Source organism: Paracoccus alkenifer, from assembly GCF_900108405.1.
GTDB classification, from domain to species: domain Bacteria; phylum Pseudomonadota; class Alphaproteobacteria; order Rhodobacterales; family Rhodobacteraceae; genus Paracoccus; species Paracoccus alkenifer.
Map to the genome: position 1 here is coordinate 390249 of NZ_FNXG01000001.1, position 55956 is coordinate 446204.

The window sequence follows — 55956 nt, forward strand, 5'->3', positions numbered from 1 at the left end:
AACTTGCGTGCCAGCGCTCGATCAGCTTCCAGAAATTGTCGATCACGCCGTCGCCGCGATAACCGGCGGGGGTCGGCATCACCAGCTGTGCGCCCGACTGCAAGCACGACATCAGCACCGGATAGGCGGCAAAGACGTGAAACAGCGGCAGCGGGCACATCAACACGTCGGTTTCGTCAAACAGCAGCTCGCCGCCCAGAAACCCGTTATAGATCATGCCGGAGTATTTATGCTGCGCGAGCTTGGGCATTCCGGTGGTGCCGCCGGTGTGGAAATAGGCGGCCACGCGATCCTCGGGCGGGTCGTCAAAGGTCAGCCGGTCATGGGGCTGGGCGGATGCAGCGGCCTCGAAGTCCAGCAGTTTCGCCTTGTGGCGGGCCTTGACGCGCGGGCGCAGCAGCGGCACCAGCAACCGCTTGAAGCCGCCAAGATAGCGCGCCAGATCGACCTCGAGCACGGTCTGCACGCAGGGCGCCATTTCCACCGCCGCCGCAGCCTTTTGCGCAACATCGGATTTCGGCATGGATTTCAGCGTGACCAGCACCCGGGCGTTGCTTTCGCGCAGGATGCTGGCGATCTGTTCGGGGTCCAGCAACGGGTTGATCGGATTGACGATTCCCGCCGTGGCCCCGGCCAGCAGCACGGTCGGGGTTTCCAGGCAGTTCGGCAGCAGATAGGCCACCGTATCCCCCGGCCCCACCCCCAGCGAGCGAAACAGATTCGCCGCCTCGGTCACGCGTTCGTGAAATTCGGTCCAGGTCAGTTCGCATGACCGGCTTTTCGGGTCGGACAGCAGCTGGAACCCCAGCGCCTGCCGCTGGGGATAAAGATCGCGCGTGCGGCTGAGGAACGCATAGATCGTCTTTGGCAAGTCCCGGTCCGCATAGGGCATTTCGGCCTCGATCCGGTCCCGATCGGCAATGCTGGCAAAGCGCGACATCGTTTCCCCCCCTGTTGGCGCATCGGGAAAAGGATGCGCCAGCTTCTGCCCATTGGGCAAGTTGTCCAAGGCGGAACATCGCCGAAACGCCGCGTCAACCCGTCAGCTATCAACAAGTTTAATTACTTGAAGGTTGTCACAAGGCATCGTCTTCTGGTTGTGATTTCCGTGACAGGATCGGACGGGGATGGACATGAACAAGCTGATTTCTCTGGTCGCCGCGGGGTTGGTGCTTGCGATTCCCGCGGTGATGCAGGCGCAGCCGGCTGTCCGGCAGCCGCTCAAGATCCGCCAGGTCACCGGTGACAACATCCAGGTGCAGGCCGCTGCCGCAGGCCCCGCGCAGTGTTTCGCCACCCCCACGGCCGAGAACAAGGCCGCCGCCCAGGCAACCAGCGCCCGCCGCGCCGCCAGCGGGCTGCGGTCGCTCAGGCCGGATCCCAAGCTTGCCGCCGCCGCCGCCCGCCACGCCTGCGACATGGCCACGCGCGGGCGAATGGCGCATAGCGGCTCGCACACGAAAGGCCCGACCCAGCGCGTCAAGGGTGAGGGCTACAAGCCCTCGATCACCGCGGAAAACATCGCCGCCGGCCCGTTCAGCCTTGAACAGGTGCTGGGGGCGTGGAACGATTCGAACGGGCATCTTCACAACATCATGCTGCCGCAGGCGACGGATTTCGGGATCGGCCGGGCAGTCGCGGCGGATGGTCGCACAGTGTTCTGGGCCGCGCTCTATGCCGCGCCACGGGGGCGCTGAGCCGGGAATCCCACCCGCCACGGCAGGCATAATGCCGCGACATTCCCTGCCCCGCCCGCCCCGCGATCCCGGCGCCCGGATCACGGGTTTTTCCCGCTTTCGACCGCAGCTTGTCATTGACGCAGGCCCGGCTTCGGGCCTATCTGCCGCTGTCCAAGTTCCGGCACGACCGGATTGAAAGGGAATACGGACGGCCCATGGGCCACAGCCGTAGCTGCCCCCGCAACTGTGCGCGGAGAGCGGCGCCTAATAGCCACTGGGGGCAGATGCCCCGGGAAGGCCGGCGCCCGCCCTGACCCGCAAGCCAGGAGACCTGCTTGGACATCACCCTTTCGATGGTGCGGGGCGCGCCAGCGAAGCGGTCAGCCGCAGCGGTGAACCAGCACTGTCTGCGGGCTTTCCCCGGACCGATTCCAATCGCGGAGCCTGCGCGCGCCGCCCGACCCGGGGACCGCCATGTCCAAGTCTTTCCGCCGTTTCCACCTGACCGCCGCGCCGCTGGCGCTGGCGCTGACCACCCTTCCGGCAGCGGCGCAGCAGCCCATCGTGCTGGATCCGGTGATCCTGTCGGGCGGGTTTTCCCCGGTCGAGGCCGCCGCCTACGGCCGTGCCGCCACCGTGCTGACCGCCGAGGAAATGGAACAGCGCGGCGTGACCTCGGTGCAGGATGCGCTGCGCGGCCTGCCGGGGGTGTCGGTCAGCAGCAGCGGCGCCTCGAACACCGCAGTCCGCATACGCGGCGGCGAATCGCGGCACACGCTGATCCTGATCGACGGGGTGAACGCGGGTGCGGGCGACCAGCCCTACGATCTCAGCGGGCTGGACCTTGCCGATATCGAGCGCATCGAGGTGCTGCGCGGGCCGCAGTCGGTCTATTACGGCTCGGACGCCGCCAGCGGCGTGGTCAACATCATCACCCGCAAGGCCGACCGCAGCGGCGGCTATGCAAAGGCCGAGGCGGGCAACGGCGGCGCCTTGGCCTTTGGTCACGCGGTGGTCGCCGACCGCTGGCGGCTGCAAGCTGATCTGGGGTTTCGCGAGGACAGGGGCTATGACCATTCGGTCGCGGGCACCGGCGACAAGGACGGCATCCGCCGCGCCACCATGGGGTTTTCCGGCGAATGGTCGGCCAGCGAGGATCTGCGGCTGGGATTTTCCAGCCGCCATACGGAAGAGCGGTATTGGTATGACGGCACCAATTTCGCCGCCACCTCAGCCGAAGACTACCTGGAAGCAGACGCCGATTTCTGGGCCGACCGCGACGAGCGCATCAACCTGCTGTGGGGTGAATTCGCATCGCTGGACGGCCGGTTGATCCATCGCCTGTCCTAGCAGGACACGGCGAACAAGATCACCACCCACGACGATTACCCCAGCGAAAGCAAGCTGCGCCGCCGGGCGCTGAAATACCGCGCCACCTACGGGCTGGACGGGGCCGTTGCCAGCGCCGACCAGACGCTGGCCCTGTCGCTGGAACGTATCACCGACAGCACCACGGGCGAGGCAGAGCGCCGCTGGGATACCGACGCCGCGGCGCTGGAATATCGCGGTGCGTTCACCAACGGGCTGGACGTGCAGTTCGGGGTCCGCCACGACGACAACTCGCGCTTCCGGTCGAAAACCATCTGGAACGCCGGCCTGTCCTGGCGGGTCGAGGGAACGCCATGGCGGCTTCATGCCTCGGCCGGGACCGGTCTGTCCAATCCGCAATATTATCAGATCATTGGCGGCTTCGGCAGCACCGGCAACCCCGACCTCAAGCCTGAGGAAAGCCGCAGCGTCGATCTGGGCGTCGAATACACCCTGCCCGACGGGCGCGGCACGCTGGACCTGACCTGGTTCCGCGAGCGACTGGAGGACGAGATCGAGTGGTTTGCGGCGGAGGAAGGCAATCCAAATTACCGCAACCAGATTGGCACCAGCCGTCGCGAGGGCGTAGAGGTTGCCTATCGCCACGACATCACCGACAGCCTGACAGTCGGCGCCGCCTATACCTATCTCGATGCAACCGACCCCGATGGCTCGGTCGAGGTGCGCCGCCCGCGCCACGAGCTGGCGATGAACGCCGCGCTGCAAACCTTTGGCGGCCGCGGCTGGCTGGCTGCCGACCTGCGGCATGTGCGGGATCTGACGGATAGCGTCGGCGGCGCCACCACCAACCTGCCCAACTTCACCACCGTCAACCTTGCCGCAAGCTATGACCTGACCGACAGCGCCCGCCTGACCGGCCGCATCACCAACCTGTTCGACAAGGATTATTCCGAGGTCTGGGGCTATGCCGCCCCCGGTCGCGCGGCATGGGTGGGGGTGGAAACCCGGTGGTAGAACCGCGCGCCAAGGCGGGCATGGGCATGGTGCGGGCGGCAGTGATAGCCGCGGCGCTGGCCCTGCCCCTGCCTGCCATGGCCGCACCCGCGACGACCGCCACCCCGCCCCGCCGCGTGGTCTCGGTCAATCTCTGCACCGACCAGATCGCCATGGCGCTGGCGGCACCGGGGCAGCTGGTCTCGGTCTCGCATCTGGCGCGAGAGCCGCAGTCCTCGGCGATGGTGGCCGAGGCGCAGCATTTCCCCATCAACCACGGCCGCGCCGAAGAGGTCTATCTGCTCGCCCCCGATCTGGTGCTGGCGGGGGGGTATGGCGGGGCCTCGGTCGCGCTGCTGCACCGGCTGGGGGTGAGGGTGATCGAGGTGCCGCCGCCCAACTCGCTGCAAGACGCCCGCGACGCCATCGCGCAGGTCGGCGCCGCCTTGGGGCGAGAGCCCGAGGCCGCGGCGATGCTGGCGGATTTCGACGCGAGGATGGCGGCGCTGGCCCTGCCCACGGGTGGCGACAGGCCACTGGCCGCGACCTGGGGGGCGAACGGCTATTCCTCGGGCGGGGCGACGCTGGCCGGGGATGTGCTGCGCGCCGCGGGGTTTTCGCTGCTGGCCGACCGGCTGGGGATGCAGGGGTCGGGGTATATCACCCTTGAATCGCTGGTGATGGCGGACCCGGCGCTGATCGTGACCGGCACCCCCTATCCCGGCGCCTCGCGGGCCGAGGAAATCGTGACCCACCCGGCGCTGTCCAGCCTGTCGGGGCGCATCGTGCATGTGCCGGACCCGCTGTGGACCTGTCCCACGCCGCAACTGCTGGACGCGCTGGCGCTGCTGGCGACCGAGGCGCGGATTGCCGCCGGGCACCCTGCCGGGGACACACCATGAGCCGCGCGCCCCTGCTGCTGTCTTTGGCTGCGCTGGTGGCGGTGCTGGCGCTGGCCTCGCTGCTGATCGGGCCGGCGGGGGCGGGGCCGGTGGCCTCGCTCAAGGCGCTATGGGGCGGCGAGGGGCCGCTGGGCATCGTGCTGCGCGAGATCCGGGCGCCGCGGGCGGTGCTGGCGGTGATGCTGGGCGTCAGCCTTGGCCTGTCGGGGGCGGCGTTACAGGGCTATCTGCGCAACCCGCTGGCCGAGCCGGGGCTGATCGGCATTTCCGCCGCGGCCGCGCTGGGGGCGGTGATCGCCATTCAGGCCGGCGTGTCCACGCTGGGGCTGGGGGTGCCGGCGGCGGGGCTTGCGGGTGCGCTGGGGGGTGTCGGGCTGATCCTGCTGCTGGCCGGGCGCGGCGGGTCCGGCCTGGGGCTGATCCTGGGCGGCATCGCGGTTTCGGCACTGGCGGGGGCGCTGACCGCGCTGGTGCTGAACCTGTCGCCGAACCCGTTTGCGGCCTATGATATCATGTTCTGGACCATGGGCTCGCTGGCCGACCGCAGCTGGGCGCATGTGCTGACCGCGCTGCCGCTGATGGGCTTGGGCTGGGCGGTGCTGCTGCGCGCCGGGCGCGATCTGGACGCGCTGTCGCTGGGCGAGGAAGCGGCGGCCTCGATGGGCGTCGATCTGGGTGCGCTGCGGCTGAAAATCGTGCTGGGCGCGGCCGCGGCGGTGGGGGCGGCGACGGCGGTGGCGGGCGCGGTCGGTTTTGTCGGGCTGGTGGTGCCGCATCTGCTGCGCGGGGCGGTCGGGGCCATGCCCTCGCGGCTGCTGCCGGCGGCGGCGCTGGGGGGTGCGGCGCTGGTGCTGACCGCCGATATCGCGGTGCGGTTGGTGATGCCCGAACGCGACCTCAAGCTGGGGGTGATGATGGCGCTGGTCGGCGCGCCGGTGTTTCTGCATCTGATCTGGCGCACGCAGGTGGGGAAATGAGCCTGTCCCTGCGCGATCTGACCGTGCGCCGGGATGGGCGCGTGGTGGTGGACCGGGTCAGCCTGAACGTGTCACAGGGCAGTTTCGTCGGGCTGATCGGGCCGAACGGCGCCGGCAAGACCACCTTGATGCGCGCGGCGCTGGGGCTGATCGCGGCCGAGGGGTTTTCCGACCTTGCCGCCCTGCCCCCGTCCCGCCGCGCCCGCCGCGCCGCCTGGCTGCCGCAGGCGCGAGAGATCGCCTGGCCGATCCCGGTCGAGCCGCTGGTGCGGCTGGGCCGGCGCACCGACCCCGACCGCCGCGCCGACACCCCCGCCGTGGCCGAGGCGATGGCGGCGATGGAGGTCACGCATCTGCGCGACCGCCCCGCGACGGAATTGTCTGGCGGCGAGCTGGCGCGGGTGCTGATCGCCCGGCTGCTCGCGCAGCGCACGCCGCTGATCCTCGCCGACGAGCCCGTGGCGGGGCTGGACCCCGCGCATCAGTTCGCGGTGATGGCGTTGTTCCAGCGGCTGGCGGGTCAGGGGCGCACGGTCATCGCCTCGATCCACGACCTGACGCTGGCGGCGCGGTTCTGCGAAAGGCTGGTGCTGATGGGCGCAGGCGGGCGCATCGTGGCCGACGGGCCGCCCGCGCAGGTGCTGACGCCCGAACGGTTGCAGCAGGTGTTCGGCGTGGGCGGCAGCTTCCTGCCCACGCCCTCGGGGCCGGTATTCGTTACCCTGCCGCCACCCCCATCGTCGCCCGCGCCCGCGCCACCAGATCCTGCAGATCCTTGAGGCTCTGGTCCCCGAACACGCCTTCGTCCCCCGCGATCATGGTGGGCGTGCCGACCAACCCCATGTGATCGGCCAGCATGAACGAGCGCGCGATATGGTCGCTGACCCGGTCGGAATCCATGTCGCGGCGCAGTTTCGCCTCATCCAGCCCCAGCTTGCGCACGACGCGCATCACCGAGGGTTCGGCCGCGCGGTCGCGCATCCCCATCAGCCCCGCATGGACCTGCCAGTATTTCCCCTGATCCAGCGCGGCCAGCGCCACCCGCGCGGCAAATTCCGAATCCGCGCCGAACACCGGCCATTCCCGGAACACCACCCGCAGCTGCGGATCGGCCGAGATCAGCTGCTGCATCTTGGGCAGGATCTTCTTGCAGAACGGGCAGTTGTAATCGAAAAATTCGACCAGCGTGATATTGCCCGCAGGATTGCCCAGCACGATGCCGTTCCGGTCGCGCTCAAGCGCGGTGCGCAGCTCGTCGGGCATCGGGTTGGCTCGGGACTGGGCCTGCGCAAGCACAGGCGTCGCGGCAACCGCAGCGATCAGGGCAAGGGTCTGGCGGCGCGTGGTCATGGCAGTTCCTTTCAAAGCGTCTTGCGGAAGCTAGGGATCACGGCAAGGATAGGGAAATCACGATATGTCCATTGCGCATCTTGCCGCAGGACAGAAACGCTGGAGGAGAAAGACCATGTTCAACCGGATCGGCCTGCCCGCTGCCGTCTTGACCGCCGCCCTGCTGGGGGGCGCCGCACTGGCCCAGGATGGCGCGGCCCCGGATGCGGATGCCGTGCGCGTGGGGATCAGCAAGGACATGGCCCAGGCCAGCTATACCACCCCCGAGGGCGAATTCACCGTCCACCGCGACCAGACGCCGGGCGCAAAACTGGAAGGGGACTGGGCGCTGACCGGGCCGGACTGCCCGCCCTTTTGCATCCAGCCGATGATCCCGGCCGAGGGCGTCACCACCATCGGCGAGCTTGAGTTGATCGAGGCGATGCAGGCTGGCGACAGCATCCTGGTCGACGGCCGCACCCCCGACTGGTTCGCCGGCGGCACCATCCCCGGCGCGATCAACATCCCCTATACTGAGTCGATCGAACGGCTGGCCGAACTGGGCTGCGAACCCGATTTCGACGGCGAATTCGACTGCACCAACGCCAGCAAGGTCATCATGTTCTGCAACGGCACCTGGTGCGGCCAGTCCCCCACCGCCATCCGCGAAATGATCGGCGCCGGCTTTCCGGCCGAGCGGATCAGCTATTACCGCGGCGGGATGCTGGACTGGCGGTTGCTGGGCTTTAACGTGCGCGGTGGCGGGGCCGAATAGGCGCAGCGGGGCCAGCCCCATCGTCGCAAGCGACGATTCCCCGGGATATTTGGGGCAAGATGAAAGCGCGCCGCGGGGGGCCGGCGGTTCCCGCGGCAGCCTGGGGCCGGGTCAGATCCCGGGGCGCAGGTCGGGCGCCCCGGGATGGGAAAGCGGCACGGGGGAAAGCGGCAGGGGGAAAAGCGCGGCCTAGCGCACGAATTTCTTGTATTTCACCCGCTTAGGCTCGATCGAATCGGGGCCGAGGCGGCGCACCTTGTCGGCCTCATACGCCTCGAAGTTGCCCTCGAACCATTCCACATGGGCGTCGCCCTCGAACGCGAGGATATGCGTGCAGAGCCGGTCGAGGAAGAAGCGGTCGTGCGAGATGATGACCGCGCAGCCGGCGAAATCTTCCAGCGCCGCTTCCAGCGCTTGCAGGGTTTCCACGTCCAGATCGTTGGTCGGTTCGTCCAGCAGCAGCACGTTGCCGCCCGATTTCAGCAGCTTGGCCAGATGCACGCGGTTGCGTTCGCCGCCCGACAGCAGCCCGACCTTTTTCTGCTGGTCGCCGCCCTTGAAGTTGAAGGCCCCGGCATAGGCGCGGCTGTTCATCTGCGCGTCGCCCAGGTCGATCAGCTCGGCCCCGCCCGAGATTTCTTCCCATACGGTCTTGTCGGGGTCCAGCGTGTCGCGCGACTGGTCCACATAGGACAGCTGCACGGTGTCGCCAAAGCTGATCTCGCCCGCGTCGGGCTGTTCCTGCCCGGTCAGCATCCGAAACAGCGTCGATTTCCCGGCGCCGTTCGGGCCGATCACGCCCACGATCCCGCCCGGCGGCAGGCTGAAGTCCAGCCCCTCGATCAGCAGCCGGTCGCCAAAGCCCTTGGTCAGCCCGTTCACGTCGATCACCTTGTCGCCAAGGCGCGGCCCGTTGGGGACGATGATCTGCGCGTGCTGGATCTTTTCGCGCTCGGATTTCGAGGCCATTTCGTTATAGGCGTTGATCCGGGCCTTTTGCTTGGCCTGCCGCGCTTTGGCGCCGGCGCGGATCCATTCCAGCTCGCGTTCCAGCGATTTCTGCCGGGCCTTGTCCTCGCGCGCCTCTTGCGACAGCCGCTTGCCCTTTTGTTCCAGCCAGGCGGAATAATTGCCCTCATACGGGATGCCGCGGCCGCGGTCCAATTCGAGAATCCAGCCGGTGATGTCGTCCAGGAAATAGCGGTCGTGGGTGACGATCAGGATGGTGCCGGGGTATTCGATCAGGTGTTTTTGCAGCCAGGCGATGGTTTCGGCGTCAAGGTGGTTGGTCGGCTCGTCCAGCAGCAGCATGTCGGGCGCCTCAAGCAGCAGCTTGCACAGCGCCACCCGGCGGCGTTCCCCGCCCGACAGGGTTTCCACATCGGCGTCGTCGGGGGGGCAGCGCAGCGCCTCCATCGCGACATCGACCTGACTGTCGAGATCCCACAGGTTTTCGGCGTCGATCTCGTCTTGCAGCCTGGCCATCTCGTCGGCGGTCTCGTCCGAGTAGTTCATGGCCAGCTCGTTATAGCGGTCGAGCTTGGCCTGCTTGGCCTTGACGCCCTCCATCACGTTGCCGCGCACGTTCAGCTGCGGGTCCAACTGCGGTTCCTGCGGCAGATAGCCCACGGTCGCGCCCTTGGCGGCCCATGCTTCGCCGGAAAAATCCTTGTCGATGCCGGCCATGATCCGCAGCAGGGTCGATTTCCCTGCGCCGTTGACGCCGACGACGCCGATCTTGACGCCGGGCAGAAAGCTCAGCCGGATGTTTTCAAAGGTCTTCTTGCCGCCCGGATAGGTCTTGGACACGCCATCCATGTGGTAGACATACTGATACGAGGCCATCATCCGCTCCTGTCCGCTGGTTGGCGGTTATCTAGGCGATCGTCGCGTGGGTGTGAAGGTGGGGCAGGGTTTCCGATGGGCCTAGCGGATCTGCGCGGCGAAATCCTTGCCAAAGCTCGCCTCGATAAAGGCGAATTGCGGCTCAAGCCGCTCGCGCAGCGCCGCGCGGGCCTCGGCCGGGACGCTGAGTTCGGCGTTGCCGGCAAAGACCTTGGCGGCGAGGTTCTGGTAGCTGTGGGGTTCCAGCCCGCAATGCGCCTCGACCCGGCGCATCAGGGCGGCGGGGTCGGCAGCGATGGCGCCGAAGGGCAGGACCAGCAGCCGATCCGCGCCGAAACGCGCGGTCCAGCGCGGCACATAGGTGGCGTAATCGCCGCGGTCATAAAGGACGGGGTCGTCGATCTCGGCCAGCCATGCCTCGATCCCGCGGGGTTTGCGGTTCTTGCGGGTCAGGTTCATCTTCAGCTGGCTGACCGCGCGATCGACCGGGTGGCGGATGATATAGATGAACCGGGCCTTGGGCAGGAACTCGGCCACGAATTGCACGCCTTCATCCGGCAGGGTCGAATATTCCGGGGTGATGTCGCAGGGCTGTGTGCCCTCGGGCGCGGGGGCAAAGACCTGCTTATACCAGTGGTTGGTGAACATCTCGCCGCGGGTGATCCGGCCCAGCCAGGTGTCGAGTTCCGGCGGGAACGGCAACCCCCGCGCGGCATAGCGCTTTTCCTGATTCTGCCGGGCGCGGCGGAAATGCCAGGGCAGCCATTGCCGATGTTCGGGGACAAAGCGGTGGTTGAAGAACTGCGCTTCCTTGAAGGGCGGGATCCAGACCTGCGGGTGCTGGGTCAGCATCTGGGAAAGCCACGTGGTTCCGGCCTTTTGCGCGCCGATGCCGACGATCAGCGGCTTTTTCGGGCGGCCGTCCGCGTCCCATTTCGGCAGGGCGGTCACAGTGTGCCCCACAGGTCGTATTCACTGGCCTCGTCCACGGTCACGGTCACGATGTCGCCGGGGGAAAGCGTCTGGAAGCCGTCGTCTATGAACAGGTTGCCGTCGATTTCGGGTGCGTCGGCCATGGTGCGGCAGGTGGCGCCGTCCGCGTCAACGCTGTCCACGATCACCTGTTGCCGCGTGCCAACCTTGGCGGCCAGTTTCGCGGCCGAGATCGCCTGCGCCTTTTCCATGAAGCGGTTCCAGCGGTCCTGTTTCACCTCGTCCGGCACATGGTCGGGCAGGTCGTTGGCCCGTGCGCCGCGGACGTTTTCATATTGGAAACAGCCGACGCGATCCAGCTGCGCCTGATCCATCCAGTCCAGCAGATACTGGAACTCGGCCTCGGTCTCGCCCGGATAGCCCACGATAAAGGTCGAGCGCAGGGTGATCCCCGGGCAGGCGGCGCGCCACGCGGCAATCTCGTCCAGCGTGCGGGCGCTGGCGGCGGGGCGGGCCATGCGTTTCAGCACATCCGGGTGCGCGTGCTGGAACGGGATGTCGAGGTAAGGCAGCACCCCCGCGCCTTGCGCCGCGGTGCCCTCCATCAGCGGCACCAGAGCGCGCACATGCGGATAGGGATAGACGTAATGCAGCCGCACCCATGCGCCCAAAGCGCCCAGATCGCGGGCCAGATCGGTGATATGGGCGCGGTGACCGCGGTCGCTGGCGTGGCGCAGGTCCACCCCGTAAGCCGAGGTGTCCTGCGAAATCACCAGCAGTTCCCGCACCCCGCCGGCGACCAGCTTTTCCGCCTCGCGCAGCACCGCATGGGCGGGTCGGCTGGCCAGACGGCCGCGCAGGTCGGGGATGATGCAAAAGCGGCAGTGGTGGTTGCAGCCCTCGGAAATCTTGAGATAGGCGTAGTGGCGAGGGGTCAGCCGCACCTCGGACGCCGGCAGCAGGTCGATGAACGGATCGGGCGCGGGCGGCACCGCGGCATGGACCGCATCCAGCACCTGTTCGTATTGATGCGGGCCGGTCACCGCCAGCACCCGTGGATGCGCGCCGGTAATATAGTCGGGTTCCGCCCCAAGGCAGCCGGTGACGATCACCCGGCCGTTTTCGGTCAGCGCCTCGCCGATGGCATCAAGGCTTTCGGCCTTGGCGCTGTCCAGAAAGCCGCAGGTGTTCACAATCACCGCATCGGCACCGCGGTATTCGGGGGAAATCGCATAGCCCTCGGCCCGCAGGCGGGTCAGGATGCGTTCGCTGTCCACCAGCGCCTTGGGACAGCCAAGCGAGACCATGCCGATGGTCGGCTGGCCCGGGCGGGCGGTGTCGCGCGCCACAGAGGCGCGGGCAAGATCGGGACGCAGCAGGGGCGGGTTCTGGCTCATCCCCGCGCATATAGCGAAGCCGCGGGCGAACGCAAAGCGGCGCAAGCTGCGCGGCGGCGGATAATGACGGCTGTCCGCGAATTTGCCAAACCGGGGGCAGATGGACGGGACGGGGACGAGAGGCACAGCGGGGGGCGTCATCCCGCTTCGGGTCCGGGCGGCCCGCCGACACCCGCCGCCTGCCCCGCCATGCAACCGAAGCTCGCGCCCCGAAAACCTCAGGCCCAGACCGGCGCCGCCACCAGCGGCTTGAAGTTGCGCAGCTGCCGCTCGATCAGCTTTTTCACCGGCTTGCCGCGCATGATCGGGCGGCAGGTCGGCGCCGGCTCGCCGGCAATGCCCGCCTGGACCAGATCGGGGAACAGGCTGCGCAGCTCGGCCAGGGCATCATCGCTCATTCCCGACAGCGCCATGGGGCCGAGATGCAACGATTCGGCCTCGGCCCCCTCGGCAAAGACGATCTCGTGGCGGTCGAACATCAGGTGCCAATAACCGACGCTGTCGGCCGCGACCCGCTGAATCCCCGGATGGCCCAGCAGATGCACGGCGGCGATCAACACCTCGGGGGCGCCGGTCATCCGTTCCGCGATGGCCGAGCGCACCAGCAGCCGATGCTGGGGCGACACCATCAGGTCGCGGGCGGGCATCCCCGGCCCCAGCGCCCCGGCCACCACGCGGATCGGGTGCAGCCGCCGCTGTCCGGCCAGCTCGGCCGCCGACAACTGCCGCCCGCCCAGCCAGCGCAGCGGCTGCATCCCGTGGTCGCGGGTGCGGATCATGTCGCCGACCCGCAGCAGATGCACGGGCCGCGGCCCCCGGTCGGTGTCGATCAGCGTGCCGGTGGTAAAGCAGACCACGTCATTTTTCACGTCGATGGTGAAGTTGTTGTTTTTATTCAGGCGATCCCAAAACCAGTAGTCATTGGTTTCGACCATCGTGATCGTAATATCTTTTATGACTGCGCCACTAGGAACATACTCATCAAACGGAACAAGGAGTCGGATCGAGTTGGAAGGATCGTCCAGCGAGACCAGTCGGAGAACCACACCGTTAATGTTGTGATAAGTGGCAACATCCAGCGTCGCAGTCGACTCGAAATATTGCATTCCGGTCACGCGATACAGGGTATCCTCCACTGTCAGCGTATCATTAACCTGCAACCGGGACGGGTTCCCCTGCTGCACCTCGATCGGTTCGACCGTATCCGAAATCTGATGGGTGCCGCCTTCCTGCCCAAGCGGCTTGATCACCGCGTCCTGCAACCATTCCGGCCCCGTCAAAATGCTGGCGTCGTAGAGTATGGCCATTCCCGCCCCCGTTGTGGTTGCGGAATGGTTAACCGGGAAAAGGTTAACAGGCGGTTAAGCCGTGGAAAAAAACTTGCGGAGGGTTATTCCCGCAGCCGCCAGCCGGTCATGAAGATCCAGCGGATCGCCAGCAAAAGCGCGACGATCATCAGCGCCACCGCGCCCAGCGACACCCCCACCGGCACATCGGCGATGCCGAAGAACGACCAGCGGAAACCGGAAACAAGGTAAAGCACCGGATTCAGCCGCGCCACCTGTTCCCAGAACGGCGGCAGCATCGAGGCCGAATAGAACGCGCCCCCCAGGAACACCAGCGGCGTGATCACCATCATCGGCACGATCTGCAACTGCTCGAAATTCTTGGCCCACAGCCCCAGGATGAAGCCCAGCAGCGAAAACCCGGTCGCGGTCAGCACCAGGAACGCCAGCATCCAGAACGGATGCGCGACATGGACGCCCACGAAAAAGAAACTGGTCAGCAGGATCACCAGCGCAATCAGGATCGCCTTGCTGGCGGCAGCGCCGACGAAACCCAGCATCACCTCGACCCAGCCGGCGGGGGCAACCAGATATTCGTAGATCGTCCCCGAAAACTTGGGAAAGAAGATGCCGAAACTGGCGTTGGCCACCGATTGTTGCAGCACCGTCAGCATCATCAGCCCCGGCACGATGAAGGCGCCGTAAGGCACGCCCTCGACCGACTGGATGCGGCCGCCGATCGCCGCGCCGAACACCACGAAATACAGCACCGTGGACAGCACGGGCGAGGCGAGCGACTGCCAGATGGTGCGAAAGAACCGCGCCATTTCATGCAGGTAGATGGTGCGGATCGAACGCCAGCTCATCGTGCATCCCCCTGTTCGCCGACCACCTGTTCGCCGACCGCCTGCCCACCAGCCGCCTGTTCGCCCGCCAGCAGCGCCATGAACACCTCTTCCAGCGAGGATTGTCGCGTCGCCACGTCGCGCACCCCCAGATCCAGCCGGCCCAGTTCAGCCAGCAGCCGGCCGATGCCGGTGCGGTCGGCGCGGGCGTCATAGTCGTATTCAAGGCTGCGGCCGTCTGCGGACAGGGTGATGCCGCGCAGCCCCCAGCCCTCGGGCAGGGCGGCCAGCGGCGCGTCCAGTTCCACCGTCAGCTGCTTGCGGCCGAATTCGCCCATCAGCTGGTCCTTGGGGCGCACCAGCAGCAGCTTGCCGCGGTCGATCACCCCGATGCGGTCGGCCATTTCCTCGGCCTCTTCAAGGTAATGGGTGGTCAGGATGATGGTGACGCCGGATGCGCGCAGCTCGCGCACGACCTGCCACATCTCGCGGCGCAGCTGCACGTCCACGCCGGCGGTCGGCTCGTCCAGAAACAGCACCTGCGGCTTGTGCGACAGCGCCTTGGCGATCAGCACCCGCCGCTTCATGCCCCCCGACAGCGTCTTGGTCGGGGCATCGCGCTTGTCCCACAGCGCCAGGCTGCGCAGCACCTGTTCGATATGCGGCTCGTCCGGGGGGGCGCCGTAAAGCCCGCGGGTAAAGCGGACCGAGTTCGCCACGGTCTCGAACGGCTCAAGCGCGATTTCCTGCGGCACCAGCCCGATCATCCGCCGCGCCGCGCGCCAGTCGGTGGCGATGTCGTGGCCGCCCACCCGCACGGTGCCCTGCGTGGGCGTGACCAGCCCGCAGATGATCGAGATCAGCGTGGTCTTGCCGGCGCCGTTCGGCCCCAGCAGCGCCAGGATCTCGCCCGCCTCGATCGACAGGCTCACGTCGTCCAGCGCGGTGGTGCCGCCGGCATAACGCTTGGACAGGTGGTCGATCTGGATGATCGGCGCCATGGGGAACCTCGGTTGCGACAGGCAAAGGGCAGAGCTAGGGACGCGCGGCGGCAAAGTCCAGATCGGCGGTTCAGCCTGCCCGCGGCCCCGGCAGGTCCAGCCCCGCCTGCTGCATGAGCCGGTCCGAGGCTGCCTCGACCAGCTGTTCCACCTGCCGCACGGTTTCGGCCGAGGGCAGCCCGGCAGGAATGGGGTCGAGAAACTCGATCACCGCCCGGCCCGGCCGCACCCGCAGCCCGTCGCGAGGCCAGAACATCCCGCAGTTGACCGCCACCGGGCTGATGGGCAGGCCGGTCGCCTGCTGGATGGTGCCGACGCCGTGCTTGTATTTGCGCCGCTCGCCCGGGCGGGTGCGGGTGCCTTCGGGGTAGATGATCAGCTGGCCCAGCCCGTCCTCGTCCCCGCGCGAGGTCTCGATTTCCGCGATGATCCGCGACATCGCCTCGGCCCCGCGCGAGCGGTCGATGGGGATGCAGCCGGCCTTGCGCGCGTAATAGCCCATGATCGGCACGCGCAGCACCTCGCGCTTCATGATAAAGGCGCATTGCGGCACGGCATGGGCGATGGCGAGGATGTCGAGGAAGCTTTGATGCTTGGCGGCGATGATGCAGTCGGCGGTGGGCGGCGTGCCGCGCAGCTCGACCGAGACGCCAAGGATCGCGCGCGCGGCGGCCAGCAGCCGCCCGGTCCAGATCACCGGCAGCACATGCGCGTTCATCGGGTCGCGCCGGACCTTGGGCAGCCACCACAGCCCCATGAATGCGGTGACCAGTGCGATCCAGACATAAAACACGGCGGCGCGCAGCGGCCACAGCAGCGGCAGGGGCGCCGGGGTGTAGCGCGGGTCGGCCGCAGCCGGGGGCTTCGCGCCCCCGGACCCCCGCGGGATATTTAGCGACAGAAGATCGCCTGCGGGCGCGGGGTCCAGCGCCCAGCCGGGCCGGTCGAGGGGGGCGGACATCAGCGCAGCTTTCGCAACATGCGCAGGGCGGCGGCGCGGGTGGCGACAAAGCCCAGCGCGGCGCCCAGCGGCGGGATCAGCAGCGGCCACAGCCAGCCCCAGCCGGCAAAGCCGAGCCCGGTCAGGAACCCGCCCGATTCGTTCATGCGCGGCAGGGCGAGGATCGCCAGCATCCCCAGCGCCGTGCCGCCGGCGGCGCCAAGCGCGGTGCGTCGGGTCAGCTGGCGGACAAAGGCGGTGGCGATGGTCAGGTCGCGCGCCCCGATCAGCCGCATCACCCGGATCACCTGCCCGTTGGCGGCCAGCGTCGCCTGCGCGGCCAGCGTCACGATGGCGGCACTGCCCGCGCCGATCAGCAGCAGCGACAGCCAGCCCAGGATGCGCAGCCTCTGCGCGGCCGAGGCCAGCGGGCGGCGCCATTGCGTGTGGTCGTCAAGCACTGCCGCGGGCGCCTCGGCCTCAAGCCGCAGGCGCAGCGCCTGCGCGTCAAAGCCGCGCCCGGTCGAGATCTGCACCAGCCGCGGCACCGGCAGCACATCGACGGGCACATCGGGGCCGAACCAGGGTTCCAGCAGCGCCTCGACCTCTGATGCGGGCAGCAGGCGCTGTTCGGTGATGCCCGGGGTGGTTTCCAGCACGCGCTGGACCGCCTGCGTGCCGGCGTCCAGTTCGGTGGCGGGGGCCGAGATGCGGACGGTCACGGTCTGGGCCAGCCCTTCGGACCAGCGGTCGGCCAGCCGGCCCGTGGCCAGCGCCAGTGCCAGCGCGAACACCGCCAGAAACGCCATTACCCCGGCCGCGAACACCGTCAGCCGCGCGGTCTGCCCCGAGGGCGGCACCACCCGGTCGGCCAGCCCCGATTCGCGGCCCACCAGCGCCCGCCACAGCGTCGCCAGATCCAGCGCCGCCAGATCCGCGCGCGTGCCACGGGCGCGCAGCAGGATGGCGCGCCAGCGCGGCCCTGCCCCCCCGCTCACAGCTCGGCCCCCGCGGCTTGCAGGCGGCCGCCGGCGATACGCAGCACCCGCGCCGAGACCTGTTGTTTCGCGGCGCGGATCAGGTTCAGGTCATGGGTCGCGATCAGCACGGTCTTTCCCGATCTGTTCAGCTCGATCAGCAGTTGCAGCAGCCGCAGCGACATGTCCCAGTCGAGGTTGCCGGTCGGCTCATCCGCCAGAATCACGTCGGGCGACAGGATCACCGCTCGCGCAAGCGCCGCGCGCTGGCGTTCGCCGCCCGACAGCGCCGGAGGCATGGTGCGCGCCTGCGGCCCCATCTGCACCCAGGCCAGCAGGTCGCGGATCGCCTGCATGTCCACCGGCTGCCCCGCCACCGTCATCGGCAGCGCGATGTTTTCCGCCACCGGCAGGTGGTCAAGGAACTGCGTATCCTGATGCACCACGCCGATGCGGCGGCGCAGCCCGGCGATGGCGTCGCGGCCCAGCCCGGCGGCGTCCTGCCCGAACACCGTCAGCCTGCCCTGCGTGGGCAGCAGCTCGGCGATGCACAGCCGCAGAAAGGTGGTCTTGCCCGAACCCGACGGCCCGGTCAGGAAATGGAACGAGCCGCGCGGCAGCTCCAGCGAGATGCCCTGGAACAACGCCTCTTCCCGAGGGTAGGCAAAGCCCACATCCCGCATTTCGATCACGTCGCGCCCTCCTTTGTCCGGGCCGCTTGGCGACCGGACCCGGCGTTGATAGAACGTCCGGGCGGCGATGAAAACCACGCGCCGTCATCATGGGCGCACGACCAGCGGGGTTGAGGCGATGCGGCTGATCTGTCCGCGCTGCGGCGCGCAGTATGAAATCGACGCCTCGGCGATTCCGGCGGCGGGGCGCGACGTCGAATGTTCCGCCTGCGACCACATCTGGCGGGCAAGGCCCGAGGGCGACGGCTTTGACCCAGCGGCCCGCCCGCGGCTCAGCCGCCCGCTGAGCGAATCGGTGATCGAGATCCTGCGGCAGGAGGCCGCGCGCGAGCTTGAGGTCCGCGCCGCCGAACGCCGTTCGCAGCGGCTGGGCGAGGCCGCTCTGGCAGATCCCCCGATCGCCGAGGCTGCCGAGCCGGCGCCCGGAGCGCCCGCATCGGATCCGGCCGCGCCCTCGCCCGACGACACGCTGCTGCCCGGCGACGCGCCCGAGCCGGGGTTTCAGACCGGGGCGGCTGCGGTCCCTGCGACCAAGGTCATGCCCTCTGCTGCCTCTACTGCCCCGCCAGCCGCCCCGCCTGCTGGCTCGTCACTTCCTGCCCCGGCCCCGCTTTCGGCAGCAGCGCCCCCCGCCGTTCTCCCGCCGGCTTTGCGGGACCAGACGGCACGGCGGCGCCATGATGCCGGGTTTCATGTCGCGGTGGTCCTGTCGCTGAGCGCGCTGGCGCTTTACGCGCTGGCGCCGCGGCTGGCGGATCAGCAACCCTATGGGCCGACGCTGGTGGAGTGGCGGGGCAAGGTCGATCACCTGCGCGATCGGCTGGCGGCACATGGCGACGCCGCCATTGCGCAGCTGCGGGCAGTGGTCGACGGGCAGCGCGCCGCCGGCGACTGATCCGCCCGCCCACATCCCGATTGCGGGCGTCTGCTTCCTGTAGAAAACCGGATACGGCCCGACCCTATCCCGGCCCGCGCCCCAGCGCACCAGAGGCTGATCAAGGCACCGGGCGCAAGGCGCGCGCTCAGAACCGGTCCAGCAGCCGTCCCAGATAGTCGCGCTCGGCCCGGGGGCGGGCGCCTTCGCCGCTGCGGCGGCGGATTTCGTCCTGCAATTCGCGGGCGCGCCCGGCGCGGCGTTCAGAATCGGCCAGAGGTTCGCCGGTGGTGACGTTGCCGCCCTGCCCGCCGGTGTCGCGCCCCAGCGGATCGCGGCCGGGCACGGGGCGGGCGAACCCCTCGCCGCCATCCGCGCGGGGGGTGCCCTGCGAGCCGGCCTCGTCGCCCTGCCCCGGCTGCGGCGCGCCATCCTCGCCCGGCTGGCCGCGCGACAGGTCCGACAGCGCGCGCATCCCCTCGCGCAGCGCCTCGATGGCCTCGGCCTGGCGCTCCAGCGCACCGGCGGCATCGCCCTGACGCAGGGCGCGCTCGGCCTCGGCCATGGCGCGGCCGGCGTCGTCCAGCCGGTCGCTGGCGGCGTCGCCCTGATCGGTGCCGCGGCCGGGCAGCAGCCCCTGCTGGCGGCCGATCTCGGCGCGCAGGTCGCGCTGGCGGTCGGCGAGCGAGGGCGCGTCCCCGTCCCCGCCATCTTCACCCTCGCCCGGTGCCTCGCCAAAGGGGTCGCGCTGCGCCTCGCGCAGCACGTCGTCGGCCAGCCGCTGCTGGTCGCGCAACGTCTCGCGCAGCCGGTCCATGGAACGGCCTTGGGGCGAGGAATCGCCGCCCTCGCCCTCGCCCTCGCGCACCTCAAGATTGTCCATCAACTGGTTGAACTGATCCAACAATTCCTGCGCCTCGGCCATGCGGCCCTCATTCATCAGGCGCTGGATTTCGTCCATCATCTGCTGGATCTGGTCGCCGGTGATCTGCCGTCCCTGCTGTTCAGAGCGGTCGAACCGCGCCGAGGGATCCTCGCCCCGCTCGGCCAGCATCCGCTTATAGTCGTCGGTGGCCTCGCGCAGCGCGTCCATCAGCTTCTGGATCTCGTCGGGGCTGGCGCCGTTGCGGATCGCCTCGGCCAGCCGCTGCTGGGCCTGCCGCATCCGTTCCAGCGCGTCGCCAAGGCCCCCGTCCTCGATCAGCAGCGCCGCATCCCACAGCGCATCGGCCAGCGCGTCGCGCACGTCCGCCGACAGCGGCCCGGATTCCAGCGCCTGCACCGCGCCGGTGATCGCCTGCGCGGCCTCGGGCGGCAGGGGGCGGTCGCTGCGCCAGACCATCGCGCGCAGCAGCCGGGCGCTGCGGGCGGCATTGTCGCGCGACCACAGCAGGTCGCGGCGCATCTCGGCGATCCCGGCCGCCAGCGGGTCAAAGAACCGCCGGCCCGGCAGGATCAGCGCCGTGGGCGGGGTGTGGGCTGCCTGCTCGATCCCGTCGCGCACCGACAACGTCATCCGCACCGGCAGGTTCGCCCAAGGGTGGCGGGACAGATCGGCAGACAGCGTGGCGCTGACCCGGCGGCGCTGGCCGGTCGCGGGCAGCGGCAGGTCCAGCTGCAACGCCTCGCGCGGTTCGGGGTCTGGGGTCAGGCCGTGGCGGCGGTCCACCGCCGGCAGGTCCAGCGTGATCGAGGCGGTGCCGGCGGTGATGCCATGGTCGTCCTCGGCCGAAAACCCTTGCGCCAGCCGCCCGTCGGCACGCCGCCCGGCCAGCGCCGCCAGCCCCAGCTGCGGCGGCGCATCAGGCTGCACGGTCACCGCAAAGCTGCGCCCGTCCACGGTCAGGGTGCCGTCCTGCTGCGCGGTATAGCGCGGCACATCCGGGGTGGCCTGCGGATCGGCGGCGCCGATGTCCTGCGCGACCGACAGCCCCTGGCCATACAGCCGCAGGTTGAAGCTGGTGCCCTGCGGCACGGTCAGCGCGTCCCCCTCCAGCGTGTTGAGGTAGATTACCGGGCGGCCGGTATGGCGCGGAGGTTCTGCCCAGCCCTCCCACGCGGGGCCGGCCGCCACCGACTGGTCCGTGGGGGCCGAGGGCCGCCAGCCCGCGGCCAGCGCGCCCAGCCCCTGCCCCACCGGCGCCGTCCCGCCAAAGATCAGCGCCATCGCCAGCGCGGTCAGCCCGACCAGCCGCAGCGCAAAGGGATCGCGCCGCACCAGCGCCGCATCGGGGGCGACCGGCCGCGCCCGCGCCGCCGCTGCCCGCGCCGCCGCCTGATGCGCCTGCCACAGCATCGCCGCATCCGGCCCGCCCAGCACCATGCGGTCGCCCAGCACCGACAGCGGCCGCCCCTCCAGCCGGCGATCCACAAGCAGCACCGCCTGATCGCGCGAGGGGCGGCGAAACCGCACCCAGCCCCACAGCACCAGCGCCGCCAGCACCAGCAGCCACAGCGCCGAGCCCCAGCCCAGCGCCCCCGGCGGGACCAGCGCCACCAGCCCCAGCACCAGCGCCGCCAGCCCCAGCGCCGCCCAGGTCGCGGCAGGCCAGAACCCTGCGGCAATGTGTTCCCACCACAGCCCGGCCAGCGTCAGCCCCACCGCCCGGCGCACCGGCGCGGGCAATGGCAAGTCGAAAGGCTCCGCCCCGGACGGCGCCGCATCGCGCGCGGGATATGCCCCGCGCCCGCTCACAGCCAGTCGGGGATGCGGTCGCGCGACAGCATCTCGTCGATCGAGGGGCGCGGGCGGATCACCGCGAAACGGTCGCCGGACACCAGCACCTCGGGGACCAGCGGGCGAGAGTTGTATTCCGACGCCATCACCGCCCCGTAAGCCCCGGCCGAGCGAAAGGCGACCAGATCGCCCGCCCCCACAAGCGGCAGCGGCACCGCGCGGGCAAAGGTATCGCCGGTCTCGCACACCGGGCCGACCACATCGACGGGATGCGGATCAGTCCCGGGCGCAGGCTCGACCACCGGCACGATGTCGTGATGCGCGTCATACATGGCGGGGCGGATCAGGTCGTTCATCGCCGCATCGACAATCAGGAAATCCCGGCCCTCGCCCTGTTTCAGAAAGATCACCGAGGCCAGCAGGATCCCGGCGTTGCCGGCGATATTGCGCCCCGGCTCGATCTCGATCTCGCAGCCCAGATCGCCCACGGTTTCACGCACCACCTCGCCATATTCCAGCGGCAGCGGCGGGGCGGCGTTGTCGCGCCGGTAAGGGATGCCAAGGCCGCCGCCCAGGTCCAGCCGGGTGATCGCATGGCCATCCGCCCGCAGCACCCGGCACAGCTCGGCCATCTTGCGATAGGCTTGGCGATAGGGGTCGAGGTCGGTCAGCTGGCTGCCGATATGCATGTCGATGCCGACCACCCGCAGCCCGGGCAGCGAGGCCGCCAGCCGATAGACCTCGCGCGCGCGGGAAATCGGGATGCCGAACTTGTTTTCCGACTTGCCGGTGGCGATCTTGGCGTGGGTGCGGGCGTCCACATCGGGGTTCACGCGCACGGCGATGGGCACCTCGGCCCCCATTTCCTGCGCCAGCGAGGACAGGGCCAGCAGCTCGGGCTCGCTTTCCACGTTGAACTGGCGGATGCCGCCAGAGATGGCGCGGGCCATCTCGTCGCGGGTCTTGCCGACGCCGGAAAACACGATGCGTTCGCCGGGAACGCCCGCCGCAAGCGCGCGCGCATATTCCCCGCCCGAGACCACATCCATCCCCGCGCCCAGGCTTCCCAGCAGCTTGAGCACCGCAAGATTCGAATTCGCCTTGACCGCGAAACAGACCAGATGGTCCGTCCACGCCAACGCCTGCCGGAACAGGTTGAAATGCCGGGTCAGCGTGGCGGAGGAATAGACATAGACCGGGGTGCCGACCGCCCGCGCGATCTCGGGCAGCGCCACGTCCTCGGCGTGCAGCACGCCGCCGCTGTAGTTGAAATGATCCATCCGACCCGCACCGAAAATCCAGAGCACCGATATAACGCCAGCGGGCCGCACAATGCAAAGCCCGCGGCCCGGAAACCCGCGGCGACAGCGGGTTCTTCATCACGCAAATATCCTCCGGGCTTTCGAGCGCCCGGAAAACAGTCCAGCGGACTGTTTTCAGCGAGGAAGGCCACGGCAGTGGCAGGGGGTGGAAAACCCCCGCTCGACCACGCCGCCGGGAAACCGGTCAGCTGCGCGGTTCCAGCCCGATCAGATCCGCCCCCGACAGCGACACGGGCGCGTGGCGCTTGTTGGGGTCATAGACATAGGTGCCCTTCTGGATCATCACCTCGTCGGAATTGCCGACGCTGCCCGAGCCGCCCGAACAGGCCGACAATGCGGCCAGTGCCACGGCGATCATCGTGATTCTTGCGGTCATGCTGTTGCCTCGTCTGCTTGTTGCCATCCGCGGGCCTGACCCGCACCTGCCTGCAAGCGGGTCGTTGCCCGCCAATTCGCCGCCGTTGCCCGGCGTGCGCATCCGGTCGGCCGGGCAGGACGAACTGCCCGGCCGCAATCGTCACAGCGTGGTGATGACACCCACCACGGCCTCGCCGCTCAGCCGGAGGCCGGTGGACGCCTGCGGCGATTTGCTGGACGCGGTGGGCGCATGGGGTGGCCCGTCCGCCCCGCAGGCCGCCAGCATCAGGACCGCCGCCAGTGCAGCAAGGCGCATCATTCCCACCCCTCCATCGCGCCCTTCCAGCGGGCGATCTGCCGGCGCACCTGATCGGGCGCCGTTCCCCCGTAAGATTGCCGCGAGGCGACCGAGTTGTGAACACCCAGAACGTCGAACACCTGCGCCGTTATCGCAGAATTGACCGACTGCATGTCGGCCAGCGTCAGTTCCGGCAGATCGACGCCGCGCGATTCGGCCATGGCGACCAGCGCGCCGGTGGCGTGATGGGCGTCGCGGAACGGCAGCCCGGCCTCGCGCACCAGCCAGTCGGCCAGGTCGGTGGCGGTGGAAAACCCGCTGGATGCCGCGGCCTCCAGCCGCTCGCGGTTGACGGTCAGGTCGCCGATCATCCCGGTCATCGCCGCCAGCGCCAGCATCAGCGTGTCGGCGGCGTCAAAGACCTGTTCCTTGTCCTCTTGCATGTCCTTGGAATAGGCCAAGGGCAGCCCCTTCATCACCGTGAACAGCGCCACCGCGGCGCCAAGGATGCGGCCGATCTTGGCGCGGATCAGCTCGGCCGCGTCGGGGTTGCGCTTTTGCGGCATGATGCTGGACCCCGTGGACCAGCGGTCGGACATGGCGACGAAACGGAACTGCGCGCTGGACCAGATCACCAGCTCTTCGGCCAGCCGCGACAGATGGGTGGCGCAGATCGCGGCCGCCGACAGGAACTCCAGCGCGAAATCCCGGTCGCTGACCGCATCAAGGCTGTTCGCCGTCGGGCGGTCGAACCCCAGCGCCGCGGCAGTGGCCTCGCGGTCGATGGGAAAGCCGGTGCCCGCCAGCGCGGCCGAGCCCAGCGGGCATTCGTTCATCCGTGCCCGCGCATCGGCAAAGCGCCCGATGTCGCGGCCCAGCATTTCCACATAGGCCATCATGTGATGCCCCCATGTGACCGGCTGCGCGGTTTGCAGATGGGTAAAGCCGGGCATCACCCAATCCGCCCCCGTATCGGCCTGCGTCACAAGCGCACGGATCAGCGCCCGGCAGGCCGCAATCGCCGCGTCGCACTGGTCGCGCACCCACAGCCGGAAATCCGTCGCCACCTGGTCGTTGCGACTGCGCGCCGTGTGCAGGCGGCCGGCGGGCTCGCCGATCAGCTCTTTCAGCCGCGCCTCGACGTTCATGTGGATGTCTTCCAGCGCGGTCTGGAACCGGAACCCGCCGCCCTCGATCTCTGACAAGACGGTGAGCAGCCCTTTCCCGATGGCGTCCGCATCGCTAGGGCTGATGATGCCTTGCGCGGCAAGCATCGCCGCATGGGCCCGGCTGCCCCGGATATCCTGGGCGTAAAGCCGCTGGTCGAACCCGATCGAGGCGTTGATCGCCTCCATGATCGCATCCGGCCCGGCGGCAAAGCGCCCCCCCCACATGGTGTTGGCGGAGGGATTTTCGGGCGTGTCGGTCATCGGATCGGTCCTGTCGGAGGTCATATGCTGCGTTTCCTTGCCCTTTATACGTCCCTTGCCCTTGCTGCAAACGCGGCCGCCGCCGCGCCGGTGGACTGGCAGGCGGCGCGCGACGCCGGGCTGCCCAAGCTGATCGAATCCGAACCCTCGGCGGTGCCGGGCATCGAGTTTTCCGACGTGGACGGCGCCACCCACAGCCTGTCCGACTGGCAGGGCCAGGTGGTCTTGCTGAATTTCTGGGCGACATGGTGCGCGCCCTGCCGCGAGGAAATGCCCTCGCTCGACGCATTGCAGCGCGAAAGGGGGGGCGAGCGGTTCCAGGTGGTGACCGTGGCCTCGGGGCGCAACCCGCCCGCCGCCATCGAGCGTTTCTTTGCCGAGGAAAACATCACCGAACTGCCCAGCCTGACGGACCCGAAGATGTCGCTGGCCCGCGCCTTTGGGGTGATGGCGATGCCGGTCACCATCCTGATCGACGCCGAGGGCAACGAGGTCGCCCGCATGACCGGCGACGCCGACTGGGCCTCGCCGGCCGCGCTGGCGCTGATCGACCAGATGCTGGCCGAATAGCAAACTACGCGCAATTTTATCTAAATCCGGCGCGGCGGAGCGGCCGCGCCGGCAAGGCAGCCGCAATCCGACACGGCGCAGGCAGCCCGCGCGGCGCGCCTGAATTCAATGACTTGGCGGAATATCTTGATGGAGCGCCCGGAACGCCGCGCCCCGTTTCTACACCCCTGCGCGAGCGATCCGGCAGCGACATGACCGCCGGTTGTGTTAACCCACCCCCCCGATCCACGCTCGTCTTTACGATTTGTTCGCTCATTCTGGACAGAGTGCTGACATGGACAAGGGGACCAAGATGCGACTCGATTCTGATCAGCTCCGGACGGGCAAGACCGGCTCTCCGCTGGATTTCGCGGTGGATCACCAGCAGCGGCTGACGATGTCCACCGTGCGCCGCGCGGTGGAACGGGGGGATGCGGTGCTGGCCTATCAGCCGGTGGTGCAGGCCGCCCGCACCGACCGCCCCGCCTTTCACGAGGGGCTGATTCGGATCATCGACGAAACCGGCGGCTTTGTGCCGCTGCGCGATTTCATGCCGCTTGCCGAGCTGAGCGAACTGGGGCGCCAGATCGACTGCCTGTCCCTGACGCTGGGGCTACAGGCGCTGATCGACGAACCGGGGCTGCGGCTGTCGATCAACATGTCCGCGCGCTCGATCGGCTATCCGGACTGGCTGCACACCCTGCATCACGGGCTGTCGCGCGATGTGACGGTGGCGGAACGGCTGATTCTGGAAATCACCGAAAGCTCGGCGATGGGGATGCCGGCACAGGTCCACCGCTTCATGCGCGACCTGCAACGCCTTGGGGTCAGCTTTGCGCTGGATGATTTTGGCGCGGGCTATACCTCGTTCCGCTATTTGCGCGACTTTGCCTTTGACATGATCAAGATCGACGGCCGCTTCATCCGCGACATCGCCAACCAGCCGGATAATCAGGTGCTTGCCCAGGCGCTTATGATGATCGCCCGGCATTTCGACATGTTCACCGTGGCTGAGCAGGTCGAAACCGCCGACGATGCCGCCTATCTGATCGAACTGGGGGTCGACTGCCTGCAAGGGTTCTATTTCGGCGCGCCGACCATCTCTCCGCCGTGGCGGACGCCGAACGCCTCGGCCCGACGCTGATACGAGCGCGGGGATATTTCCGACAAATTCTCCCACCCCCTTGTGCAACATTATTTCCTATTCTACCCCTTAAGAGAAAGAGGATTTCAATTCCGGGTTTGGAGGGAACATGCCTAAAGTTGCTCTGGTCACTGGCGGGACGCGCGGCATCGGCGCGGCCATTTCAAAGGCGCTGAAAGAGGCCGGCTATGAGGTTGCGGCCAACTATGCCGGCAACGACGATGCGGCACGCGCATTTACCGAGGAAACCGGGATCAAGACCTATAAATGGTCCGTCGCCGACTATGACGCCTGCGCCGAAGGCATCAAGCGCGTGGAATCCGAGCTTGGGCCGGTCGATGTTCTGGTCAACAACGCCGGCATCACCCGCGATGCCATGTTCCACCGCATGACCGCCCAGCAGTGGAAAGAGGTTATCGACACCAACCTGACCGGCTTGTTCAACATGACCCACAACGTCTGGAACGGGATGCGCGACCGCAAGTTCGGGCGGGTGGTCAACATCAGCTCGGTCAACGGGCAAAAGGGCCAGGCTGGGCAGGCCAACTATTCCGCCGCCAAGGCCGGCGACATCGGCTTTACCCGCGCGCTGGCGCAGGAAGGCGCGCGGGCGGGCATCACCGTGAACGCAATTGCGCCGGGCTATATCGGCACCGAAATGGTCCGGGCCATCGACGAAAAGGTGCTGAACGAACGCATCATCCCACAGATCCCCGTCGGCCGGCTGGGCGAGCCCGAAGAAATCGCCCGCTGCGTGGTGTTCCTTGCCGCAGACGACGCGGGCTTCATCACCGGCTCGACGATCAGCGCAAACGGGGCGCAGTTCTTTTCCTGACCCGCTTTCAACCCCGGGCGGCCGCCGGCACTGGCGGCCGCTCGCCTGCCTGTCCCCTTCGCGGTGGCGTCGGTGCGTGGGGACCACGCACCCTACCCATCCATCACGGCCCCCGTAGGGTGCGTGGTCCCCACGCACCCCCCGCCGCCAGCGCCCCCCCCGATTGCAACCGCCTCATCCCCGGGTTAGCCCGGCTGCATGAACACGCCCACTTTTCCCCTGCCCTCGCCCGCGCCGTCGGATCCCGCCGTTTTGCGCCGTGGCTTCGCCGGGGTCGACTGCTGGATATTCGATCTCGACAACACGCTTTACGCCCCCGAAATCCGGTTGTTTTCGCAGATCGAAGCGCGGATGACCGCATATGTCGCCCGCCTGCTGTCCGTCGATCTGGCCGAGGCCAGCCGCCTTCGCGTGCATTACTGGCGCGAGCATGGCACCACCCTGGCCGGGCTGATGGCCCATCATCGGATCGACCCCGAACCCTATCTGGCCGAGGTGCATGACATCGACCTGGGCGCGCTGGTGCCGGATGCGGCGCTGACCGCCGCGCTGAATGCGCTGCCGGGTCGGCGAATCGTGCATACGAATGCGGATTCCGTTTATGCCGGGCGCGTGCTGGCGCGCCGCCAGCTGGTTTTTGACGCAATCCACGGCATCGGCGAGACCGGCTATCACCCCAAGCCCGACCCGCGGTCCTTTGCCGCAGTGCTGGACGCGCACGGTCTGGACCCCAGCCGCTGCGCGATGTTCGAGGACGACCCCCGCAACCTGCAAGTGCCGCATTCCCTTGGAATGCGCACGATTCTGGTGGGGGCCGGTCACCACGGGCCGGACGGGTCGGCGCAGGATCGCGACCCGGGGCACCATGTCCAGTGGCACACCCAGGATCTGACCGGATTTGTCGCAACTCTTGCCGCCGCCCTTGCCGACGTGGCAAGTTCACAGGCGACCCTTTGAACGACCGAGGTTTCCGATGTCCCAATCCGACCACTCTGCCGCCGCAGCCTTCAACGACGCCCTGACCGGCGACGAGGAGTTGCAGTCCCGCAAAGAGCGCGTGATCGCCGGGCGCATCCTCATGGTCCTGGCCATGGCGGTCGTGCTGATCGCGGTGCTGGTGGCGCTGTTCGGCCTGCCCGCGCTGACCATGGTGGCGCTGGCCGGCGCGACGCTGGTCATGGTGGTGCTGATCGCCTATGCGGCAGGATTCTAGGCTGCGGTGACGGCTGCGTCCGAAACCGATGTGCTGGTGTCCGGTGGCGGCGTTGCCGGGCTGGCTGCGGCTGCGGCTTTCGGCGCGGCCGGGCTGCGGGTGATCTGTGTCGATCCGGCCCCGCCGGTGACCAGGGAAAGCAGCGCGGGCGCGGATCTGCGCACCACCGCGTTTTTGCAGCCCTCGATCGCGCTGTTCCGCCGCATCGGGCTGTGGGATCGCCTGCAACCCCATGCGGCGCCGTTACAGGTGATGCGCATCGTCGATGCCGGCGGCACTGAACCGCAGCCGCGGCTGACCCGCGCCTTTGACGCGGCCGAGATTTCCGACCAGCCCTTTGGCTGGAACCTGCCCAACTGGCTGCTGCGGCGCGAGATTTCCGCGCGGCTGGCCGAGCTGCCGGGGGTCGAGTTCCGCCCCGGCACCGCCACCGCCGGGCTGGTCGCGCGCGAGGATGCCGCGCTGGTCGAGTTGTCGGACGGGTCGCGGCTGCGGGCGCGGCTGGTGGTGGCGGCGGACGGGCGCAACTCGCCGGTGCGCCAGGCACTGGGGATCGGCGTGCGCACCATCCGCTACGGGCAAAAGGCGCTGGCCTTTGCGGTCACGCACGAGATCCCGCACCAGAATGTCTCGACCGAGATTCACCGCTGGGGCGGCCCATTTACGCTGGTGCCCCTGCCCGACCGGGGCGGCAAGCCCTCGTCCGCGGTGATCTGGATGGAGCGGGGGGCCGAGACCGCACGGCTGCGCGCCCTGCCGCGCGAGGCGTTCGAGATCGCGCTCAACGACCGTTCCGCCGGGGTTCTGGGGCGGCTGCAACTGGCCACCGGGCTGACGGAATGGCCGATCATCAGCCAGATCGCCGACCGCTGGACCGGCCCGCGCACGGCGCTGATGGCCGAGGCCGCCCATGTCGTGCCGCCCATCGGCGCGCAGGGGCTGAACATGAGCCTGGCCGATCTTTCGGCGCTGCTGGATCTGATGACCCCGGACCCGGGCAATGCCGCGGCGCTGGCCCGCTATGAGCGCGAGCGCCGCCCCTCGGCGATGGGCCGGCTGATCGGCATCGACGCGCTGAATCGCGCCAGCATGATGGCGCCGCGGCCGCTGCGCGACCTGCGTGCGGCTGCGCTGGGGGGGCTTTACGCGCTGGCGCCGGTGCGGCGGGCGATGATGCGCGCGGGGCTGGGGACGCGCTGAGGGCGGCGGTGCGTGGGGACCACGCACCCTACCCCTTCGCTACGGTTCTCGCCCGGCTGGCGCACGGTTCCCACGCACCACTCCCATCCGCCCCAACTCCCGTAGGGTGCGTGGTCCCCACGCACCACCCATCCCCCACCGCCCTCCCCCCGCCGGGTACGGTCCCCACGCACCATCCCCATCCGCCCCAACGCCCGTAGGGTGCGTGGTCCCCCACGCACCATCCATCCTCCACCGTTTCCCCCGCCGCGCACGGTCCCCACGCACCATCCCATCCGCCCAACTCCCGTAGGGTGCGTGGTCCCCACGCACCACCCATCCCCCGCTGCCCACCACCCCCCACCCCCCCGTATGGTCCTCACGCAGCGACGCCGCCGTCTATCCGAGGGGGCCGGGGCGGCGTTCCTCGGACAGGACCACGTTGGCCTCGACCTGGCCCACGCCGGGCAGGGTCATGATGCGGCGACGCAGGATGCGTTCGAAATCGGGGATGTCGCGGGCGATGATCCGCAGCCGGTAATCGAAGCGGCCCAGCACATGCTGCACGGTCTGCACCTCGGGGATGGCGGTGACCGCGCGTTCGAAGCTTTCCAGTTCCGGGCGGCCGCGGGCGGCAAGGCGGATGCCGAGGAACACCGAGACGGTGAACCCCAGCGCCGCGTGGTCCACCAGAACACGGCGGCCGGCGATGATGCCGCTGTCGTGCAGGCGGCGGATGCGGCGCCAGACCGCGGGCTGGGTCAGGCCGATCTCGCGCCCGATCTCGGCCGCGCCCAGCGTGGCGTCGCGGGCAAGCAGCCGCAGGATGGCAAGGTCGGTGGCGTCGGTATCGGTCATAGCGTCAGCTCGGCCGTATCCTTGATGGTCGCGACCAGCATCAGCGGCTCGATATCGGTGACATGGGGCAGGCCAAGGATGCGGTCGCGGTAGATGCGCTGCCAGTCCCCCATGTCGCGGGCGATGACCGACAGGCGGATGTCGACCGAGCCGAGAAAGGTCTGGATCTCGATCACCTCGGGCAGTTGCCGGGCGGCGGCGGTGAAGCGGTCAAAGGCGCGGGGTTCGGTCTTGTCGAGCGTGAAGCGCAGCGAGACCTCGACCGCATAGCCCAGCGCGCGCCAGTCGATCCGCGCCTCGGTCGCGCGCAGGATGCCGCGGTCGCGCAGCCGGTCCAGCCGGCGCCACAGCGTGGCCGTGGTGACACCGGCACGGTCGGCCAGCGCGGCATTGTCGGCCTGCGGGTCGGCCAGCAGGTGGCGCAGGATGCGGCGGTCGGTGTCGTCGAGCATGATCTTTTCAGTATTTGCGGACTGGCCGCATGGATTTCGCAAGTATTCGCTGCATCCCGCGAAAATTGCAACCCCTGCACCTCAGCAGCGCGCTAGAAAGCCCCCAGCAAACAAGGAGAACCCCGATGCGCGTTTACTACGACCGCGATTGCGACGTGAACCTGATCAAGGACAAGAAAATCGCCATCCTCGGCTATGGCAGCCAGGGCCACGCCCATGCGCTGAACCTGCGCGATTCGGGGGCCAAGAACCTGGTCGTGGCGCTGCGCGACGGCTCGCCCTCGGCGGCCAAGGCCGAAGCCGAGGGGCTGAAGGTCATGGGCATCGCCGAGGCCGCCGCCTGGGCCGACCTGATCATGTTCACCATGCCCGACGAATTGCAGGCCGAGACCTACAAGAAATACGTCCACGACAACCTGCGCGACGGCGCCGCGATCGCCTTCGCCCACGGGCTGAACGTGCATTTCGGCCTGATCGAGCCGAAGCCGGGCGTTGATGTCATCATGATGGCGCCCAAGGGTCCGGGCCACACCGTGCGCGGCGAATACACCAAGGGCGGCGGCGTGCCCTGCCTGGTGGCCGTCCATCACGACGCGACCGGCCGCGCCATGGATCTGGGCCTGTCCTATTGCTCGGCCATCGGCGGCGGGCGCTCGGGCATCATCGAGACCAACTTCCGGCAGGAATGCGAAACCGACCTGTTCGGCGAGCAGGCAGTGCTGTGCGGCGGCCTGGTCGAGCTGATCCGCATGGGCTTCGAGACGCTGGTCGAGGCCGGATATGAGCCGGAAATGGCCTATTTCGAATGCCTGCACGAGGTGAAGCTGATCGTGGACCTGATCTACGAAGGCGGCATCGCCAACATGAACTATTCGATCTCGAACACCGCGGAATACGGCGAGTATGTCAGCGGCCCGCGCATCCTGCCTTACGCCGAAACCAAGGCGCGGATGAAAGAGGTGCTGCGCGACATCCAGACCGGCAAGTTCGTGCGCGACTTCATGCAGGAAAACGCCGTCGGCCAGCCGATGTTCAAGGCGACCCGCCGTCTGAACGACGAACACCAGATCGAGCAGGTGGGCGAAAAGCTGCGCGCGATGATGCCGTGGATTTCCAAGGGCAAGATGGTGGACAAGGCGCGCAACTGATCGCGTCACCGCCGCAGCGGGGCTTCGCGCCGGGCCACTGCCGTGGCCTTCCTCGCTGAAAACGGTCCACCGGACCGTTTTCCGGGCGCTCGGAAGCCCGCGGGATATTTACAGACAGAAGATCAAGGGGCGCTTCGGCGTCCCTTTTTCTTACAGGTCGTTGTGGGCGTTCAGCAGCTCGGCGGCGCTGACCGTGCGGCCGTTGGGCAGGCGGCACAGATCGGTGCGGCGGCCCTTGTCCATGCGCAGGATGACCGTGCCGCCGCTGCGCTGGCAATGATGCGCCGCGGGATCGACCAGTGCCGCCGCGGCCCCGGTCGCCGGGGGTTTCGGCGCAGGCGTGCCGCAGGCGGCAAGCAGCAAAAGCGCCGGGGTCAGCGCGGCAAGCGGTATCGGCAGGCGGATCATGGCGGCGGTCCTTTCGTCGTGCGCGGCCCAGACTGCCGCCCATGGGGCGGCGGGGCAAGACAGTGGCTATTCCTCGGTCACGTCGATCACGCCCTCGACCGCGCGCAGCGCCTGTCGCATCCGCGGGGTGACGGGGACATCGGGGGCGACCTCGACATCATAGACGGTGTTTCCCGCGCGCACCCGCACCAGAAGCGGCCCCCTGCCCTTGGCCGAAACCGCGATTTCCGCACTGGCCTCGCGCAGCCGGTCCAGCACCGCCAGTGCGGTGCTTGCGTCCCCCACCTCGACCGCCAGCTGGCCGGAACCCGCATCGGCCACGAAATCCTCCAGCGACTGCACCGAGTTGGCCAGCATCTTGACCTGATCGCCCGAAGGCTCGGCCTTGACGCTGAGCAGCACATTGGTGCCGGGTTCCAGCAGATCGCGGTGGGCGTCCAGCACGTCGGAGAACACCGTCGCCTCATACAGGCCGGTGGGGTCGGACAGGGTGACGAAGGCGTAGCGCGTGCCCTTGGCGGATTTCTTTTCCGCCCGCGCCGCCACGGTGCCGGCGATCTGTGCGACCAGCGGGCCATCGGCGGCGGCGGATTCGACCTCGGCCAGCGTCATCGCGCCCTTGCGTTTCAGCGCGGCAAGATAATCGTCCAGCGGGTGGCCCGACAGGTAGAACCCGACCGCCAGCCGTTCCTCGGCCAGTTTCTCGGCCGGCATCCACACCGGGGCCAGCGCCGGGCGCGGCGGCGGCAGATCCTCGCCGCCCCCGAACAGCGAGGACTGGTTCGACTGCGCCGCCTCTTGCACGGCCGAGGACCACGCGACCAGCCCGTCCAGCGATTTCAGCACCCGCGCCCGGTTGGGTTCCAGCATGTCAAAGGCCCCGGCCCGGGCCAGCATTTCCAGCGCCCGCTTGCCGATCTGGCGCATGGGCACACGGCGGGCGAAATCATGCAGATCGGCAAAGGGGCGGTCGCCGCGGGCGGTGACCAGCACCCGCATCGCCTCGACGCCCACATTTTTCAGCGCGCCCAGCGCATAGACGATGCGTCCGTCCACCACGCTGAAACGGGGCTGGCTGCGGTTGACGCAAGGGGGGATCACCTCGATCCCCATGCGGTCGACCTCGCGCCGATAGACGGCCAGCTTGTCGGTCAGATGGATGTCGCAGTTCATCACCGCGGCCATGAATTCCACCGGGTGGTTCGCCTTGAGCCAGGCGGTCTGGTAGCTGACCACCGCATAGGCGGCGGCGTGGGATTTGTTGAACCCGTAGTTGGCGAATTTTTCCAGCAGGTCGAAAACCTCGCCGGCCTTTTTCTCGTCCACGCCCTGCGACTTTGAGCCCTGGACGAATTTCGGGCGCTCTTTCGCCATTTCCTCGGCGATCTTCTTGCCCATGGCGCGGCGCAGCAGGTCGGCGCCGCCAAGCGAATAGCCGGCCATCACCTGCGCGATCTGCATCACCTGTTCCTGATAGACGATGATGCCCTGGGTTTCGGCCAGGATATGGTCGATCGAGGGGTGGATGGATTCCAGCGGCCGCAGCCCGTTCTTGACCTCGCAATATGTGGGGATGTTTTCCATCGGGCCGGGGCGGTAAAGCGCGACCAGCGCCACGATGTCCTCGATGCAGGTGGGGCGCATCCGGCGCAGCGCGTCCATCATCCCCGAGGATTCCACCTGGAACACCGCCACCGTGCGCGCGCTGGCAAACAGGCGATAGGTGGGTTCGTCATCCAGCGGGATCAGGTTGATTTCGTCCACCGCGCCGGCGGGAGGGTCGTAAAGCTGCCGCCCGTCGGCGGCGATATGCAGATGCCGCCCGCCCGCGCGGATCAGGTCCACGGCGTTCTGGATCACCGTCAGGGTTTTCAGGCCGAGAAAGTCGAACTTGACCAGCCCCGCCTGTTCCACCCATTTCATGTTGTATTGCGTGGCCGGCATGTCCGAGCCGGGGTCGCGGTAAAGCGGCACCAGCCGGTCAAGCGGCCGGTCCCCGATCACCACGCCGGCCGCGTGGGTCGAGGCGTTGCGCAGCAGCCCCTCGACCTGGGCGGCATATTCCAGCATCCGGGCGACGTTTTCTTCGGCGTCGCGGGCCTCGCGCAGGCGGGGCTCATCAGCCAGCGCCTTGGTGATGGACACGGGCTTGACGCCTTCGACCGGGATCATCTTGGACAGGCGGTCGCGCTGGGGAAAGCCCATGCCCAGCACGCGGCCCACGTCATGGACCGCCGCCTTGGACAAAAGCGCGCCAAAGGTGATGATCTGCCCCACCTTGTCGCGGCCGTATTTGTCCTGGACGTAGCCGATCACCTCTTCGCGCCGGTCCATGCAAAAGTCGATGTCAAAGTCGGGCATCGACACCCGTTCGGGGTTCAGAAAGCGTTCGAACAGCAGCGAATAGCGCAGCGGGTCAAGGTCGGTGATGGTCAGCGCATAGGCGACCAGCGACCCCGCGCCGGACCCCCGGCCCGGACCCACCGGAATCCCCTGCACCTTGGCCCATTTGATGAAATCGGCGACGATCAGGAAATAGCCGGGGAAGCCCATCTGCTCGATGATGCCCAGCTCGAAATCGAGCCTTGCGTGGTAATCCTCGACGCTGACGGCGTGGGGGATGACGGCCAGCCGGTCGTCCAGCCCGCTGCGGGCCTGGCGGCGCAGCTCCTCGACCTCGTCATCGGCGAAACGGGGCAGGATCGGGTTGTGGCGGCTGACCGCAAAGGCGCAGCGGCGGGCGATTTCCACGGTGTTGGCGATGGCTTCGGGCAGGTCGGCAAACAGCACCGCCATGTCCTCGGCCGATTTGAAATTGTGGTTGGCGGTCAGGCGACGGCGGGGCGCGGACTGGTCCACCATCGCGCGTTCACGAATGCAGATCAGCGCGTCATGGGCGCCGAACATCGCGGGGTCGGGGAAATACACGTCGTTGGTGGCGACCAGCGGCAGGTCCAGCGCATAGGCAAGGTCGATCATGCCCCCTTCGCTGGCGGTCTCGGCCGGCATCAACTGGCCGTTGTCCTGCATGTGGCGTTGCAGTTCCACATACAGCCGGTCGCCGAACATCCCCGCCAGATCGCGCAGATGCGATTCGGCGTCCGCGAGCTTGCCCCCGGCCACCAGTTGCCCCAGCGGCCCGGTCGCGCCGCCGGTCAGGCAGATCAGCCCGGCCGAACGCTCGGCCAGTTCCTGCATGGTCACATGCGGGAAATCGCGCGGAGGCGTCACGTAAAGGCAGGTGGACAGCGCCATCAGGTTCATCCAGCCCGCCTGATCCTGCGCCAGCAGCACCACCGGCGCGCAGGCCGCGCCCGCATCCAGCGTGACCTGACAGCCGACGATGGGCTGCACGCCCTCGTCCAGCGCCTTGACCGAGAATTCCAGCGCCGCGAACAGCGCGTTGGTGTCGGTCAGCGCCACCGCCGGCATGCCGTGTTTCAAAGCCATCCCCGGCAGTTTCTTGACGGGAATCGCCCCTTCGAGCAGCGAATGTTCGGAATGGCAGCGCAGGTGGATGAATTTGGGCTGGTCGGTCATGGCGGCGAACCTAACACCTGCGCGCAGCCTGCGCGAGGTGGCGCGCGCGCTTTGCCTGCGCTATCCGGCAGCGGCGATTTGGGCGGAACCGACGAAGACAGTCTAAACCCGCGCCGGGGTAATCAGGTGCGGATTGTGCGATTGTGCAACGGCCGAAACAGGCTAACCTGCCAAAAACACGACGGGGATGGCGTGACAACAGCGGAATTGTTCAGGGCCGAGGGCCTGTCGAAAACCTATCCCGGCGTGCGGGCGAACGACGATGTGTCGTTTTGCGTCGCCGCGGGGGAAATCCACGCGCTGCTGGGCGAGAATGGCGCCGGGAAATCGACGCTGGTCAAGACGATCTACGGGCTGATCCGGCCGGATGCCGGGCAGATGCGGCTGGGGGGCGCGCCTCATGCGCCGGCGGACCCTCATGCGGCGCGGGCGGCGGGCGTGGGCATGGTGTTCCAGCATTTCAGCCTGTTCGACGCGCTGACCGTTGCGGAAAACATCGCGCTGGGGATGGATGCGCCGCCGCGCCGTGCCGATCTGTCGCGCCGCATCGCGCAGGTCAGCGCCGCCTACGGCCTGCCGCTGAACCCGGCGCGGCGCATCGAATCGCTGTCGGCGGGTGAACGCCAGCGGGTGGAAATCGTGCGCTGCCTGCTGGGCAATCCGCGGCTGCTGATCATGGACGAACCGACCAGCGTGCTGACCCCGCAAGAGGCCGAGATCCTGTTTGCCACCCTGCGCCAGCTGGCGGCGCAGGGCACCGCGATCCTGTATATCAGCCACAAGCTGGACGAGATCCGCACCCATTGCGACCGCGCCACCATCCTGCGGCAGGGCCGCGTCGTCAGCACCGTGAACCCGCGCGACCATTCCGCGCGCGAACTGGCCGCGATGATGGTGGGTGCCGAAATGCGGCTGGTCGACCGTTCCGGCCGGCAGGCGGGCGAGGTGGTGCTGACGGTCGCAGGGCTGACCTCGGCCCCCGCGTCCGAGGGCACCTCGTTGCAGGATGTGGGCTTTCAGGTGCGCTCGGGCGAGATCCTGGGCATCGGCGGCGTTGCCGGCAACGGGCAAGAGGAACTGATCGCCGCATTGTCGGGCGAGACCACCGGCCGCCCCGGCACCGTGATGCTGGACGGAGGCGACCTGTCCGCGCAAGGCCCGGAACCCCGCCGCCGCGCCGGGTTGCTGGCCGCGCCCGAGGATCGGCTGGGCCATGCCGCCGTCCCGGAGATGAGCCTGACCGAAAACGCCATCCTGACCGGCGCCACCCGCCAGCAGCTGCAAAAGCGCGGCGTGATCGACCACCGCGCCGCCCGCTGTTTTGCCGAAACCATCATCGCCGATTTCGACGTGCGCACCCCCGGCCCCGCCACCGCCGCCGGGGCGCTGTCGGGCGGCAATTTGCAGAAATTCGTGATCGGGCGGGAAATCCTGCAAAACCCTCGGGCGCTGGTGGTGAACCAGCCGACCTGGGGGGTGGACGCGGGCGCCGCCGCCGCGATCCGGCAGGCGCTGCTGGATCTGGCCGGGCGCGGCGCCGCGGTCGTCGTCATCAGCCAGGATCTCGACGAGTTGCTCGAGCTGTCGGACCGTTTCGCCGCGCTGAACAACGGCCGCCTGTCGGCGCCGGTTGCGACCGAGGGGCTGACGCTGGAACAGATCGGCCTGATGCTGGGCGGCGCCCACGGGATGGAGGTCGCCCATGTTGCAGCTTGAACCCCGCGCCGCGACGCCGTGGTGGCTGGCAATCGCCTCGCCCCTGATGGCGGTGGTGGCGACGATGGTGGCAGGGGGCGCGCTGTTTGCGCTGATGGGGTTCGACCCGGTAGCCTCGATCCGCACCATTTTCTGGGATCCGCTGTTCGGGCCGGCCTCGGGCTATTCGCGCCCGCAGCTGCTGGTCAAGGCCGGGCCGCTGATCCTGATCGCCAGCGGCCTTGCCATCGGGTTTCGCGCCGGCATCTGGAACATCGGGGCCGAGGGGCAATATATCATCGGCGGCATCTGCGGCGCGGCGGTGGCGCTGGCCGCCTATCCGGCCGAAGGCGCATGGATTTTCCCGGCCATGGTGCTGGCGGGCGCGGCCGGGGGCTGGGCGTGGGGGATGATCCCCGCCACCTTGCGCAACTGGACGGGGGCCTCGGAAATCCTCGTCTCGCTGATGCTGGTCTATGTGGCGCAGCGGGTGGCGGCGTGGATGGCATTCGGCCCGATGCGCAGCCCCGAGGGGTTCGGGATGCCCGGCTCGCGCAATTTGCAACATTACCCCTCGGCCGCAAACCCGGAACTGGCCGCGGGCACCGGCGCGCATTGGGGGGTGATCGCCGCAGGGCTGGCGGTGCTGGCGACGTGGTTCCTGATGAGCCGCCATATCCGCGGCTTTCGCATCCGCGTGGCCGGGATGGCGCCGCGGGCCGCGCGCTTTGCGGGCGTGCGCCCGGAAACGCTGGTGGCGTTCTGCCTGGGCCTGTCGGGCGCGCTGGCGGGGATGGCGGGGCTGTTCGAGGTTTCCGGCCCCGGCGGGCAGATCACCGACAGCTTCGGGTCCGGCTACGGCTTCACTGCGATCATCGTGGCGTTCCTGGGGCGGCTGCATCCGCTGGGCATCCTGCTGGCCGGGCTGCTGCTGGCGCTGACCTATATCGGCGGCGAACTGGCGCAGCTGATGCTGCAACTGCCCGCCGCCACCGTGCAGGTATTCCAGGGGATGCTGCTGTTCTTCCTGCTGGGTTTCGACACGCTGACCCGATACCGCCTGCGCTGGAGGGCTGCGAAATGATCGGCTGGACCACCCTGCTTTTGCTGATGTCGGCCGCGACCCCGATCCTGTTCGCGGCCCTGGGCGAGGCCATCGCCGAGCGTTCCGGCGTGCTGAACCTGGGCGTCGAGGGGATGATGATCACCGGGGCGCTGGCGGGCTTTGCCGCCGCCCATGCCACCGGCAGCCCGCTGGCCGGGTTCGTGGCCGGCGCGGCCGCGGGGGCCGCGATTTCGCTGATCTTCGGGGTGCTGACCCAGTATCTGCTGACCAATCAGGTGGCGACCGGGCTGGCGCTGACCATGTTCGGGCTGGGGCTGACCGCGATGTTCGGCCGCCCGTATGAGGGCGTCAAGGCACCCTCGATGCCCGGCGGGCCGCTGGGGGTGAACTGGGCGATCTGGCTGGGGCTGGCGCTGGTCCCGGTGACATGGTTCGTGCTGAACCGCACCCGCCGCGGGCTGATCCTGCGCGGGGTGGGCGAAAACCACGACGCCGCCCACGCGCTTGGCTACAAGGTGCGGCTGGTGCGGCTGACAGCCATTGCCATCGGCGGCGCGCTGGCCGGGATCGGCGGCGCCTATGTCTCGATCGCGACCGTGCTGCAATGGACCGAGGGCATGACCGCCGGCGCCGGCTGGATCGCGCTGGCCATCGTCGTCTTTGCGGGGTGGAGCCCGTGGGGCGTGCTGGCCGGCGCCTGGCTGTTCGGCGGCGTCGCCGTGCTGCAACTGCGCTTGCAGGCCGCGGGGGTGGCGGTGCCGGTGCAGCTGCTGAGCATGGCGCCCTATCTTGCCACGATCATCGTGCTTGTGATCATATCCGCGCGGCAGAAATACCGCGGCCGCGGCAGCGCCGCGCCCGGCTCGCTGGGGCGGCCGTTCCACGCTACAAGATAACAACGACCCGACAGAGGAGATTCCGATGAACCGCAGAACCCTATTGGCCTCGGCCGCCGCGCTGGCGCTGACGGCGATGCTGCCCGCGCTGCCGGCGATGGCGCAGGGCACCCCGATCCCCGAGGGCGAAAAGCTCAAGGTCGGGTTCATCTATGTCGGCCCGGTGGGCGACGGCGGCTGGTCCTATCAGCACGACCTGGGCCGCAAGGCGATCGAGGCCCATTACGGCGACCGTATCGAGACCAGCTATATCGAGAACGTCCCCGAGGGCGCCGACGCCGAACGCGCGCTGACCCAGCTGGCGCTGGCCGGCAACAAGCTGATCTTTGCCACCAGCTTTGGCTTCATGGATGCGGTGATCAACACCGCCGCCAAGTTCCCCGATGTCCGCTTCGAACACGCCACCGGCTACAAGCGCGCCGAAAACGTCGCCACCTATGACGCCCGCTTCTACGAAGGCCGGGCCGTCCTTGGCACCATCGCCGGCATGATGACCAAGACCAACAAGGTCGGGTTTATCGGTTCCTTCCCGATCCCCGAGGTGATGCAGGGCATCAACTCGACCTTCATCCACTTGCGCAAGGTGAACCCGGATGTCGAGCTGAAGGTGGTCTGGGCCTACACCTGGTTCGACCCCGCGAAAGAGGCCGACGCCGCATCCGCGCTGCTGGCCGAGGGTGTGGACGTGATCCTGCAACATACCGATTCCACCGCGCCGCTGGCCAAGTTGCAGGAAAAGGGCGGCATCGGCTTTGGCCAGGCCTCCGACATGGCGGCGTTCAAGCCCACGCCGCGGGTCAGCGCCATCATCGACAACTGGGAGCCCTATTACATCAAGCGCGTGGGCGAGGTGCTGGACGGCACCTGGGCCTCGCACGGGGTCTGGCTGGGCATCAAGGACGGCGAGGTCGGCATCGGCGAGATCACCGAGGCCGTCCCCGCCGAGGTCAAGGCCGCGGCCGAGGCCATGCGCGACCAGATCGCCGGCGGCTATCACCCGTTCACCGGACCGCTGAACAAGCAGGACGGCAGCGCCTGGCTGGCCGAGGGCCAGACCCCGACCGACGAGGAACTGGCCTCGATGGATTTCTTCGTCGAGGGAATCACCGCGCAGATCCCGCGCTGACGGCTGCGGGCAGAAACCGGAAAGGGCGGGTCGCATCGGCCCGCCCTGTTTCATGTCGTCCTTGCCGGAACCGGGGCTCTGCCCCGGACCCCGGGATATTTGTGACCGCCCGAAGCAGCCAGGGCGCGCGTCAGAGGCGGCCGCTCAGTCCAGATGCGACTGCAAAAACCATAGATCCTTGTCGACCTGGCGCGAGACCTCGGTCAGGATGTCGGCGCTGTCGGCGTCGCGCGCGTCCTCGACGGTGTCGATGGCGGCGCGCAGCCGCTCGCCAAAGCTGCGCATCCGGTTCGTGACCTCTTTCAGGTGGTCGGCGACCTTGGTCACGTCGGTCGGATAGGGCGGCAGCGCCGTGGCCTTGGCGACCTCTTCGACCGTGCCGACGGCGGTGCCGTCAAGCTGCTGGATGCGTTCGGCCATGTCGTCGACGCCGGGGTCCAGCCGCGCCTTGACCTGATCCATCAGCTCGTGGACCGCGATGAAATTCGGGCCGCGCATGTTCCAATGCGCCTGTTTCAGCGCCATCGACAATGCCAGCCCGTCGCTCATGCAGGCTTGCAGTTCGGTGATCGCGGTCTTGCGGGCGTTGTCTTCCAGCCCGGCGAGCTTCACAGCCATCTCTTGGCCTCCTTCAGATGCATCTTCGACGGGACAACATGGGGTTGCGGCAATAGTTCCACTCGCCCGCCGCATGGCGCCCATGCGAAAACGGCGCCCCCGCAGGGACGCCGTTCGCTCATGCCGGAAATTCGCGGTCCGCGATCAGGCGGTGGCCTGCTGGATGAATTTCACCGCATCGCCAAAGGTCTGGATCGTTTCGGCGGCGTCATCCGGGATCTCGATGCCGAACTCTTCCTCGAAGGCCATGACCAGCTCGACGGTATCCAGCGAATCGGCGCCCAGATCGTCGATGAACGAGGCGGTCTCGACGACCTTATCCTCTTCGACGCCCAGATGCTCGACAACGATCTTCTTCACGCGATCAGCGATGTCGCTCATGTCTCGTTCCTCAGTTACGGGCACTCCGCCCGGATGCAGCCGGGCAAGCCCGGCGACAAGCCGCGGGCGGGTCCCGACGGCCTTGAAGTGGGGATATAGCAACGCGGTCACGATCCGCAACCGGTTTCGCGCACCCCGTCAAACCATTGCCATGCCGCCGTTGACGTGCAGTGTGGCGCCGGTGACATACCCGGCCTGCGGGCTGGAAAGATACAGCACCGCGGCGGCGATTTCGTCGGGGCGGCCCATGCGGCCGGCGGGGATCTGCCCGAGGATGCGGGATTTCTGTTCGTCGTTCAGCGCAGCGGTCATCGGCGTCTCGATAAAGCCGGGGGCCACGCAGTTGACGGTGACGCCGCGGCTGGCGACCTCATAGGCAAGGCTTTTGGACATGCCGACCAGCCCGGCCTTGGCGGCGGCGTAATTGCCCTGTCCCGGGTTGCCGGTCTGCCCCACGATCGAGGTGATCGAGACGATCCGCCCCCAGCGCGCCTTCATCATCCCGCGCAGCACCCCGCGCGCCAGCCGGAAGGACGAGGTCAGGTTCACCTCGATCACCTGCGCCCATTCCTCGTCCGACATCCGCATGAACAGGTTGTCGCGGGTGATGCCGGCGTTGTTGACCAGGATATCGACCGACCCCATCGCCGCGGCCGCCTGTTTCGGCAGCGCCTCGACCGCGGCCGCATCGCCCAGATTCGCCGTCACCACATGGGCGCGCGACCCCAGCCGCGCCGCCAGTTCCTGCAAGGGCGCCTCGCGCGTGCCCGACAGCGCCACCGCCGCCCCGGCCGCATGCAGCGCCGTGGCCACGGCCGCGCCGATCCCGCCCGAGGCACCGGTGACCAAAGCGTTCTTCCCGGTCAGATCAAACATCGAAAGCCTCATCTTCTGTCTCTAAATATCCCGGGCTTTCGAGCGCCCGGAAAACAGTCCGGTGGACTGTTTTCAGTGAGAAAGGGGCAAAGCCCGAGGTGGGCAGCGCCCCGGTCCGGCCTCAACCCTTGAGCGCCTCGATATCCGCAGGCGTCCCGACCGCGCTGGTCACTGCCCCCGGCGCGATGCGCTTGATCATCCCCGACAGCGCCTTGCCGGCACCGATTTCCCAGAACTCGGTGACGCCCTGTTCCGCCATGAACTGCACCGACTCGCGCCAGCGGACGGCGCCGGTGACCTGTTCGACCAGCAATTGACGGATGGCGCCGGGTTGCAGCACCGGCTCGGCGCGGACGTTGGCGACCAGCGGCACGGCGGGCTCAACGATCTCGACCCCGGCCAGCGCCTCGGCCATGACGGTGGCGGCGGGCTGCATCAGTGCGCAGTGGAAGGGCGCCGACACCGGCAGCATCAGCGCGCGCTTGGCGCCGCGTTCCTTGGCCAGCACTGCCGCACGTTCGACCGCGGCCTTGTGCCCCGAGATCACCACCTGCGCCGGGTCGTTGTCGTTGGCGGCCTGGCAGACCTCGTCCCCCGCCGCCTCGCGCGCGATTTCGTCCACCTGCGCCAGATCCAGCCCCAGGATCGCGGCCATGGCGCCCACGCCCACCGGCACCGCATCCTGCATGGCGGTGCCGCGGATGCGCAGCAGCCTTGCAGTGTCGGCCAGGCTGATCGCGCCGGCGGCGCACAGCGCCGAATATTCACCCAGCGAATGCCCGGCGACATAGGCGGCGTCGGTGATGGCAAAGCCCTCGGCCTCCAGCGCGCGCATCGCCGCGACCGAGGTCGCCATCAGCGCCGGCTGGGCGTTGCGGGTCAGGGTCAGGGTGTCGGCGTCGCCTTCCCAGATCAGCGCGGACAGGTTTTCGCCCAGCGCCTCGTCCACCTCGTCGAAGACGGCGCGCGCAGCCGGCCAGCGATCAGCCAGCGCGCGGCCCATGCCGATGGTCTGGGCACCCTGCCCCGGAAAGACGAAAGCCCGCATGATCGGTCCCGTTGCTGTTGCATTTGGGCCGGGATAGCGCGCCCGGGGGCGGCATGGCAATTGGAACCGGGAAAAAACGGGGCTTCGCCCCCGCCGGCCAAGGCCGGCTCCCCCAGGATATTTAAGTGATGAAGAAGAAGGCCGCCCCGTTGCGGGGGCGGCCATGCAGCTTTCGGGAGATCGAGGCGGTTAGCCGACCAGTTCGAGACCCGAGAAGAAAAAGGCGATTTCCTGCGCCGCGGTTTCCGGGGCGTCCGAGCCGTGGACCGAGTTTTCGCCGACCGACAGCGCGAATTCCTTGCGGATGGTGCCTTCGTCGGCCTGCGCGGGGTTGGTCGCGCCCATCACTTCGCGGTTCTTGGCGATGGCGCCTTCGCCTTCCAGCACCTGCACCACGACGGGTTCGGAGGCCATGAATTCCACCAGCTCGCCGTAGAAGGGGCGTTCCTTGTGGACTTCGTAGAACTTGCCGGCCTGTGCGGGCGACAGGTGGATGCGCTTTTGCGCGACGATGCGCAGGCCGGCATCCTCGAACTTGGCGTTGATCTTGCCGGTCAGGTTGCGGCGGGTGGCGTCGGGCTTGATGATGGAAAGGGTGCGTTCGATGGCCATGATATTCCTCGATGTCCGAAGGTTGTCAGATTGGCCGGGCGGCTATCATGCCCCCCGCACAAAGAAAACCCCGCGGGCCCCGGCGCCTGATGCAAAAAGGGCAGCCCCGCAGGACTGCCCCCTGAACCCTGACGGGTCGTGCGATCAGACGAACTGGATGTTCGTCGCCGATTCGCGCCCGTCGCGGCCGCTTTCCAGCTCATAGGTGACTTTCTGGCCGTCGGCCGGGGCGTGCAGACCCGCACGCTCAAGCGCCGAGACGTGCAGGAACACGTCGCGGTTGCCGTTTTCCGGCTGGATAAAGCCGAAGCCTTTGGTCGAGTTGAACCATTTCACGGTGCCGTTGGCCATCGTGAGATCTCCTGTCATGTTGCCATCCGCGGAAATGCGATGGCCCGGCGCAGTCACTCGAAAAGCATACTGAAGCCGGGTAACCGAAGACAGGTAGCAGATAGATAACGTTGCCCGATCCATTTAGGCCGTTTGCGCCCGCAATACAAGCGTCGCGTTGACGAATGCCGCCGTCTGCTGCAATCCCCCCCCATGCTGCGCATCGACGACATTTCCTATTCCATCGCCGGACGGCCGCTGTTCCAGAACGCCAGCGCGGTGATCCCGGACGGGCACAAGGTCGGGCTGGTCGGCCCGAACGGCGCCGGCAAGACCACGCTGTTTCGGCTGATCCGGGGCGAGCTGTCGCTGGACGGCGGCGCCATCACCCTGCCCGCCCGCGCCCGCATCGGCGGCGTCGCGCAGGAATCGCCCGCGACCGAAGTCAGCGTGCTGGATACGGTGCTGGCCGCCGACACCGAACGTCACGCGCTGCTGGCCGAGGCTGCCTCTGCCAGCGACCCCCACCGCATCGCGGAAATCCAGACAAGGCTGGCTGACATCGACGCTTGGTCGGCCGAGGGGCGGGCGGCCGCGATCCTGCAAGGGCTGGGGTTTCCGCCCGCCGATCAGGCGCGACCCACCGGGGATTTCTCGGGCGGGTGGCGGATGCGGATGGCGCTGGCCGGGGTGCTGTTCGCGCGCCCCGACCTGCTGCTGCTGGATGAACCGACGAACTATCTCGACCTCGAAGGGGCGCTGTGGCTGGAAACCTATCTGGCGCGCTATCCCCATACCGTCATCGTCATCAGCCACGATCGCGGGCTGCTGAACCGGGCCGTGGGGTCGATCCTGCATCTCGATGACCGCAAGCTGACGCTGTATTCCGGCGGCTACGACAGTTTCGCCCGCATCCGCGCCGAGCGCCGGGCGTTGCAGGCCGCCGAGGCCAAAAAGCAAGAGGCCCGCCGCGCCCATCTGCAAGGTTTCGTGGACCGTTTCCGCGCCAAGGCCACCAAGGCCGCGCAGGCCCAGTCGCGATTGAAAGCGCTGGCCAGGATGGAGCCGATCACCGCCCCCGAAGAGGCGAAGTTCCACCGCTTTACCTTTCCCCAGCCCGACCAGCTGTCGCCGCCGATCCTGTCGCTGGACGGGGTCTCGGTGGGCTATGACGGGCGCGCGGTGCTGCGACGGCTGAACCTGCGGCTTGATCAGGACGACCGCATCGCGCTGCTGGGCCGCAACGGGCAGGGGAAATCGACGCTGTCAAAGCTGCTGGCCGGGCGGCTGCCGGCGATCGAGGGGACGGTTACGCGCTCATCCAAGCTGCGGGTCGGGTATTTCGCCCAGCATCAGGTGGACGAGCTGTCGCTGGACGAAACCCCGCTGGACCACGTCCGCCGCCTGCGCCCGGATGAGGCCCCGGCGCGGCTGCGCGCCCGGCTGGCCGGATTCGGGCTGATGGAGGCGCAGGCGGAAACCCGCGTCCGCGCGCTCTCGGGCGGGCAGAAATCGCGGCTGTCGCTGCTGCTGGCCACCATCGACGCGCCGCATCTGCTGATTCTCGACGAGCCGACCAACCATCTGGACATCGAATCGCGCGAGGCGCTGACCGAGGCGCTGAACGACTATACCGGCGCGGTGGTGCTGGTCAGCCACGACATGCACCTGCTGGAACTGGTCGCGGACCGGCTGTGGCTGGTCGCGGACGGCGCCGTGCGCCCCTATGCCGACGACCTCGACAGCTATCGCAAGTCGCTGCTGACCCCGGACGAACCCCCGCGCCCGCGCGAGACCCCGAAACCCAGCCCGAAACGCGCCACCCGCGACGAGATCCTCGAGCTGCGCGCCGAGGCCCGCCGCGGCGAAGAACGGGTCGAGAAACTGACCGCCATGCTGGAAAAGATCAGCGAGAAAATGGCCGACCCCGCGCTTTACGACGACCCGGCCGAGGCCGAGAAATGGGGCCGCAAACACGCCGAGGCCGCGCAGGCCCTGCCCCGTGCCGAGGCGCTGTGGATGGACGCGCTGGAACGGCTCGAGGCGGCTGAACGGGGCTGAGGCACCGCGACGCGGGCGCGCGGGCTTTCCACCGCCCCCCGGACCGCCTATATGCAGGACATGGTTTCACCGGAGGATGGCATGTCCCAGCCGCAGATCAACGAAGGCGAGCCGCTGATCGCGCCCTCGACCGTCGACCACCCGCTTTACGAAAGCGTGGTCGAGGCCTGCCGCTCGGTCTACGATCCTGAAATCCCGGTCAATATCTACGACCTCGGGCTGATCTACACCATCGCCATCGACGACACCGACGCGGTGCGCATCATGATGACGTTGACCGCCCCCGGCTGCCCCGTCGCGGGCGAAATGCCGGGCTGGGTCGCCGATGCGGTCAGCGCGCTGCCCGGCGTGCGGCAGGTGGACGTGGACATGACCTTTCAGCCGCCCTGGGGGATGGAGATGATGTCCGACGAGGCACGGCTGGAGCTGGGCTTCATCTGAGGCCCGGCACGTCGCGTTCCGCGCCAGCAGCTTCTTTCTGGCCCAAATACCCCTGTAGCGGCGACGCGAACCCTCGCGCCGCCGCTGGCCGCGCTAACGCCCCAGCCAGCGCCGGAATCGCCCGCGCGCCTGATCCGCCCGCGCCTCGGCCCGCTCGACCGCAGGGGCGATGCGCCTTGTGGAAAAGCGGTTCCACCAGCGCCAGAACATCAGCAGCAGCGCCCCCATCACCCCCAGAATCACCATCGCCAGCCAGTTCGCCGGCCGGTCGTCCGGCCCCGCCACCGGGCGGATCGAGATCGCATTCGGAAAGATGGTGATCAGGTCGCTGCGCCAGCCATAGGACGTGACGCTGACCCAGCGGGGGGCATCCGCGCTGGACCGCATGTCGCCCGCAATCGCATGCAGGTCCGAACTGTCGTATTTGAAATAGGGCGGCCAGATCAGCCCGGTATCCTCGTTGCGATAGACCCGCGGGCGCCCGCTCGGCCGCAGCGTGTCGATATAGCGCACATCGCGCCGCCCGTCAGCTGTCTCGACCGCGCCGCGCCCGGCATAAAACACCCGGTTCCAGCCCAGATCGGTCATCTTGTTATAGGTGTTCACGACCCGCACCGTATCGCGGGTGGGCAGCGAGTAATCCAGAAACAGGAACAGCAGCACGCCGAAAGCCACCCCCAGCACCACCTGGATATTGCGCATGGACATCGCGTTCCCCCTTGTTTCAGCCGCACGCCGTGCAGTCTATCGACCCCGCCCCGTGGGTGCGACCCGAAAGGAGGCGTCTGCCGGCAATTCCCCTTGGCCGCGCGCCATGGCAGGATGGCGGGAAAAACGGACCCGAGACATGACCCGAACCCTGCCCGTCGGCGCGCTGATCTATGTGCTGCTTGCGCTGCTGCTGTCGCTTTATTTCGCCTTTGCCGCCGTGCAGGGCCCCTCGGGCATCCTGCGCCGCGTGCAGCTTGAGGCCGAGACCGCCCAGATGACCACCGAGCGCGACGCGCTGGCGACCGAGGTCGACCGGATGAAGAACCTGACCCGGCGGCTGTCGGACGAATATCTGGATCTCGAGCTGCTGGACGAACGCGCCCGCGACGTGCTGGGGCTGGTGCGCGGGGATGAGCTGATCATCCGCTGAATGCCGCCCGGCGGATCCGTGCAGAATGCGCCTTGCGTCCACCCGGATGGGGAATCTAGGATAGTTCAACGCTGAACCATTCTTACAGACGCCATTCCACAGCCGGAGAACGCAGATGGCCAGGAAGCCGACCGATACGGCCCGACCCGCGAAACAGCCCCCCAACCAGCCAAATGTCTCGCGCGACGAGCTGCTGAAATACTATCGCGAGATGCTGCTGATCCGGCGATTCGAGGAAAAGGCCGGCCAGCTTTACGGCATGGGGCTGATCGGCGGGTTCTGCCATCTCTACATCGGGCAAGAGGCCGTCGTCGTCGGGCTGGAGGCCGCCGCGAAAGAGGGCGACAAGCGCATCACCAGCTACCGCGACCACGGGCACATGCTGGCCTCGGGGATGAATGCGCGGGGCGTGATGGCGGAACTGACCGGGCGCATCGGCGGCTATTCCAAGGGCAAGGGCGGCTCGATGCACATGTTCAGCCGCGAAAAGCATTTCTACGGCGGCCACGGCATCGTCGCGGCGCAGGTGCCGCTGGGCGCCGGGCTGGCCTTTGCCGACAAATACAACGGCAACGACAACGTCACCTTTACCTATTTCGGCGACGGCGCGGCCAACCAGGGCCAGGTCTATGAAACCTACAACATGGCCGAGCTGTGGGAACTGCCGGTCGTCTTTGTGATCGAGAACAACCAGTATGCGATGGGGACCAGCATGAAGCGGTCCACCAAATCCACCACGCTGTTCGGCCGCGGCGCCGCCTTTGGCATCCCCGGCGAACAGGTCGACGGCATGGACGTGCTGGCGGTCAAGGCTGCCGGCGAAAAGGCCGTGGCCCACTGCCGCGCCGGCAAGGGGCCGTATATCCTTGAGGTGATGACCTATCGCTATCGCGGCCATTCCATGTCGGACCCCGCGAAATACCGCACCCGCGAAGAGGTGCAGAAGATGCGCGACGAGCGCGACCCGATCGAGCACGTCCGCCAGCTGCTGCTGCAAGGCGGGCACGCGGTCGAGGACGACCTCAAGGCGATCGACAAGGACATCAAGGACATCGTGAACGATTCCGCCGATTTCGCCCGCGAAAGCCCTGAGCCGCCGCTGGAAGAGCTGTGGACCGACATCTACGCCGACGACGTGCCGCAGCACGCCGCGCAAGACCTGAACGCCTGAGAGAGGGGCTGAAAGATGGCAACCGAAATCCTGATGCCCGCGCTTTCCCCCACGATGGAGGAAGGCACGCTGGCCAAATGGCTGGTGTCCGAGGGCGATACCGTGAAATCCGGCGACATCCTCGCCGAGATCGAAACCGACAAGGCCACGATGGAATTCGAGGCGGTGGACGAGGGCGTGATCGGCAAGATCCTGATTGCCGAGGGCACGCAGGGCGTCGCCGTCAACACCCCCATCGCCGTGATGCTGGCCGAGGGCGAATCGGCCGACGCCACCCCCGCGCCTGCGGCCGAGAAACCGTCCGCCGATGCGGCCCCCGCTCCCGTCCCCGCCGCCGCCGCCAAATCCGCAGTCGAATCGGTTCACACCCCCGAACCCGACGAAACCCCCGACTGGCCCGAGGGCACCGAGCTCAAGCAGATGACCGTCCGCGAGGCGCTGCGCGAGGCCATGGCCGAGGAAATGGAACGCGACGAATCGGTGTTCCTGATGGGCGAGGAAGTCGGCGAATACCAAGGCGCCTACAAGATCAGCCAGGGGCTGCTGGACCGTTTCGGCCCGCGCCGAGTGGTGGACACGCCGATTTCCGAACATGGTTTCGCCGGCATCGGCGTCGGCGCCGCCTTTGGCGGGCTGCATCCGATCGTCGAATTCATGACCTTCAACTTTGCCATGCAGGCCATCGACCAGATCGTGAACTCGGCCGCCAAGACGCTGTATATGTCGGGCGGGCAGATGGGCTGCCCCATCGTGTTCCGCGGCCCGAACGGCGCCGCCGCCCGCGTCGCCGCCCAGCACAGCCAGGATTACGCGGCGTGGTATGCGGCGATTCCCGGCCTCAAGGTCGTGCAGCCCTATTCCGCCGCCGACGCCAAGGGCCTGCTGAAAACCGCGATCCGCGACCCGAACCCGGTGATCTTCCTGGAAAACGAAATCCTTTATGGCCGCAGCTTCGACGTGCCGGTGCTGGATGATTTCACCATTCCGTTCGGCAAGGCCAAGGTGGCGCGCAACGGGTCTGACGTGACCATCGTCAGCTTCGGCATCGGCATGGCCCATGCGTTGGAGGCGGCCGGGAAACTGGCCGAGGACGGGATCGAGGCCGAGGTGATCGACCTGCGCACCCTGCGCCCCATCGACTATGCCACAGTGTTGAAATCGGTGCAGAAAACCAACCGCTGCGTCACCGTGGAAGAGGGCTTCCCCGTCGGCTCGATCGGCAACCACATCAGCGCGTATCTGATGGAAAACGCCTTTGACTGGCTGGACGCTCCGGTGGTCAACTGCACGGGCAAGGACGTGCCGATGCCCTATGCGGCCAACCTTGAACGGCTGGCGCTGGTGACGGCCGACGACGTCGTGCAGGCCGTCCGCAACGTGACCTATCGGTAAGGGAACGCGAGACATGGCAACCGAAATCCTGATGCCCGCATTGTCCCCGACGATGGAGGAAGGGACGCTGGCCAAATGGCTGGTGTCCGAGGGCGACACCGTGAAATCCGGCGACATCCTCGCCGAAATCGAAACCGACAAGGCCACGATGGAGTTCGAGGCCGTGGACGAGGGCGTGATCGGCAAGATCCTGATCGCCGAAGGCACCCAGGGGGTCGCCGTCAATACCCCCATCGCCGTGCTGGTCGAAGAGGGCGAGGACGTCCCGGCCGCGGCCCCGAAAGCGGCGACAAAGCCCGCGGAAAGCCCGACCGAGCAACCGGCCCCGGCCGCCCCCGCCAAGCCCGCGGCCCCGGCGGCCCCCGCCGCCCCCTCGCGCGGCAAGGGCGAACGCATCTTTGCATCCCCCCTTGCGCGGCGGATCGCGGCGGAACGCGGCATCGACCTTGCCGGCGTCACCGGCAGCGGCCCGAAAGGCCGCATCGTCAAGGCCGATGTGGAACAGGCACAACCCGGCGCGGTCAAAGCCGCCACCCCAGCCGAGACCGCAAAACCCGCCGCAGCCGCAGCCGCTGTCCCGCAGGGCATGGGTTATGATGTCGTCAAAAAGATGCTGGAAGGCCGCGAGACGACCGAGATCGCACTGGACGGGATGCGCCGCACCATCGCCGCGCGGCTGTCCGAGGCCAAGCAGACCATCCCGCATTTCTACCTGCGCCGTTCGGTGAAGCTGGACGCGCTGATGGAATTCCGGGCCACGCTGAACAAGCAGCTGGAATCGCGGGGCGTCAAGCTGTCGGTCAACGACTTCATCATCAAGGCCTGCGCGCTGGCGCTGCAACAGGTGCCGGCGGCGAATGCGGTCTGGGCCGGCGACCGGATCATCCAGCTGACACCCTCGGATGTGGCGGTCGCCGTCGCGGTCGAAGGCGGGCTGTTCACCCCGGTGCTGAAGGATGCCCACCAGAAAACCCTGTCGGCACTGTCGGCGGAAATGAAGGACCTTGCCGCCCGCGCCCGCTCGAAAAAGCTTGCCCCGCATGAATACCAGGGCGGCAGCTTCGCCATCTCGAACCTCGGCATGTTCGGGATCGAGAATTTCGACGCGGTCATCAACCCGCCCCACGGCGCGATCCTCGCCGTCGGCGCCGGCCTCCCCACCCCTGTGGTCGAGAACGGCGAAATCGTCATCCGCAACCTGATGTCGATGACGCTGTCGGTCGATCACCGGGTGATCGACGGCGCGCTTGGTGCGGAACTGCTGGCCGCCATCACTGCCCATCTGGAAAACCCGTTGGGAATGCTGGCGTGAATTGACAAGGGCCGCCCGCCTCGGCGGCCCTTTCTTCCTTGCCCAAATGCGCGACGCGCCGGGGGCAGAGCCCCCTATTCCGCCGCGGCCTCTGCGGCCCGGTTCAGCCCCAGCCGGCGCTGGATCCAGCCGCCAAAGCGCGTCTGCCCGCCGTGCAGCAGCGAAAACAGCGACGGCACGAACAGCAGCGACAGCAGTGTGGACAGCAGCAGCCCGCCGATCACCGCCACCGCCATGGGCGAGCGGAACTCGGACCCCTCGGCGGTGGACAGCGCCGAGGGCAGCATCCCCGCCGCCATCGCAATCGTGGTCATAATGATCGGGCGGGCGCGTTTGTGCACGGCATCAAGGATCGCCTCGCGCTTTTCGGCCCCCCGCTCCATCGCCTGAATCGCGAACTCGACCAGCATGATCGCGTTCTTGGTGACGATGCCCATCAGCATCAGGAAACCGATCACCACCGCCATGCCGATGGCGTTGCCGGTGATGTACAGCGCCAGGATCGCGCCGCCGATGGCCAGCGGCAGCGACAGCAGGATGCTGATCGGGGTGACGAAATTGTGGAACAGCAGCACCAGCACCACATAGACGAACATCACCCCCGCCCCCATGGCGAGCCCGAATGCGGAAAACACCTCGCCCATGATCTCGGCATCGCCCGAGGCCTGGAACCCGGTCCCCGGCGGCAGCGCCAGTTCTGCCTGCGCCGCCTGCACCTGCGCCGCGACCGGGCCGAGGATCGCGCCATCGGCAAGGTTCGCCGACACGGTGGTGCGATAGCGCTGGTCATAGCGGGAAATCTGGGTGGCGCCGGCCGACAGCGCGACCTCGGCCAGCGCGCCCAGCGGCACCTGCCCGGCCGAAGACGGCACCCGCAGGTTGCGCAGTTCCATCAGGTCGCCGCGCGCCTGTTCGTTCAGCCGCACCATGATCGGCACCTGCTCGTCGCCCGCGTTGAACTTGGGCAGGTTCGATTCCGCGTCCCCCAGCGTCGCCACCAGCAGCGTCTGCGCCATGGTGGCGGTCGAGACCCCCAGCTGCGCCGCCAGCCCTTCGCGCGGGGTGATCTGGATCTCGGGGCGTTGCAACGCGGATGAAGAGGTGACGTTTTCCAGCTGCGGCATCTCGCGCATCCTTGCCACCAGCAACTCGGCCGCCTGCGCGGCGCCGTCCTCGGTGTCGCCCAAGACGCTGACCGTCAGGTCATTGCCGCCGGCCTGATTCTGGAAATTCAGCCGCACATCGGCCACATCGGCCAGCATCTGCTTCAGTCCGGCCTCGATCTCGGTTTGCGAGCGGTCGCGGTTGGCCTTGCGGCCATAGTTGATCATCAGCCGCGACTTGGTGACCTCGGAGGTGCCGCCCATCACGAAAACCGATTCGACCTCGGCGATGGTGGCGATGCGCTGCGACAGCGCGCGCATCACTGCCTCATTGTCCTCGACCCGGGATCCGGGGGGCAGCTCGACCTCGATCTGGCTGCGGCCCACGTCGCCCTCGGCGATGAATTCGGTCGGCAGCAGCGTGGCCGAATAGATGGATCCGGCGAACACCCCCACCCCCAGCAGCAGGGTCAGCCCGCGGTGGCGCATGGTCCAGCCCAGCACCCGCATCAGCCCGCGCATGATCGCCCCGTCGCCCGCGCTTTCGGTATGGGAGCTGCCACGGATGAAATAGGCGGCAAGCATCGGCGTGATGATCCGCGCCACCAGCAGCGAAAACAGCACCGAGACCGCCACCGTCAGCCCGAACTGCTTGAAATACTGCCCGGCGATCCCGGACATGAAGGCCACCGGCGCGAACACCGCCACGATGGAAAAGCTGATCGCGATCACGGTCATGCCGATCTCGGCCGCGGCTTCCTCGGCCGCCTGATAGGGGGGGCTGCCCTCGTGCATGTGGCGCACGATGTTTTCGATCTCGACAATGGCGTCGTCGACAAGGATGCCGGTCACCAGCGTGATCGCCAGCAGGCTGATCCCGTTCAGCGTGAACCCCAGCCACTCCATCACGAAAAACGTGGGGATCACCGACAGCGGCAGCGCGGTGGCGGCGATCAGGGTCGCGCGCCAGTTGCGCAGGAACAGCAGCACCACGATCACCGCCAGCGCCGCGCCCTCATACAGCGTGTGCATGGCGGTGTCATAGGATTGCAGCGTATAGGTGGTGGCGTCGTCGATCAGGGTGATGCGCAGGTTGGGATAGCGCGCGCCCAGTTCCGCCAGCCGCGCCTTGGCGTTGTCGCCCGCCACCAGGTCCGAGGCCCCCGAGGCGCGATAGACCCCGAAAGCCACCACCGGCTCGGCCCCCAGCAGCGCAAAGCTGCGCTCGTCCGAGGCGCCGTCGCTGACCGTGCCCAGCTGGTCCAGCCGCACCGTGCGCCCGCCGGCGATTGACACGGGCGTGCCCGCCAGCTGCGCCACCGTATCGGCAGAGCCAAGCGTGCGGATGGAATATTCCCGCCCCGCCAGATCGCCGCGGCCGCCACCCATGTTGATGTTGCGCTGTCGCAGCTCGGACGAGACCTCGGCCGCGGTCAGCCCGTGCGCCAGCAGCCGGTCGGGGTCCAGCGCCACCTCGATCTGGCGATCGGCGCCGCCGATGCGCTCGATCGAGCCGATGCCGGGCAGCGCCGACAGCTCGCGCGAGATCACGTCATCGACGAATTTCGACAGAGCTTCGAGCGAGCGTGTGGGGTCGCTGACCGCATAGGTCAGCACCGGCATCCCCGTCACGTCCAGCCGCCGCACCAGCGGCTCGGTGATCGACTGCGGCAGGTCGGCGCGGACGCTGGCCACCGCGTCCTTGATGTCGTTCAGCGCGCGGTCGCTGTCGATTTCCAGCTCGAATTCAATGGTCAGGCTGGCCGCCCCGTCCGAGGCGCTGGCGCTGATATGGCGCACGCCCTGCACATTGGCGATGGAATCCTCGATGGGGCGGACCACCTGCGAGGTCAGTTCCGTCGGCGCCGCGCCGGGCTGGCCGATGCTGACCGAGATGATCGGCAGGTCCACGTTCGGCATCGCGGTGACCGGCAGCCGCATGAAGCTGACCAGCCCCAGCACCACCAGCACCATGAAGATGGCGATAGGCGGGACCGGGTGCCGGATCGACCAGGTGGAGAGGTTCATGGCCGCGCGCCCCCTTCGGCCGCCTGCGCGGCAAGGGGGGCCGCGGCGCTCGACAGGGCGGGGGTTTCGGCCCCAGAGGTATCCGTGGCGCCCTCGGCCGCGATTTCATCGGGCGGCGGCGCGGCCCGATCCAGAGAATCGGAGGCGACACTTACCCGGTCGCCGCTGCGGAAAAACCCGCCGGCGCGGGTGATGACGGATTCGCCCTCGGCCAGCCCTTCGGTGATTTCGCGCTGGCCCTGCCACAACAACCCGGCGCGCACGGCGCGGGTTTCCACGATGCCGTCCTTGACCACCTGCACCCGCTCGCCCCCCGCGTCGGCCAGCACGGCGGTGGCGGGGACGGCGATGGTTTCGCGGCGTTCGGTGATGATGTCGCCGCTGACGAACAGCCCGATCAGCAGCCGCTCGTCCGGGGGCAACTCGACCCGGACCAGCCCCAGCCTGGTGGTGGCATCGACCGCGGCGGGCAGTT

Annotated in this window: 54 protein-coding genes and 1 riboswitch (2 of these 55 running past the window's edge); of the genes, 25 read left to right on the plus strand and 29 right to left on the minus strand. The window is 68.0% G+C overall.

What is annotated here, in order from left to right; translation table 11 throughout:
* Positions 1–940: the 5' portion of an acyl-CoA synthetase gene (locus BLW83_RS01870; protein WP_090845004.1), read on the minus strand. 941 nt of this gene lie to the left of the window's left edge; only the first 940 of its 1881 coding nucleotides appear in the window; the start codon lies at positions 938–940; its stop codon lies off the left edge, out of view.
* Positions 941–1133: 193 nt separating this feature from the next.
* On the opposite strand from BLW83_RS01870, the gene BLW83_RS01875 reads away from it, so the two are divergent.
* The 6 genes from BLW83_RS01875 to BLW83_RS01900 all read left to right on the plus strand — a co-directional run bounded on the left by BLW83_RS01875 (position 1134) and on the right by BLW83_RS01900 (position 6659).
* The gene (locus BLW83_RS01875; protein WP_245728575.1) at positions 1134–1697 is read left to right on the plus strand and encodes a CAP domain-containing protein; all 564 of its coding nucleotides are present in this window, start codon (positions 1134–1136) and stop codon (positions 1695–1697) included.
* Between the two features lie 138 nt (positions 1698–1835).
* A riboswitch (cobalamin riboswitch) is annotated at positions 1836–2032 on the plus strand.
* Positions 2033–2153: 121 nt separating this feature from the next.
* Positions 2154–3029: a TonB-dependent receptor gene (locus BLW83_RS01880; RefSeq protein ID WP_090845006.1), complete on the plus strand. Its 876-nt coding sequence runs from the start codon at positions 2154–2156 to the stop codon at positions 3027–3029.
* Positions 3030–3176: 147 nt separating this feature from the next.
* Positions 3177–4022 (plus strand): TonB-dependent receptor domain-containing protein, encoded by an 846-nt coding sequence (locus BLW83_RS01885; protein WP_281245511.1) that lies wholly within the window; start codon positions 3177–3179, stop codon positions 4020–4022.
* The gene (locus BLW83_RS01890; RefSeq protein WP_245728576.1) at positions 4016–4903 is read left to right on the plus strand and encodes an ABC transporter substrate-binding protein; all 888 of its coding nucleotides are present in this window, start codon (positions 4016–4018) and stop codon (positions 4901–4903) included. The genes BLW83_RS01885 and BLW83_RS01890 overlap by 7 nt, the downstream gene beginning before the upstream one ends.
* Positions 4900–5880 carry a FecCD family ABC transporter permease gene (locus BLW83_RS01895; RefSeq protein ID WP_090845009.1) on the plus strand — a complete coding sequence of 327 codons (981 nt, stop codon included), beginning with the start codon at positions 4900–4902 and terminating at the stop codon, positions 5878–5880. The genes BLW83_RS01890 and BLW83_RS01895 overlap by 4 nt, the downstream gene beginning before the upstream one ends.
* On the plus strand, positions 5877–6659 hold the full coding sequence (locus tag BLW83_RS01900; RefSeq protein WP_090845011.1) for an ABC transporter ATP-binding protein: 783 nt from the start codon (positions 5877–5879) through the stop codon (positions 6657–6659). The genes BLW83_RS01895 and BLW83_RS01900 overlap by 4 nt, the downstream gene beginning before the upstream one ends.
* On the opposite strand, the gene BLW83_RS01905 is transcribed toward BLW83_RS01900, so the two are convergent.
* Positions 6598–7230 carry a DsbA family protein gene (locus tag BLW83_RS01905; RefSeq protein ID WP_090845013.1) on the minus strand — a complete coding sequence of 211 codons (633 nt, stop codon included), beginning with the start codon at positions 7228–7230 and terminating at the stop codon, positions 6598–6600. The genes BLW83_RS01900 and BLW83_RS01905 overlap by 62 nt on opposite strands.
* 64 nt (positions 7231–7294) lie before the next feature.
* Between BLW83_RS01905 and BLW83_RS01910 the strand changes: the two genes are divergently transcribed.
* Positions 7295–7984 (plus strand): rhodanese-like domain-containing protein, encoded by a 690-nt coding sequence (locus tag BLW83_RS01910; RefSeq protein WP_245728577.1) that lies wholly within the window; start codon positions 7295–7297, stop codon positions 7982–7984.
* Between the two features lie 189 nt (positions 7985–8173).
* On the opposite strand, the gene ettA is transcribed toward BLW83_RS01910, so the two are convergent.
* From ettA to BLW83_RS01955, 9 genes are all read right to left on the minus strand, one after another.
* Positions 8174–9829, minus strand: a complete 1656-nt coding sequence (gene ettA / locus BLW83_RS01915) for an energy-dependent translational throttle protein EttA (protein ID WP_090845843.1) — start codon at positions 9827–9829, stop codon at positions 8174–8176.
* 81 nt (positions 9830–9910) lie between these two features.
* Positions 9911–10780 carry a sulfotransferase family protein gene (locus BLW83_RS01920; protein WP_245728578.1) on the minus strand — a complete coding sequence of 290 codons (870 nt, stop codon included), beginning with the start codon at positions 10778–10780 and terminating at the stop codon, positions 9911–9913.
* Positions 10777–12159 (minus strand): 30S ribosomal protein S12 methylthiotransferase RimO, encoded by a 1383-nt coding sequence (gene rimO, locus BLW83_RS01925; RefSeq protein ID WP_090845017.1) that lies wholly within the window; start codon positions 12157–12159, stop codon positions 10777–10779. Before rimO ends, BLW83_RS01920 begins: the two co-directional genes overlap by 4 nt.
* A 218-nt stretch (positions 12160–12377) precedes the next feature.
* The gene (locus BLW83_RS01930; RefSeq protein WP_245728579.1) at positions 12378–13466 is read right to left on the minus strand and encodes a Hint domain-containing protein; all 1089 of its coding nucleotides are present in this window, start codon (positions 13464–13466) and stop codon (positions 12378–12380) included.
* Positions 13467–13549: 83 nt separating this feature from the next.
* Positions 13550–14311 (minus strand): ABC transporter permease, encoded by a 762-nt coding sequence (locus BLW83_RS01935; RefSeq protein ID WP_090845019.1) that lies wholly within the window; start codon positions 14309–14311, stop codon positions 13550–13552.
* The gene (locus BLW83_RS01940) at positions 14308–15291 is read right to left on the minus strand and encodes an ABC transporter ATP-binding protein (protein ID WP_090845021.1); all 984 of its coding nucleotides are present in this window, start codon (positions 15289–15291) and stop codon (positions 14308–14310) included. Before BLW83_RS01940 ends, BLW83_RS01935 begins: the two co-directional genes overlap by 4 nt.
* 70 nt (positions 15292–15361) lie before the next feature.
* On the minus strand, positions 15362–16252 hold the full coding sequence (locus BLW83_RS01945; RefSeq protein ID WP_090845024.1) for a lysophospholipid acyltransferase family protein: 891 nt from the start codon (positions 16250–16252) through the stop codon (positions 15362–15364).
* On the minus strand, positions 16252–17148 hold the full coding sequence (locus tag BLW83_RS01950; protein ID WP_425433929.1) for a cell division protein FtsX: 897 nt from the start codon (positions 17146–17148) through the stop codon (positions 16252–16254). The genes BLW83_RS01945 and BLW83_RS01950 overlap by 1 nt, the downstream gene beginning before the upstream one ends.
* A 77-nt stretch (positions 17149–17225) precedes the next feature.
* Positions 17226–17900, minus strand: a complete 675-nt coding sequence (locus BLW83_RS01955; RefSeq protein ID WP_090845025.1) for a cell division ATP-binding protein FtsE — start codon at positions 17898–17900, stop codon at positions 17226–17228.
* Positions 17901–17967: 67 nt separating this feature from the next.
* Here BLW83_RS01955 and BLW83_RS15630 point away from each other — a divergent pair, with 67 nt between their 5' ends.
* Positions 17968–18795 carry a zinc-ribbon domain-containing protein gene (locus tag BLW83_RS15630; protein ID WP_245728580.1) on the plus strand — a complete coding sequence of 276 codons (828 nt, stop codon included), beginning with the start codon at positions 17968–17970 and terminating at the stop codon, positions 18793–18795.
* Between the two features lie 127 nt (positions 18796–18922).
* Here BLW83_RS15630 and BLW83_RS01965 read toward each other — a convergent pair whose 3' ends face one another.
* The 5 genes from BLW83_RS01965 to argH form a co-directional block, all read right to left on the minus strand.
* On the minus strand, positions 18923–21388 hold the full coding sequence (locus BLW83_RS01965; RefSeq protein WP_245728581.1) for a DUF4175 domain-containing protein: 2466 nt from the start codon (positions 21386–21388) through the stop codon (positions 18923–18925).
* 77 nt (positions 21389–21465) lie between these two features.
* Positions 21466–22731: a diaminopimelate decarboxylase gene (lysA, locus tag BLW83_RS01970; RefSeq protein WP_090845027.1), complete on the minus strand. Its 1266-nt coding sequence runs from the start codon at positions 22729–22731 to the stop codon at positions 21466–21468.
* Positions 22732–22957: 226 nt separating this feature from the next.
* Entirely contained in the window at positions 22958–23149 is a 192-nt protein-coding gene (locus BLW83_RS01975; protein ID WP_090845029.1) for a hypothetical protein, read from the minus strand.
* Positions 23150–23290: 141 nt separating this feature from the next.
* On the minus strand, positions 23291–23449 hold the full coding sequence (locus BLW83_RS15635; RefSeq protein ID WP_177172459.1) for a hypothetical protein: 159 nt from the start codon (positions 23447–23449) through the stop codon (positions 23291–23293).
* Complete coding sequence (argH, locus tag BLW83_RS01980) at positions 23446–24858, minus strand: argininosuccinate lyase (RefSeq protein ID WP_090845849.1); 1413 nt, start codon at positions 24856–24858, stop codon at positions 23446–23448. Before argH ends, BLW83_RS15635 begins: the two co-directional genes overlap by 4 nt.
* Before the next feature lie 24 nt (positions 24859–24882).
* Between argH and BLW83_RS01985 the strand changes: the two genes are divergently transcribed.
* The 6 genes from BLW83_RS01985 (at position 24883) to BLW83_RS02010 (ending at position 29799) form a co-directional block, all read left to right on the plus strand.
* Complete coding sequence (locus tag BLW83_RS01985) at positions 24883–25428, plus strand: TlpA disulfide reductase family protein (protein WP_090845031.1); 546 nt, start codon at positions 24883–24885, stop codon at positions 25426–25428.
* Between the two features lie 292 nt (positions 25429–25720).
* Positions 25721–26551 carry an EAL domain-containing protein gene (locus BLW83_RS01990; RefSeq protein ID WP_090845851.1) on the plus strand — a complete coding sequence of 277 codons (831 nt, stop codon included), beginning with the start codon at positions 25721–25723 and terminating at the stop codon, positions 26549–26551.
* A gap of 109 nt (positions 26552–26660) precedes the next feature.
* On the plus strand, positions 26661–27386 hold the full coding sequence (gene phbB, locus BLW83_RS01995) for an acetoacetyl-CoA reductase (protein ID WP_090845033.1): 726 nt from the start codon (positions 26661–26663) through the stop codon (positions 27384–27386).
* 198 nt (positions 27387–27584) lie between these two features.
* Positions 27585–28343, plus strand: coding sequence for a pyrimidine 5'-nucleotidase (locus tag BLW83_RS02000; RefSeq protein WP_090845035.1), 759 nt, complete (start codon positions 27585–27587; stop codon positions 28341–28343).
* 16 nt (positions 28344–28359) lie between these two features.
* A complete protein-coding gene (locus BLW83_RS02005; RefSeq protein ID WP_090845037.1) occupies positions 28360–28599 on the plus strand; it encodes a hypothetical protein in 240 nt (79 codons plus the stop codon).
* Between the two features lie 6 nt (positions 28600–28605).
* Positions 28606–29799 (plus strand): UbiH/UbiF family hydroxylase, encoded by a 1194-nt coding sequence (locus tag BLW83_RS02010; protein WP_090845038.1) that lies wholly within the window; start codon positions 28606–28608, stop codon positions 29797–29799.
* Between the two features lie 378 nt (positions 29800–30177).
* On the opposite strand, the gene BLW83_RS02015 is transcribed toward BLW83_RS02010, so the two are convergent.
* The gene (locus tag BLW83_RS02015) at positions 30178–30636 is read right to left on the minus strand and encodes an Lrp/AsnC family transcriptional regulator (protein WP_090845040.1); all 459 of its coding nucleotides are present in this window, start codon (positions 30634–30636) and stop codon (positions 30178–30180) included.
* On the minus strand, positions 30633–31088 hold the full coding sequence (locus tag BLW83_RS02020; protein WP_090845042.1) for an Lrp/AsnC family transcriptional regulator: 456 nt from the start codon (positions 31086–31088) through the stop codon (positions 30633–30635). The genes BLW83_RS02015 and BLW83_RS02020 overlap by 4 nt, the downstream gene beginning before the upstream one ends.
* 125 nt (positions 31089–31213) lie before the next feature.
* Between BLW83_RS02020 and ilvC the strand changes: the two genes are divergently transcribed.
* Entirely contained in the window at positions 31214–32236 is a 1023-nt protein-coding gene (gene ilvC / locus BLW83_RS02025) for a ketol-acid reductoisomerase (protein ID WP_090845044.1), read from the plus strand.
* Between the two features lie 150 nt (positions 32237–32386).
* Here the strand turns inward: ilvC and BLW83_RS02030 are convergent, their stop codons facing one another.
* Positions 32387–32644 carry a DUF333 domain-containing protein gene (locus BLW83_RS02030; RefSeq protein ID WP_090845046.1) on the minus strand — a complete coding sequence of 86 codons (258 nt, stop codon included), beginning with the start codon at positions 32642–32644 and terminating at the stop codon, positions 32387–32389.
* Positions 32645–32710: 66 nt separating this feature from the next.
* A complete protein-coding gene (dnaE, locus tag BLW83_RS02035) occupies positions 32711–36184 on the minus strand; it encodes a DNA polymerase III subunit alpha (RefSeq protein WP_090845048.1) in 3474 nt (1157 codons plus the stop codon).
* Positions 36185–36376: 192 nt separating this feature from the next.
* Here dnaE and BLW83_RS02040 point away from each other — a divergent pair, with 192 nt between their 5' ends.
* Genes BLW83_RS02040 through BLW83_RS02055 form a run of 4 tightly spaced genes read left to right on the plus strand, consistent with a single transcriptional unit; the run spans position 36377 to position 40967 of the window.
* On the plus strand, positions 36377–37900 hold the full coding sequence (locus BLW83_RS02040) for an ABC transporter ATP-binding protein (protein WP_245728582.1): 1524 nt from the start codon (positions 36377–36379) through the stop codon (positions 37898–37900).
* Positions 37887–38963 carry an ABC transporter permease gene (locus tag BLW83_RS02045; RefSeq protein ID WP_090845050.1) on the plus strand — a complete coding sequence of 359 codons (1077 nt, stop codon included), beginning with the start codon at positions 37887–37889 and terminating at the stop codon, positions 38961–38963. The genes BLW83_RS02040 and BLW83_RS02045 overlap by 14 nt, the downstream gene beginning before the upstream one ends.
* Positions 38960–39841, plus strand: coding sequence for an ABC transporter permease (locus tag BLW83_RS02050; RefSeq protein ID WP_090845052.1), 882 nt, complete (start codon positions 38960–38962; stop codon positions 39839–39841). The genes BLW83_RS02045 and BLW83_RS02050 overlap by 4 nt, the downstream gene beginning before the upstream one ends.
* A 25-nt stretch (positions 39842–39866) precedes the next feature.
* A complete protein-coding gene (locus BLW83_RS02055) occupies positions 39867–40967 on the plus strand; it encodes a BMP family ABC transporter substrate-binding protein (RefSeq protein WP_090845054.1) in 1101 nt (366 codons plus the stop codon).
* 144 nt (positions 40968–41111) lie between these two features.
* Here BLW83_RS02055 and dps read toward each other — a convergent pair whose 3' ends face one another.
* The 6 genes from dps to BLW83_RS02085 all read right to left on the minus strand — a co-directional run bounded on the left by dps (position 41112) and on the right by BLW83_RS02085 (position 44853).
* Positions 41112–41585 (minus strand): DNA starvation/stationary phase protection protein Dps, encoded by a 474-nt coding sequence (gene dps / locus BLW83_RS02060; RefSeq protein WP_090845056.1) that lies wholly within the window; start codon positions 41583–41585, stop codon positions 41112–41114.
* A gap of 144 nt (positions 41586–41729) precedes the next feature.
* A complete protein-coding gene (locus tag BLW83_RS02065) occupies positions 41730–41966 on the minus strand; it encodes an acyl carrier protein (RefSeq protein ID WP_090845058.1) in 237 nt (78 codons plus the stop codon).
* Positions 41967–42104: 138 nt separating this feature from the next.
* Positions 42105–42842 (minus strand): 3-oxoacyl-ACP reductase FabG, encoded by a 738-nt coding sequence (gene fabG, locus BLW83_RS02070; RefSeq protein WP_090845857.1) that lies wholly within the window; start codon positions 42840–42842, stop codon positions 42105–42107.
* Positions 42843–42963: 121 nt separating this feature from the next.
* The gene (gene fabD / locus BLW83_RS02075) at positions 42964–43890 is read right to left on the minus strand and encodes an ACP S-malonyltransferase (protein ID WP_090845060.1); all 927 of its coding nucleotides are present in this window, start codon (positions 43888–43890) and stop codon (positions 42964–42966) included.
* Positions 43891–44079: 189 nt separating this feature from the next.
* Complete coding sequence (gene ndk, locus BLW83_RS02080; RefSeq protein ID WP_090845062.1) at positions 44080–44502, minus strand: nucleoside-diphosphate kinase; 423 nt, start codon at positions 44500–44502, stop codon at positions 44080–44082.
* A gap of 144 nt (positions 44503–44646) precedes the next feature.
* On the minus strand, positions 44647–44853 hold the full coding sequence (locus tag BLW83_RS02085) for a cold-shock protein (RefSeq protein ID WP_090845064.1): 207 nt from the start codon (positions 44851–44853) through the stop codon (positions 44647–44649).
* A gap of 192 nt (positions 44854–45045) precedes the next feature.
* Here BLW83_RS02085 and BLW83_RS02090 point away from each other — a divergent pair, with 192 nt between their 5' ends.
* Both BLW83_RS02090 and BLW83_RS02095 read left to right on the plus strand, forming a co-directional pair.
* On the plus strand, positions 45046–46893 hold the full coding sequence (locus BLW83_RS02090; RefSeq protein WP_090845066.1) for an ABC-F family ATP-binding cassette domain-containing protein: 1848 nt from the start codon (positions 45046–45048) through the stop codon (positions 46891–46893).
* Between the two features lie 81 nt (positions 46894–46974).
* Positions 46975–47334, plus strand: coding sequence for an SUF system Fe-S cluster assembly protein (locus BLW83_RS02095; protein WP_090845067.1), 360 nt, complete (start codon positions 46975–46977; stop codon positions 47332–47334).
* 93 nt (positions 47335–47427) lie between these two features.
* On the opposite strand, the gene BLW83_RS02100 is transcribed toward BLW83_RS02095, so the two are convergent.
* Entirely contained in the window at positions 47428–48042 is a 615-nt protein-coding gene (locus tag BLW83_RS02100; RefSeq protein WP_245728583.1) for a DUF1523 family protein, read from the minus strand.
* Positions 48043–48181: 139 nt separating this feature from the next.
* Here BLW83_RS02100 and BLW83_RS02105 point away from each other — a divergent pair, with 139 nt between their 5' ends.
* The 4 genes from BLW83_RS02105 to BLW83_RS02120 all read left to right on the plus strand — a co-directional run bounded on the left by BLW83_RS02105 (position 48182) and on the right by BLW83_RS02120 (position 52350).
* Entirely contained in the window at positions 48182–48475 is a 294-nt protein-coding gene (locus BLW83_RS02105; protein ID WP_090845070.1) for an FtsB family cell division protein, read from the plus strand.
* Between the two features lie 115 nt (positions 48476–48590).
* Positions 48591–49646: a pyruvate dehydrogenase (acetyl-transferring) E1 component subunit alpha gene (gene pdhA / locus BLW83_RS02110; RefSeq protein ID WP_090845072.1), complete on the plus strand. Its 1056-nt coding sequence runs from the start codon at positions 48591–48593 to the stop codon at positions 49644–49646.
* Positions 49647–49661: 15 nt separating this feature from the next.
* On the plus strand, positions 49662–51038 hold the full coding sequence (locus BLW83_RS02115) for a pyruvate dehydrogenase complex E1 component subunit beta (protein WP_090845074.1): 1377 nt from the start codon (positions 49662–49664) through the stop codon (positions 51036–51038).
* Positions 51039–51051: 13 nt separating this feature from the next.
* Positions 51052–52350 (plus strand): pyruvate dehydrogenase complex dihydrolipoamide acetyltransferase, encoded by a 1299-nt coding sequence (locus BLW83_RS02120; protein WP_090845076.1) that lies wholly within the window; start codon positions 51052–51054, stop codon positions 52348–52350.
* Between the two features lie 74 nt (positions 52351–52424).
* Here the strand turns inward: BLW83_RS02120 and BLW83_RS02125 are convergent, their stop codons facing one another.
* Entirely contained in the window at positions 52425–55481 is a 3057-nt protein-coding gene (locus tag BLW83_RS02125) for an efflux RND transporter permease subunit (protein ID WP_090845078.1), read from the minus strand.
* Positions 55478–55956 carry the final stretch of an efflux RND transporter periplasmic adaptor subunit gene (locus tag BLW83_RS02130; protein WP_245728584.1) on the minus strand. 838 nt of this gene lie beyond the right edge of the window, so only the last 479 of its 1317 coding nucleotides appear in the window; its start codon lies off the right edge, out of view; its stop codon occupies positions 55478–55480. Before BLW83_RS02130 ends, BLW83_RS02125 begins: the two co-directional genes overlap by 4 nt.

Coding starts and splice junctions, on each gene's coding strand:
- BLW83_RS02000 (WP_090845035.1), top strand. CDS start 27,585: ATGAACACGCCCACTTTTCCCCTGCCCTCGCCCGCGCCGTCGGATCCC.
- BLW83_RS01895 (WP_090845009.1), top strand. CDS start 4,900: ATGAGCCGCGCGCCCCTGCTGCTGTCTTTGGCTGCGCTGGTGGCGGTG.
- fabD (WP_090845060.1), bottom strand. CDS start 43,890: ATGCGGGCTTTCGTCTTTCCGGGGCAGGGTGCCCAGACCATCGGCATG.
- BLW83_RS02095 (WP_090845067.1), top strand. CDS start 46,975: ATGTCCCAGCCGCAGATCAACGAAGGCGAGCCGCTGATCGCGCCCTCG.
- argH (WP_090845849.1), bottom strand. CDS start 24,858: ATGACCGACACGCCCGAAAATCCCTCCGCCAACACCATGTGGGGGGGG.
- BLW83_RS02045 (WP_090845050.1), top strand. CDS start 37,887: ATGTTGCAGCTTGAACCCCGCGCCGCGACGCCGTGGTGGCTGGCAATC.
- dnaE (WP_090845048.1), bottom strand. CDS start 36,184: ATGACCGACCAGCCCAAATTCATCCACCTGCGCTGCCATTCCGAACAT.
- BLW83_RS02030 (WP_090845046.1), bottom strand. CDS start 32,644: ATGATCCGCCTGCCGATACCGCTTGCCGCGCTGACCCCGGCGCTTTTG.
- rimO (WP_090845017.1), bottom strand. CDS start 12,159: ATGAGCCAGAACCCGCCCCTGCTGCGTCCCGATCTTGCCCGCGCCTCT.
- BLW83_RS01940 (WP_090845021.1), bottom strand. CDS start 15,291: ATGGCGCCGATCATCCAGATCGACCACCTGTCCAAGCGTTATGCCGGC.
- BLW83_RS02125 (WP_090845078.1), bottom strand. CDS start 55,481: ATGAACCTCTCCACCTGGTCGATCCGGCACCCGGTCCCGCCTATCGCC.
- ndk (WP_090845062.1), bottom strand. CDS start 44,502: ATGGCCATCGAACGCACCCTTTCCATCATCAAGCCCGACGCCACCCGC.
- dps (WP_090845056.1), bottom strand. CDS start 41,585: ATGGCTGTGAAGCTCGCCGGGCTGGAAGACAACGCCCGCAAGACCGCG.
- phbB (WP_090845033.1), top strand. CDS start 26,661: ATGCCTAAAGTTGCTCTGGTCACTGGCGGGACGCGCGGCATCGGCGCG.
- BLW83_RS01975 (WP_090845029.1), bottom strand. CDS start 23,149: ATGACCGCAAGAATCACGATGATCGCCGTGGCACTGGCCGCATTGTCG.
- BLW83_RS02055 (WP_090845054.1), top strand. CDS start 39,867: ATGAACCGCAGAACCCTATTGGCCTCGGCCGCCGCGCTGGCGCTGACG.
- ettA (WP_090845843.1), bottom strand. CDS start 9,829: ATGGCCTCGTATCAGTATGTCTACCACATGGATGGCGTGTCCAAGACC.
- BLW83_RS01985 (WP_090845031.1), top strand. CDS start 24,883: ATGCTGCGTTTCCTTGCCCTTTATACGTCCCTTGCCCTTGCTGCAAAC.
- BLW83_RS01990 (WP_090845851.1), top strand. CDS start 25,721: ATGCGACTCGATTCTGATCAGCTCCGGACGGGCAAGACCGGCTCTCCG.
- BLW83_RS01905 (WP_090845013.1), bottom strand. CDS start 7,230: ATGACCACGCGCCGCCAGACCCTTGCCCTGATCGCTGCGGTTGCCGCG.
- BLW83_RS02005 (WP_090845037.1), top strand. CDS start 28,360: ATGTCCCAATCCGACCACTCTGCCGCCGCAGCCTTCAACGACGCCCTG.
- BLW83_RS02065 (WP_090845058.1), bottom strand. CDS start 41,966: ATGAGCGACATCGCTGATCGCGTGAAGAAGATCGTTGTCGAGCATCTG.
- BLW83_RS02015 (WP_090845040.1), bottom strand. CDS start 30,636: ATGACCGATACCGACGCCACCGACCTTGCCATCCTGCGGCTGCTTGCC.
- BLW83_RS01935 (WP_090845019.1), bottom strand. CDS start 14,311: ATGAGCTGGCGTTCGATCCGCACCATCTACCTGCATGAAATGGCGCGG.
- BLW83_RS01900 (WP_090845011.1), top strand. CDS start 5,877: ATGAGCCTGTCCCTGCGCGATCTGACCGTGCGCCGGGATGGGCGCGTG.
- BLW83_RS01945 (WP_090845024.1), bottom strand. CDS start 16,252: ATGTCCGCCCCCCTCGACCGGCCCGGCTGGGCGCTGGACCCCGCGCCC.
- ilvC (WP_090845044.1), top strand. CDS start 31,214: ATGCGCGTTTACTACGACCGCGATTGCGACGTGAACCTGATCAAGGAC.
- BLW83_RS02100 (WP_245728583.1), bottom strand. CDS start 48,042: ATGTCCATGCGCAATATCCAGGTGGTGCTGGGGGTGGCTTTCGGCGTG.
- BLW83_RS15630 (WP_245728580.1), top strand. CDS start 17,968: ATGAAAACCACGCGCCGTCATCATGGGCGCACGACCAGCGGGGTTGAG.
- BLW83_RS01930 (WP_245728579.1), bottom strand. CDS start 13,466: ATGGCCATACTCTACGACGCCAGCATTTTGACGGGGCCGGAATGGTTG.
- fabG (WP_090845857.1), bottom strand. CDS start 42,842: ATGTTTGATCTGACCGGGAAGAACGCTTTGGTCACCGGTGCCTCGGGC.
- BLW83_RS02090 (WP_090845066.1), top strand. CDS start 45,046: ATGCTGCGCATCGACGACATTTCCTATTCCATCGCCGGACGGCCGCTG.
- BLW83_RS01910 (WP_245728577.1), top strand. CDS start 7,295: ATGTCCATTGCGCATCTTGCCGCAGGACAGAAACGCTGGAGGAGAAAG.
- BLW83_RS15635 (WP_177172459.1), bottom strand. CDS start 23,449: ATGATGCGCCTTGCTGCACTGGCGGCGGTCCTGATGCTGGCGGCCTGC.
- BLW83_RS02020 (WP_090845042.1), bottom strand. CDS start 31,088: ATGCTCGACGACACCGACCGCCGCATCCTGCGCCACCTGCTGGCCGAC.
- BLW83_RS01880 (WP_090845006.1), top strand. CDS start 2,154: ATGTCCAAGTCTTTCCGCCGTTTCCACCTGACCGCCGCGCCGCTGGCG.
- BLW83_RS01875 (WP_245728575.1), top strand. CDS start 1,134: ATGAACAAGCTGATTTCTCTGGTCGCCGCGGGGTTGGTGCTTGCGATT.
- lysA (WP_090845027.1), bottom strand. CDS start 22,731: ATGGATCATTTCAACTACAGCGGCGGCGTGCTGCACGCCGAGGACGTG.
- BLW83_RS02085 (WP_090845064.1), bottom strand. CDS start 44,853: ATGGCCAACGGCACCGTGAAATGGTTCAACTCGACCAAAGGCTTCGGC.
- pdhA (WP_090845072.1), top strand. CDS start 48,591: ATGGCCAGGAAGCCGACCGATACGGCCCGACCCGCGAAACAGCCCCCC.
- BLW83_RS02115 (WP_090845074.1), top strand. CDS start 49,662: ATGGCAACCGAAATCCTGATGCCCGCGCTTTCCCCCACGATGGAGGAA.
- BLW83_RS02105 (WP_090845070.1), top strand. CDS start 48,182: ATGACCCGAACCCTGCCCGTCGGCGCGCTGATCTATGTGCTGCTTGCG.
- BLW83_RS02120 (WP_090845076.1), top strand. CDS start 51,052: ATGGCAACCGAAATCCTGATGCCCGCATTGTCCCCGACGATGGAGGAA.
- BLW83_RS02050 (WP_090845052.1), top strand. CDS start 38,960: ATGATCGGCTGGACCACCCTGCTTTTGCTGATGTCGGCCGCGACCCCG.